The following is a 57,671-nucleotide window of genomic DNA, read 5'->3' as shown; positions in this document are numbered from 1 at the left end:
CTTATTGAAGGAGCTAGTGCCCGAATGGGAGATCAAAGTGTTCGAGAAACTCGCAAGCGCGGGGGAAGAAAGCTCCAATGAATGGAATAATGCGGGGACCGGACATTCCGCACTATGCGAGCTTAACTATACGTCCGAAAAACCTGACGGATCTATAGACATCAGCAAAGCGATCAACATCAACGAGCAGTTTCAGGTTTCAAGGCAGTTCTGGTCTTATCTGGTAAGCAGCAATCTGATTCGCAATCCGCAGGACTTTATCATGCCTATACCTCATATGAGCTTGGTTCAAGGCGAAAAAGACGTGGCTTTTTTGAAAAAACGTTTTGAAGCGCTGTCAAATCATCCTCTCTTTCAAGGGATGGAATACTCCGAGGATCCCGAGCAGCTGAAGGAATGGATTCCGCTTATTATGGAAGGGCGCACATCAAACGAACCGTTAGCGGCAACCAAAATCGATTCCGGGACGGACATTAACTTTGGCGCTTTAACGCGCATGCTGTTTGAGCATCTGAAGAACAAAGACGTGGAGGTCAACTACAAGCACAGCGTGAAGGATATCAAGCGTACTCCCGATGGCTCATGGAAAGTAAAAGTGTCGGATATCGATAACGGCAGAACCGAGTTCCATACGGCCAAGTTCGTTTTTATCGGCGGCGGAGGCGGCAGCCTGCATTTATTGCAAAAAACCGGCATCCCTGAATCCAAGCATATCGGAGGGTTCCCGGTAAGCGGACTGTTCATGGTCTGCAAGAATCAAGAAGTCGTTGCACAGCATCATGCCAAGGTATACGGAAAAGCCAAGGTCGGCGCACCTCCGATGTCGGTGCCCCATCTGGACACAAGATACATCGATAACCAAAAAGCACTGCTCTTCGGTCCGTTTGCCGGCTTCTCGCCGAAGTTCCTAAAAACGGGTTCGAATTTCGATTTGATCGGTTCCGTCAAACCGAATAACGTCTTTACGATGCTGGCGGCAGGGGTTAAAGAAATGGCGTTGACCCGATACCTGATCCAGCAGGTGGTGCTATCGAATGAGAAGCGTATGGAAGAGCTGCGCGAATTCATCCCGAACGCGAAGAGCGAGGATTGGGAAATCGTCGTGGCGGGCCAACGCGTTCAAGTCATTAAGGATACGGCTAACGGAAAGGGCACGCTGCAGTTCGGGACCGAAGTGGTTAGTGCCGCGGATGGTTCGGTCGCAGCCCTGCTCGGTGCTTCGCCCGGCGCTTCGACGGCCGTTCACGTGATGCTTGAGGTATTGCAGAAATGCTTCCCGGAGCAGATGAAGGAATGGGAACCGAAAATCAAGGAAATGATTCCTTCTTACGGGATGTCGCTTTCGAAGAATCCGGCCCTCTTCGAAGAAATTCAAGATACGACTTCAGAAACGCTAGGTTTAAGCTTAAAAGCACTGGTGCATAGTTAATCCCTTCCATGACGAAGACCAACCCGGTATACCGGGTTGGTTTTTTTATGCTGCCAAGCATCACAGATAACAATATTTCGGATAATATTGAAAGTTTACAGGATATTATGAAGGGACCAAGCCTCTTATAATGAGTTAAAGAAAGCAGCTTGATAACACTTACATAGCAATCACGAGGAGGCTTATCCATGAAAATCACCCGGCATGCGGAAAATCCGATAGTAGTGCCTGGACTCTACGATTGGAGAAAGGTGACGGTATTCAATCCGGCCGTCATTATCGATAACGGAAAATTCTATATGATTGAACGGACGGCAGGATCCCTGACTCCCTGCAAGAACTACCTGGGTTTGCTGGAAAGCACGGACGGCGTGCATTTCACCCATGTGCTGGACGAACCGGTGGTAACGCCGGACCAGCTTGGATTCCCCTATGGCAGCATCCAGGACCCGCGAATCGTCAAGATCGACGACACCTTTTATTTGAACTATGCTTTGCGCCCGTGCGCCATGAACTATTATCCGACGGGAGCGGGCATCCCCGAACGCTCGATTCCCGAATATCCGGACGGCTGGGGCGAAGAGGAAGGCCATTGGCTGACGCGTTCCGGGATCCTGACGTCGAAGGATCTCATTCATTGGGAGTACCTGTGCGATACAACGCCGCTTGATATCAATGATCGCGACAACATTCTGTTCCCGGAGAAAATCAACGGCAAGTATGTGCTGCTTCGCAGACCGGAAGAATACGTAGGGGAGGAATACGGAACCGAAAAAGCGGCCATGTGGATCAGCTACTCCGAAGACTTGGTGCATTGGGACGAGCCGAAGCTGTTGGCAAAAGCCGAGAACAACGATTGGGAGTTTAAAAAAATCGGCGGCTCGACGCCTCCGGTGCGGACGGACAAAGGCTGGCTGGTGCTCTACCACGGCGTAGACCAAGATACGGTGTATCGCGTGGGGGCTTTGCTGCTGGATCTGGAGAATCCCGAGAAAATCATTGCCAGAACCCGCCGGTTCATTATGGAGCCGGAGACGTATTATGAAAAATTCGGCTATCAGATCCCGAACGTCATTTTCCCGACAGGCAATGTGGTCAAGGACGGTCTCCTCTATATCTATTACGGCGTAACCGATACGGCAATTGCCCTTGCGACGGTACCATTAGATGATTTGGTGGATTATATTTTGAACGAACCGCAATAAAGACGCTTCAGGGCGTGGCAAATGACTTGGTTTCACTGCCACGCTTTCTGTAGAACCTAAGATGTAAGCGATACCATTAAAATGGAAAAACGTGAATTTTATGTAATGAAAATTAACGCTATCTAAAGAAATATGATGAATAAAAATTCCGTTTTGTCCTAAATGACTTAAAAAAATTAGATGAAATCGTTTTTTTAGCGGATATTGGGATCACAAACCCGATTGTATAATTAATATATCTTATATTGTTAAATATAAGAACATGATTTGTAACATATAAAGAGAGGGGTATAACAAATGAAAACGTCTAAGAAGCTTAGAACGATGCTGCTCACCGGAACAGCTGCGCTGCTGCTCATGTCAACCGTCGCTTGCGGCTCCGGAGAGAAAGACGCTGCCGAACCGGAAAAGGTTACCTTGAACATCATGCATCCATGGACATCGCCGAACGTGGATAACGAGGTGTACAAAGAGCGGATCGCGGAGTTCGAAAAACAGCATCCCGACATTATCATCAAGCAGGACGGGGTAGCGGCTACGGAGTATAAAACGAAGCTGCGCACGTTGGCTGCCGCCAACAACCTGTCGGATATCAATGTCGTATGGCCTGGTGCCGACCTGGCTCCTCTGGTAGCCGGGGATCTGCTGATGCCGCTGGATGACCTGATGGATAACTGGAAGAATATTTTGCCGGAGGACGCATTGGCCGGATTTAACCAGAACGGCAATCAATTCGCCGTGCCGACCAAACAAACCTTCGTGGACATTATTTATTACAATAAAGAGATGTTCGCCGGTGTCGGTTATGACCAATTTCCGGCTACCTACGACGAATTCATCGATGCGGTGAAAAAGCTGAAGGAAGCCGGCATTACGCCGATCTCCTTGGGCAACAAAGAGAAATGGCCGCTTCAATCGTCCTTCTTGTCGATTATCGGGGACCGTTACGTAGGCAGTGACTTCTTGCAGAAAATTCTGAACAAGGAAGCCAAATTTACCGATCCCGAATACGTAAAAGCGATTGCCGTCATCGACGAACTGTCCAAGCTGGGAGCATTCAATACGGATGCGAACAACATGGATTCCGTCCAAGGGCAGGACTACTTCATTCAAGGCAAGGCAGCGATGCATATCTCTTCTTCTACCGTTGACGGAAGAATCCGCATCAACAACGAGGAAGGGGACAAATTCGGCATTGCGCTCTTCCCGAGCGTCCCTGGCGGATCCGGCGATCCGGTGAAAAGCGCGGGCGTCGTTCAGTACGGCATCTCCATTAAAAAAGGATTGAGCGATGAAAAGAAAGCGGCTGCCGAGGAATTCATTAAGTTTTTTGTCAATGAGGACCTGTACAAAGATCTGATCAGTAAAGGCGTTGTTGTACCGGCCAACGTTGAAATTCCTGAAGATGCGAGCCCGTATCTCAAGGAGATGCTGGAGTTGACCAACAAGGGAACGGCACCGGTGTTCGACAGCGTCATTCCGACGCAAGTTACCGACGTCATGCAGAACGGATTGCAGGCTCTGACCATCGGCAGAGGGACGCCGGAGGAGCTCGCCCAAGAGGTTCAGGAAGCTTTCGACAGCATGAAGTAAGTTGCGAATTTCCTTCCTTAAGTCAAGATCATGATGGCACAAAGAAAAACCCGGCAGCGGGTTTTTCTTATTAAAGGCAGAAAGAAAGGAGTTACGCCAATGCATACGCTTAAGCATACGAAATGGGCTATATTCTTGGGCTTGGCGCCGGCACTCATTATCTATATATGTATTGCCATATTTCCCATCGGCTTATCGATATATTATTCATTAATGAACTGGGACGGAATCACGCCCATGCGTTTTATCGGGCTGGACAATTTCGTGGATATTTTCAAGGACGATATTTTTTGGCTGTCCGTTAAGAACAACATCATTATCATGTTTACCGGAATAGCGGGTCAGATCCCGCTTGGCCTGCTGCTGGCCCTGCTGCTGAATCGCGGGCTTAAGGGCTCCAGTTTCTTCCGGACCATCGGATTCCTGCCGGTCGTCATTTCATCGGTTATGGTATCCCTTATCTGGGGCATGGTGTACAACACGGAATACGGAATGCTGAATAACCTGCTTAGCGCTGTGGGTCTTGAGAGCTGGCAGCAAAATTGGCTGGGCGATCCGTTCTGGTCCATGATTTCCATCAGCATCGCTTATATATGGCAAAACTGCGGCTTATATATGATCATTCTATTGGCCGCGTTGCAGAATATCCCCGATGAAGTCAATGAGGCGGCTGCCCTGGACGGGGCGACCGGACTAAGCCGAATCATGCGGATTACGATCCCGATGATCCGAGGAACATTGCTCGTCTCCGTAGTCTACAGCATCAGCAATTCGTTCCGCGTGTTCGATCTGATCCAGATCATGACGGGCGGCGGACCGGCACATGCGACGGAGGTTATGACCGTCTATATGTACAACAACTCGTTTATGAATATGAGATTCGGCTACGGCAGCGCGGTATCCGTATTGATTCTGCTGTTTAGCCTTATCGTCATCACGATCGTAAATCGATTGGCGAGAGAAAAGGAATAGAAGGGAGAGGGAGGAGATGTACAGACAAACGAAATGGTTCCATTTATCGGCATACACTTTTTTGGGGATATTCGCTATTATTAATATAATCCCTTTCTTTTGGATGATCGTAGATTCGTTCAAAACCGAGCAGGAATATGCGGCGAACCCGTTCTCCATACCGACCGAGCTGCAGTTCTCCAATTACGCGAAGGCATGGGAAGTGGCGAATATGGATACCTACTTCCTTAACAGCATCATCGTAACGGTCGTATCGTTGGTCGTGACGGTCCTTCTCGGATCGCTTGCGGCGTACTTCTTGGCAAGGTTCAATTTTAAGCTGCGCGGTGCAACTTACGCGATATTTCTGCTGGGCATGGTCGTTCCGATTCATGCGACCTTGATTCCGATTTTCTTGATCATGCGGAATCTGCATTTGCTGGATACCCACTTATCGCTGATTCTTCCTTACACGGCGTTCCATTTGTCTTTGACGATCTTTATCCTGGAAGGTTTCATGAGAGGGTTTCCGAAGGATTTGGAGGAGTCGGGCGTCATGGACGGCGCGGGCGTATTCAAGATTTTCTGGTCGATCATATTACCGATCACGCGTCCGGCGATTTCAACCGTCGTGATCTTGAACTTTATCTATAATTGGAACGAGTATTTGTTCGCACTCGTCTTGATCAGTTCATCGTCGCTGAAAACATTACCGCTTGGCCTTGCCAATTTTGTCGGCATTGAGACGGCCAGCCTTACGCTGCAAATGGCTGCGTTGACGATCGCGCTTATACCGATCATTATATTTTACCTGCTCCTGCAAAAGCAGCTCGTTAACGGCATGACGGCAGGCGCAGTTAAAGGTTAATCCGGTTTCAGCTCAACATCATGAAGACATCGAAAGAGGGAATGGACATGCGCAGCAGTTTGGGCTGGATCGGGAATTATGGTCTGAAACAGAAGGCTCTGGTCATTTTCCTCTTTTTTGTCATTCTGCCTACGCTGGGGGTCGGCGTCCTCGCCCAAGACAAGCTGAACGAAGTGCTGCGCGGCCAATTTATCCAATCAAGCCAGCGCAGTCTGGAGATCGTAACTAACCAGCTGGAAGAACAAACGGCCATGATCGAGGATATAGCCGATTATTTGATATTGAGCAATGACATGCGCCAATACCTGCGCCTTGACCCACCGCCAGAGCGCGGGAGGGCGGAGCAGCTGAAGCAGAATCTCGAAGGATTCCTGACGTTTCAGCTCATGTCCAAAAACTATATCAAATCGATTTCGATCACCGGGTTTAACGGCAATTCCATTGAGATGGGCGAGCCGATTCACGGCAACGAAGAGTCTTGGTACCGGCTGGCGGACGAGCATAAAGGCGGAATCGTGTGGAGCAACGGTTATCCTTCCACCAGCGGCTGGTATGGTGAAGTAAACCTCGTCTCATTGTTCCGGGTTCTGAACTCCTATGACGAGATCACGCTGCCCCTGGCTAGGCTCGTCATCCGCATGGACGAAGCCAGTATTCTTAAACAGCTGCAGCGGGGGTTGACGCGGGACGAAGGCATGGTGTTCATTGTGGATGCCGAAGGACAAATCGTACTGCCCTCCAAAGAATTGCTATCCTTAGATATCGGCGATGGGAAAGCGATTACGGATATCATAACCGCCGGGACGATGGGCTCTTCCACATACCGACACGACGGGGAAGCGTATTTGACCTTTCATCAACGGATGGAAAATACCGATTGGACGATCGTTTCCATGGTACCCAAGGCTGCGCTGGATCAGGATGTACGCGGCGTATCCATCTTGATGCAGGTCATTCTCATCGGGATTCTCCTGTTGGGTTTATCGGCCTTGATCGGATTCCACTATACGATTATCAGGCCGATCCTGCGCCTGAAGATTGAGACCAATCGCGTAAAGCTCGGCGATTTCAATGCTCGGGTACCCATTCGTTCCAAGGATGAGATTTCCGAGCTGAACCGCAGGTTTAACGATATGGTCTCCACGATTCAGGAGCTGATCGAGCATAAATACAAGCTGGAACTGAGGGAGCGCGAATCCGAGCTGCGCCTGCTGCAGGAACAGATGGACCCTCATTTTCTCTATAATACGCTGGATATGATCCGCTGGACCGCCAGGCTGGAGAAGGCCGTCGAGTCCAGCCAGCTCATCGAAATTTTGTCCCGATTCCTGCGTTCCAGTCTGAACAATGGCCATTACGAGACCAGCCTTGCTAAGGAAATGGAATTCGTACGCTCCTATTTGTATTTGCAGCAGAGACGGCTGGGGAGTAAACTGAAATATGCGCTATACATGGAATATGATCTGGCGAATTCGCTTACCTTGAAGGCTACCATTCAGCCTTTGGTCGAGAATTTTCTCAAGCATGGCCTTGATCGGCGCGAGCCGGTTGCCAGGATAACGGTCATCGCGTATAAGCGGGAGGATGAGATTTGGATCGACGTGCAGGATAATGGCCGGGGAATGGACGATTCTACTTTGGAGGAAGTCAGGGAATCCCTGCGAAACGGAGTCCAAGCCGGCCGCACACGAGGTGCGCTCAGCAATATCCATGAACGTTTATACCTATTTTTCGGAGAACGCTACGGACTGGAAGTGATTGAGGCTTCATCGCAAGGAACCTTGATTCGCCTCAAGCTTCCATATTCTGAAACCTACGGTGGTGAATCGTACGATGCAACACGTGAAGACAGTAAAAATGCTGATCGTTGACGATGAACCGGTAATCTGTCAGGGCTTGCACTATACCATTGACTGGGCGGATTATGGAGTCGAGGTCGTCGCCGAGGCTTATGACGGCAATGAAGCATTGCAGCTGGTGCAGGAACACGAGATTGATCTGGTTCTGACGGACATCCGAATGGAGGGAATGGACGGGCTTCAGCTTGCTAAGGAGCTGAAGCTCCGTCACCCTCAGGTTCGGGTCATCATGATCAGCGGTTATGAGGAATTCGAGTATGCTCGCCAAGCCATCAAGCTTGATGTAACCGATTACTTGCTGAAGCCCGTCGATATTGACGAATTGGTGGCCGCCGTGACCGGAATCGTAGAAGACATACGCAACCAAGATACCCGTGTCGACGGATCATCGAAGAATGCCGAGCTGTGGCTTTCCGAAATGGCAGCGCATTATGAAACTTCATTGGCCAAGGCGGTGCCCGGCGATTTAGTAAACGGTGCCGAATATAAACTCATGGCTACGCAGCTGGAGAAGTTTTCGAACCTTGCAGCTTCCGTATCGGAACAGGATTTAACGATGCTGCAGCATGTATGGATCCGAACGGTTCGTGAAAGCCTCGAAACCAGCGGAATTCGTCAAGTATCCGTGTTTGTGCATAAAAATCTGCTGTTGACCCTGCTGATGACGGATCAGCCGCGCCCGAAGCGGCAGTGGGATGAAATTCTGCAGGCGATGCTGGATGCCTGGCCGGAAGAGCATCGTTTGTATGGCGCGGTATCGGATGCTTACGCTTCCCTGGACCAAACGGCAGCCGTATGCTCGGAGGTGCGAGCGTTACTGCCTTATTATGCCTTGGAACAGCGCCCATTGCTGGATCGCGAATATAAGACCGAGGTGGATAACGGCCGGGCCAAGCACGATTTCGACAGTGCCGATATGGTCTCGAAACTGTCCGTGGCATTATTCAAGCAGGATGCCGATATGCTGGAAGAGCTAATCGACGGCATGTTCCGATTTTTCCGGGATCAGCGGTACCTGTTGACGGATATGGTGAACGTATGTGATGAACTGTCCATCATGCTGCGGCAGCGACTTCGTCAAAGCGGTCTGACCCAACTGGAGCATGGCCTGGAGAGAACGATCGACCTGGAGGTGTTCAATCATCCCGACGCGATTCGTCTGGCGATATCCACGGAAGTGTTTGATCTGCTGCAGCTGATCGACAGGATCGGCATCGACAGATCGTTCTGGATCATTGAGAAGGCCAAGAAGTATATGGCGGATCATTATCTGAGCGACCTGAAAGCGTCGGAAGTGGCAGCGTATTTAAAGATTACGCCCAGCTACTTCAGCAATATTTTTAAACAAAGCACGGGAAAAAAGCTTCAGCGAATACATGAACGAATTGCGCATCAACGAGGCGAGAAAGCTGCTGCTGACGACGCAGGACAAGGTGTTTGAGATTGCCGACCGCGTCGGCTACAAAGAATACAAGTATTTTGTATCCGTCTTCAAACTGTACACGGGCATGACGCCCAAGAAATATCGGGTCTTGAATATCAAAGAATGATCAGAAGCATGACGACCAGGATGGAAGGAGTATGGGGAATATGGAGAAATATCGGAATGCTGCGCTCCCCGTAGACGAGCGCGTAGAGGATTTGTTGTCCAGAATGACGCTGCGGGAGAAGGTCGGGCAGCTGAACCAGCACTTGTACGGCTGGATGGCATATCGGCGAAGCGAAGGGAGCAAAACGGAGTTTGAACTGACCGACTTATTCAAGGAGCATGTGGAGTGGGGGGCCGGCATGGGGGCGCTGTACGGTCTGTTCCGGGCGGACCCTTGGTCCGGGGTGACCTATGAGAACGGGATTCCTACGCAGGACAACGCGAAGGTAGCGAATGCCATCCAGCGTTACGTGATCGAACACAGCCGGCTCGGCATTCCCGTCCTGCTCTCGGAGGAATGTCCCCACGGCCATCAAGCGCTTGACGGAACGCTTCTGCCCGTCAATACGGCCATCGGTTCCACCTGGAATCCCGAATTAATTGAAAGCGCCTATTCCCATGTGGCCTCCGAGATCCGCAGCCGAGGCGCGCATTTAGGTTTGGTCTCGGTACTGGACATCCTGCAGGATCCGCGGTGGGGACGCTCCGAGGAATGTTACGGAGAAGATCCTTACCTGGCTGCGCGAATGACAGAGGCGGTTGTGTTTGGCATGCAGGGAAGAAACCCGGAAGAATGGAAGAGTCACGATAAGGCAGCTGCCGTGCTCAAGCATCTATGCGCACAAGGAGCAGGGCAGGGCGGACGGAACGCAGGCCCGGTTCCCGCAGGCGAGCGGGAGCTGCGGGAAATTCACCTGCCTGCCGCAGAGGCGGGGATCAAGGCAGGAGCGGCTGGCGTTATGGCGGCCTATAATGAACTCGACGGCATTCCATGCCATGCCAATGATAAGCTGTTAACCGGCATTCTGAGAGATGAATGGGGATTTGATGGGATTGTCATGGCGGATGGAACGGCCATCGACCGTTTGGTGTCCATTACGGGAGACTATGAGTCGGCAGCGGCGCTTGCACTCTCATCCGGGGTCGATCTAAGCCTATGGGACAAGTCGTTCACGACGCTTGAACAAGCGGTGAAACAAGGGAAGGCCGATATGGAGAGCATCGACCGCGCGGTTGCACGAGTGCTTGGCCTGAAATTCCGATTGGGTCTGTTCGAGCAGCCGTACGTTGAGGAGAGCTTGGCTGCTTCGACCGTGAATAATGCAGCCGCCAGAGAGTTGAATGTTTCCGTCGCAAGAGAAGCAGTTGTGCTTCTTAAAAACGACAAAAGCGTACTGCCATTGAATCAAGGAAGTATCAAACGGCTGGCGGTCATCGGTCCTAATGCGGACCGTCTCTACAACCAGCTCGGGGACTACACTAGCGTTCAGCGCGAGGGCAGTGGAGTCACGGCGCTTCAAGGCATTCGGATGGTCGCTCCCGAAGGCACGGACATTGTCTTCGCCCCTGGGTGCAGCGTTCGAGGCATGTCCACCCAGGGCTTGCCTGAAGCAATCGAAGCGGCCCGTTCCGCGGACGCGGTCGTGCTCGTGCTTGGCGGCAGCAGTGCTCGTCAATTCGGGGGCACGTTTGATAATAACGGCGCAGCGATCGTAGCGGAGGGGGATCCGACGGAAATGGACTGCGGGGAAGGAGTCGATCTAGCCGAACTTCGCTTAGGCGGGATACAGGAGCAGCTGGTTCGGGAAATTCACGCGATCGGCAAACCGGTGATCACCGTGCTCATTCAGGGACGTCCGCTCGCCGTCGGCGAGGTGGCCGAGCTTAGCGATGCCTTGCTGTGCGCTTGGTATCCCGGCAGCGAAGGAGGCCGTGCCATCGGAGAAATCCTGTTTGGCCAAGTGAACCCGAGCGGAAAGCTGCCCGTCTCGATTCCGCGCTCCGTAGGTCAATTGCCGGTTTATTATAATCAGAAAAACGCAGGGCGTCCTCGTCCCTATGTCGATATGCCGTCCAAACCGTTATATCCGTTCGGATTCGGCTTGAGTTACAGCTCGTTTGAATATGGATCGCCGGCCATCTCCCAGAATGACGTGACGCTTGACCATCTTCGCTCCGGAAGTCGCGTCGAGGTGTGCGTGGAGGTGAAGAACAGCGGTAAGCTGAAGGGGGACGAAGTCGTACAGCTTTACATACAAGCCGATCAATCAGGGATTACACGCCGACTTCGAGAATTGAAGGGATTCAAGAAGGTCATGCTGGAGCCCGGGGACAGCACCACCGTTACGTTCCAGCTCGGCTTCGAGGAACTGGCTATCTGGAACCGCAACATGGATTACGATGTCGTCCCTTGCCGAGTCAGCATCGTAGTAGGCGGCCACTCGGATTGGGAGAGCGGCGTTGTTGAGTTGAAGGTAAAAGCCTGAACGCAAGGTATTTCAAAGGGTTTGCCTACATGTCTAAGCTATCGATATTTTGGAGACAGCATTCCATGCTGTCTCTTTTCGTTGTGATCAGCCTTTCGTTTGACACAAGGAAGGAATCGGGATATTATGTATGGAAAACAAGGAAAATCGAATTCTTTCTATATTTTCCGTGGTGGGGAGGTGAATTTCATTGAGAGAACGAATCGTCGAGGCGGCAAGCAAGGAAATCCGGAGAAGCGGATTGCGATTTACGATGGGTGAACTGGCCAAACAGCTGGGGATGAGCACGAAAACCCTGTATGGCGTTTTCCCGTCCAAAGATGAGCTAATTGCCGAAATTCTCGCGGGGGCGATCGATGAGCTTCAGCATAAAGAGAAGGAAATCATGAATAATGCGAGCCTCAGTACATTGGAGAAACTTAGACGATGTCTAATTCTGATCCCGGCCGATTTTAAGTTTATCGAGCTAAACCTCATCACGGAGCTGCAGCGTTATTATCCTGACCAATGGAACCGTCTGGACCAATTTCTAAATGAGCAATGGGGCAGCATCGCCGAATTATTTCAGGAAGGCATTCGTCAAGGCTTGCTCCGGCCGTTTAACGCCAAAATATTCATTGATCTGTATGTAGGGGGCTTTTATCGGTTAATGGAGGACTCGGCGGCAAACAGGAGCAGCATGACTCTTCAGGAGGGCCTGCGCGATATGGGAGAGATTCTTTTGGCCGGTATCATCAAGAGGGAAGCTTGAGCCAACGATAGACCACGAAGAAGAAGAGAGGGTAAGCCTTGAGCAAAACATTAAAAGGTTTGTTTTTAGTGACGGATATCGGATTTATTATGTATTGGGTCATTACCGCATTGGCCTTAATTCCTAATGAGTATTTATATCAGGATTATACCAATGAGCTGTTGGTTGTTTGGAATTGGTCGTTCTTTCCGCTGGACATATTCATATCCGTTACCGGGATGTATAGTCTGTACTTACATAAACGAAGAAATGCGAAATGGAAAAATCTCGCCTTAATTTCGCTTACCCTGACGTTTTGTTCCGGGCTGCAGGCGATCGTTTTTTGGATCATCAAGTCGGATTTCGATCTCATGTGGTGGGTGCCTAACCTGTACCTTTTGCTGTATCCGTTGTTTTTCATTCCTAAACTGCTTGAGACAAGGGAAGCATTCGCCGAATCTTAAAGCGGATGCTCCTTTTCTTGTTGATCTCTTGGTCGTTCCATTTGAAAAAAAAGGGCTAAAGGACCATGCATTCCTGTAACTTTAAGTATGATAAGCACAGGAAATCCCTGGGGGAAATGGTAAACTCAAAGTGTGCATTCACTACCAAGGAAAGGGGGCGCCGAGGAACTCACGGAATTCTATCATTTCATGGAGGTGGATTGATGTTTGACTTTCAAAGGCTGAGCCTTAAGAAAAGGCAATTTAAATTACTCACGTCCTTTATCCTTGCAATGCTTATCTTTTGTATGTCCGGTTTGCCCGCGTTCGCGGCAACCCCAGAGAAAACCGTCAACGCTTCGGCAACGCTTGCCTACAATTTGAAGGGACTTCAACACAACGTGGCTGTTCAGAAAGCCTACATCGCGGATAAATATCTGTATGTCACGCAGCGTTCCAAGGGAACCTGCTATCTTTCAAGATTGCTCATTAACGGCAAGGACGCTACTTTTGTAGATAAAATGACCGTCACCAATACGGGACACTGTCAAACGCTGGATATGTATACGTACAATGGCGTCAATTATTTCTATTTCAGTTCCAAAGCAGACCCTTCAACCGATTATTACTGGTCGCTCCAGGTAGCGAGACTGCAATATTCGGCGGGCAAGACGGTCGATTATACGGATCTGCATCGCTTTACCTATATGAATTACGCCAATAAAACGGGGGCAAGGCTGGGCGAGACCTACCGGGTTGATGGCGGCGGCAACAGCACGCATACGGTGTTCCGCGTTCAGACGAAGGAAGGGACCGTGACCTGGTCCATTTATGACACGGTTGCGCTCAATAAGCTGCTCGACAGCAATGAACAGGTGCGGATGGACAGCGCAGCCGCGGTGAACGCAGCGGTTGGCAGCTTCACGCAATCGGGCAGCGGCATCGTCAGACCGAATGGATCTTTCCAGGGGGCGGATATGCTCGGCCAAACGAAAATCTATACGTCAGGCGGAGCCGAAGGCGAAACTCCGCAGATTGCCATGATGTCGAATACCGGGACTTTCAAAACCCTCGTGAAAATCACGAATGTAGGTAACCATGAAATCGAGGGAGTCCAGACCAAGAACGGCAACGTTTATTTTACGATCGTTACGGATCCGGTCAATAAGCAGAATACGCAGAAGGTATATTACGTTCCGGATAGCATTTTTAATTGACGCCCAGGCGGTTTTGACTCATTGAATAGTTGCGATCAACCATGCGAATGTAAGTCGCAGGTCACAGGCTGGACCATATTAAGGGTGTCTAGTCTGTTTCTTTTTAACCATTTTAAAGGAGCAGCTCGTGGCTTGATCTGGCGAAAATAAAACCCGTATATAATCAATTTGGTTCTTACAACATTATTCTGACTAATGGAAGGAGATTCGTTCATGAAAAAAAGCTTCAAATCGCTGATCGCTTGCTTGTTCATCATTCCTCTGTTTGCAACGGGCGTCATGGCAGAGGGAAAAGGACAAGGCAAGGAAGTAGGCACCACCGTGATGTCTTACAATATCCATCATGGGGTAGGAATCGATGGTCAGCTGAGCCTGCAAAGAATTGCGGATGTGATCCGCGATTCCGGCGCTGAAATTGTCGGCCTTCAAGAAGTGGACCGGAATTACGGGGAACGAAGCGATTTTAGAGACCAAGCGAAGGAATTGGCCGGTTTGCTCGGCTATCATTACGCTTACGGCGCGAATCTTGATTTGGAACCGGGGGAAGGACAGACGAACAACCGTCAATATGGGACCGCCATCGTGAGCAAGTATCCGATACTCCGATCCGAGAATACATGGTTAAGCAGCTTCGGGAAGGAGCAGCGCGGCGTTCTTCATGCCGTCGTTAATCTGAAGGGGATCCATGTGGATGTATACAACACGCATCTCGGGCTGGATGTCACCAGCAGAATGGCACAGGCTCAGGAAATCATTGACCTTGCTTCTGGCTCTCAGGGACCTGCGCTTCTCCTGGGGGATTTAAATGCGGAACCGGACAGTTCAGAGTTTCGATTACTGTTAGACAGCGGTTTGTTCGTAAACAGCTTTGAGGGGATAGACGATGCTTATACGTTCCCTGTAATCAATCCGTCGGCAACGATCGATTATATTTTGACTTCCCCTAACGTCCGGCATGCCAATCAACGCGTGATCCAAACCGAAGCATCGGATCACCTGCCGATTGCAGCCGATGTGGTATTCAAGCGATAGGAACTAGCATCGGGGAGAATAAGTTCTAATTGGATCTCAGCATGACCGGGGGCTTCCACCAAGCAATTGCTTGGTGGAAGCCTCTTTGCATTTAGGAGATAAATCGATTTTCATCCCTTTACAGTTTTTTTACCGTCCTGTCTATATCGATAAAATAGGTTATGCTACGATACAAGCACAGGGAGGGAGTGTGCATGATTACTTGGAGATTACCGCTGGTTGTATTGACTTGCTTAAGCATGGCTGTAACAGGCTGCATGCAGAGCAGCAGCGGGCAGGGCACGGACGGCATATTTTCGCACTCGGCAGCATCGAAAATGGCCGTTACAGGTGCAAAGACAAAGCTTAAATTCTGGTCGACGGGGCGGCATGATGCGAACTATATCAAAGAGGTGATTCATCGCTATAACCAAGAGAATCCCGATAACATTGAGGTTGAGATGACCGTGATGGCGGATGATTTTGCCCAATCATTGGATTTGTCTTTTGCCAGCGAACAATCTCCCGACATCTTCACCCCGATCGATCTCGCTGAAATGACCCGTAAAGGCTATGTGGAACCATTGAACGAGTATATAACGCCCGTAATCAGAAGCAGGTTCGGGAAGCAGGCCTTTATCGAAGGATATAACGTATTCGATCAGTGGATATACAGCCTTCCTAACAGCGGATCCACCTTACGGCTTATTTATAATGTTGAGCTGTTTGCGCGGGCCGGCATCAACTCTCCTCCGAAATCTCTTGACGAGTTAGTGGAGGCTGCAAGGAGAATCACCGAGATTGGAAAAGCAGACGGCATTTACGGGTTTGCGCTGCCCTATAAAATTCCGGCCAGCGCCCTTGGTCGCTCCGCCGTTCCGATAGCTGAAATAAGCGGTATCAGCGGCGATGGTTATGACTTTTCAACAGGTGTCTATGACTTTTCAGGCTTAAAACCGATTATTGGCGCATTCCGGGCCATGATGGAGAATGGCAGCACGCTGCCGGGAGCTGAATCCCTGGATATCGATCCGCTCCGGGCGCAGTTTGCCGACGGTAAGATCGGGATGTATCTGTCCTATTCTTCGGAACCCGGCATTTATAAATTTCAATTCCCGGCAAAGATCAAATGGGAAGCGGCACTTCCCCCGTCGATTGACGGAACCTATAAAGGAGTGATCAATCAGGGAGTCGGAGCGACGAGATGGCTATCGATCAAGCAGTCAATCGCAGCATAAGGAGGAAGCATGGAAGTTTCTCAGCTATATGTACAGCGATGAAGTCCTGATCGGGTACCAGGAAGCCGGACTTGGCATTCTATCCGTCGAATCGATAGCCAAGAAAGCCAAGAGGCCTGACATCGAGGGCTTCGACGGCTTTATTCCAGGCGATTATGACGGGATATGGCCTGCGTCGCCTCAAGGATTCAAACCCAAAGGAATGGAGTGGGAGGACGAATTCGTAAAGTACATCATGATCGGCGGAGATCTTGATCGATTGGTTGAAGATTTGAACGCGCGTTACAATGCCGCATTGGATCAGGAACGGGCTGCCGGCAGAGTGAATATGCAAGCCATCCCGGAGTTTGATCCGCTGCATCCTCAGGATCGTCTTATGGCAAATGATTGATCTTATTCAAAAAGAACAACTGCTGCCACAACGAAATATAGAGACGGAGGATGTTGATTTATGCTCTACCGACTATCGTTCAGACGCCGAATTTGGATCGCGTTCATGCTAATCGTTATTTTTGCAGTCACCACCGCAGGCGCGCTTAGCTACGTCATCGCCGAAGAAGTCGTGAAGGACAACGCTTATCAGCTTAGTCAGGATACGATCGATAAAACTTCCAAGGTATTGGATGAGAAGCTGAATCATATCACGCAAGCGGTTTACTCGATGATGGTCAACACGGCTTACCGAAGAGCGCTAGGGTTGGACAGCAGCTATTCGGACTCGGAGAATTACTATACGCATCTGTCCGGGCTGCAATCGACTTTTGTACAGACCAAGCTCACTGAACCTCTTATCGATTCCATTCTTATCGCAACGCGTGAGGGAGACTATTACCAGACGAGTCAGCAGCGTAACTTCTCCCATTCGTTTTATGATTCGGCGCTCTATACGTATATCAAAAGCGAGCGGCGCAAGTTATGGGTGGCCGGTCATGAGGATCTTTTCTTTGCCAGCAGGGAGAAGGTCATTTCCTTTGTAATGGAGGGCATCCCATCCCATTACATCGATGATAGTTATGTTGTAGCGAATGTCAAAATCGACTCGATTCGATCATTCATCGTTTCGGAGGACACCAATCGTAAGCCTTTCCTTCTCCTGGCCTCATCCGATGGGAGCGATGTCTTAATCGAAGATTCCGTCATAACGGATAAGTTGAAGCAGGATCCTAAGTATATGGCTGCTTTAACAGATGAGCAGGGAAGCTTCGAATATTCGGATCAAGGCGATGAATACCTGGTTAACTTTACTAGGCTGGGTGGAGTGAAGGAGTGGACGCTATTCAGCTTTCTGCCTAAAGCTGAATTGATGAAGCAGATGGATAGCATTAAATTGACGATTCTCGGGGTGATCACGGGCTGTTTGCTTGTATCTTTTGCTTTTGCGAATATGCTGACACGGTTGCTCGTAAGACCGTTAAGCCATCTGCAAACATTAATGAAACGGGTGGAGATGAACGATCTTAACGTCCGTTATGAAAGCGAATACAATGACGAGATCACGCAGGTCGGTTATCGCTTTAACCGGATGCTGGAAGAGCTTAATCACATGTTTGACGTCGTGAAGCAGGCAGAGACGGATAAACGTCAGTCCGAGATGAAAGCCCTGCAGGCTCAAATTGATCCCCACTTTCTATATAACACGCTAAACACGGTTTATTGGAAAAGCCAGCTGAATCAATTGGAGGATGTTCAGGAAATGGTGCTGTCCCTGTCACAGCTGTTCCAGCTCGGCCTCAATCGAGGCAAGGAGATGACTTCAATTGAGCACGAGTTACTCCACGTTGAGGAGTATTTAAAAATTCAGCAGAAATGTTATGAAACGCTGTTTACCTATTCCATCGAGGTCGATCCCCTGGTCGATATGCAGCAGCCGATCCTAAAAATCATGCTGCAGCCGCTGGTTGAAAACTCCATCCTGCATGGCTTTAATGATCGCAATGAAGGCGGAATTATTCGAATCCAAGTAAAACAGGATGATACCCACCTATCCTTCATCGTGGAGGATAACGGATTGGGATTTAGTGAAAATAGCGCAGCCGATTCAGAGCTTCGACACCCGGCAGCCATTGCTTCATCGGGTTATGCGCTGCATAATGTTCGATTGCGATTACAACTTCAGTATGGAAGCACGGCTGGCTTGCATATGGAAAGCGAACCTAACCTATGTACTCGGGTCTCGATCATCATCCCCCGTTTACCACTTCCCGAAGGGAGTTGACTTAAGGACGATGAGCGTTATATCGACAACGATATGCTTCATTGACGATATTCAGAGCGTGGTCGACGGCATATCCAAGCATATCAGCTGGGAACGTCATGGGATCACAGTATGCGGAACGGCCATAAATGGAGAAGACGGATTGAACCTGATCACATCAAGCAAACCGGATATCATCGTGACCGACATTCGAATGCCGAAGCTCGACGGTTTGGAATTGACCCGGCGCGTCAAAGAATTGCTGCCTCGCAGTAAGGTCATCTTGATGACGGGTTTCAGCGATTTCGAATATGCGAAGCAAGCCGTTCAGCTTGGAGCGTTCAACTTTATTACCAAGCCCTTTTCGCTGGCCCATATTGAGGAGATTGTTGTAAAGGCCAAAGAAGAGATCGAGGCGCTGCGAAACCAAGAGCATCATATCGCCGATTTGGAGCAGCGGGTTCAAGAAAGTATGCCGTTTCTGCGTCAGGAATTGTTTGCATGGCTGCTGCATCATAAGGTGAATGAGCAGGAAGCGAAGCAACGGTGGGAATATGTTAAGCCTGATTTGGAGCCCAGGCATCTGCTCGTTATGATTCTTGAAATCGACGGTTTTGACGAAAAGTATCGGAATTCGCCGATGAACGAACTCGAGCTTGCCAGGTTCGCGTTGAAAAATATTACGGAAGAGACCATCGCTTTATATACTAGGGGGCTGGTATTCCGGGACTCGGCAAACCGTCTGGTTGCGGTGTTGAATGCGCCGTTATCAGATTCAGCGGCAGCAATAGCGGAGGCGTGCTGTCACCATGTGAGCGTATATACATCTTTAACGGTATCCATAGGAATTGGCAGAATCGTCTCGTATATCCACGACTTGTTTGCATCGTATGATCAAGCTTTGCATGCACTGTCGTATCATTTTTATACCGGCGGCAATGCGGTGATCTCTTATGAAGAGGTGGCTAACACGGAAATGTCCTTGCCGCGCAGCATTCGAAGTGCAGAACAGGAGATGGTGTACGCAATACAATCCGGTAACGTCAGTCAAGCCATAACGACGCTCGATCACATCCTCGACGAGTTTAAGGACAGGTCACCGCTTCCCAAACCGGAATATTTCATCAGCCTATATTATGAGCTGGCATATATGATGCTTAGGGCGATACAAGAGAAGGTACCGTTGAATGAATTGGCCGATTTGAGCTCGATCGTTCGAGAAGGAAGGGTGAGCTCCGAGAGATCCTTGGCGGACATGAGAAGGGTGCTGCATCACATCGTAACGCTGGGCTGTGAACACATCGAGAATCAAAGCCGTTCCGCGGCCGTGAAAATCATTCAGGAAGCCATTCAATATGTAAAATCCAATTTGGATCGGGACATCAGCCTTAGTGCTTGCGCGAAGGCGGTTCACCTGAGCCCCAGCTATTTTGCCGGCTTATTCAAGAAAGTGACGGGGATGGCATTTAGTCATTATGTTACCCAAATACGGATCGAGGAGGCTAAGCGGCTGCTCTTGGAGGATCGGCCGATTCAGGAAATTGCAGAGTCTCTTGGTTATGCGGAGCGCCGATATTTTAGCGACGTTTTCAAAAAGTATACGCAGATGACGCCATCGGAGTTTAAGCAGGCGCACCTAGACAACAACTTTCCATTGCAAAAGGAGGGAGTTCGTGAATAGCCGCATGGAGGAAGCCATTGATTGGCCGGTGTTTATGTCCAGGCACGACATGTTATGGTCGACGCGTCCGATCAGCTGGGATGAAGGGGCGTTTCTTGGAAACGGCATGCTGGGCGCGATGATATATAGCGAGGAACACCGGGATAAACGGAACGTGCTGCGCTTTGTGCTTGGACGGTCGGATATCACCGCATCACGCCCGGGTAATCGGGATTTTCCGGTGCGCGTGCCCATTGGCGAGCTCGCTTTGGAGCTGGAGGGCTGGATTTATCAGCCCTGCGAAATCCGATTGGATTTATGGAATGCTGAGCTTAGAGCGGTTATACCGACAACCAAAGGGGAGGTCAGGATTCGCGCGCTGATTCATGCAACGGCTCCGGTGCTTCTTGTGGAGCTGGACGCAGACGAAGGGGAGCACGATGCGAAGCTGAAGTGGTACGCTTACCCGGAGGTTGACCCCGTATTGAAGAATGCGGACGGGATTAATCTCAACCAGTATATTCCCGAAACCACTGTTCAGCATTTGAAATCCGGCGAGATATCGATCGGCGTCCAGGAATATGGCAGCGGGGAAGGCTGCACTACAGCTTGGCTTACTTGCCGCCCTGATCCGACCGAACGAAAGTTGGGGAACTGGAACAGGCAAGCCTGTATCTTAACCGTCATGAAAGGGGTGGATAATACCGCTTCCGATCAAGCGGTTCAAGTGCTTCGGGCTGTCCCCCTCTCAACCATCGGTTGGGAAGCCTGGCTGCATGCCCATCGCCAATGGTGGCATCATTATTACCCGGAGAGTTTTATATCCATACCAGATACGCAGCTGGAGAGCTTTTACTGGATACAGATGTATAAGCTGGCTTCTGCGACCCGTGCGGACTCACTCCCTATCGATAATCAAGGTCCGTGGCTCACTTCCACGCCATGGCCGGGGTTATGGTTCAATATGAATGTTCAGATGAGTTATTCCCCGATCTATACGGCGAATCGTCTCCATCTCGGCATGTCGCTGATTCGCTCATTGCAGGAGCATCAGGAGCAGCTGATCCGAAACGTTCCCGAAGCCTACCGTAAGGATTCGGCAGGACTCGGCCGGAGCTCCAGCTATGACCTGCACAGTCCGGTCACGGATGAGGTGGGGAATTTAACGTGGGTCATGCATAACTGCTGGCGGCACTGCCGTTATGCCATGGACGACAATATGCTGCAAGACGTGGTCTATCCACTCCTGCGGCGCAGTGTGTGTTTATATTTGCATCTACTTGAGGAAGGGCAGGACGGCCGACTTCATTTACCACCGACGGTTTCGCCTGAATACGGCTCCTTCAAGCAGTTGAAGAGTGCCGATGCCCATTATGATTTAGCCCTGCTGCGCTGGGGATGTGAAACCTTAATCCGCATCACGGATAAGCTCGGCATTCACGATTCGCTGCATGATCGCTGGCGGGAGGTCCAGGACCGATTGGTACCCTTTCCGGTCGATAGTTCCGGTTATATGATCGGCGAGAATCAGCGCTTGGATTTTGGACACCGGCATTTCAGCCATCTGCTGGCAGCATTTCCGCTGCGTCTCGTAGGCGATACCGAAGAGGAGAGGGAGCTTATTCTTCGATCGCTCCGCCATTGGATCGGACTCGAAGGAGATTTGCGCGGATTCAGCTTCACCGGAGCAGCCTCGATTGCGGCCATACTCGGACTAGGCGATGAAGCACTGGCGTATTTAAGAAGCTTAATGCATCTCATCAAGCCGAACACCATGTATAAAGAGGCGGGACCGGTCATCGAAACGCCGCTCGCGGGGGCGGAGTCGATCCATGATATGCTGCTCCAGAGCAGAGGGGAGCGAATCTGCGTTTTCCCTGCTGTTCCAAAGGAGTGGCCGGAGGCGGTATTTCATCAGCTGCGATCGGAAGGCGGCTTTCTTGTGAGTGCTGTTCGGGAGGAGGGGCGTACCGCTTGGATACATATTTGCAGTCTTGCGGGTGGATCGTGCCGAATCGTATCGGATATGGTTTCATCACCGGATGCCGGCTTGGTATTGGAGATCGGGGGCATGTCCACAGTATGTCCGATCCAGGCGGACGGATCGATCCATCTGGTTATGCAGGCGGGAGAAGAAGCTTATATATACTGCGATCATTGGAGCGGATCTTCGCCTTTCAAGATCTCGCCCATCCCTGCAGAGAAGGGGAAATGCAATATGTTCGGCAGCCGCAAGCCATGGAGGCTCTATGGAATTCCCCGTTAACCGTATAAATGCCGAAAGCTAACTACAGATCCCGTCCGAAGAGCAGCCTTAACCCATCAAGGCTGCTCTTATCATAAACAGCAGGTGATAAGGAGGAATAATCGCATGTTCAGCACCCTTCGCAAATATAACCGCAGCGTCATTGCGGCATGGCTGTTCTCTTATATTACCGTACTCATGGTGCCTGTCCTGATCAGCTTTGTGCTCTATTCGATCTCGTACCATCAAGTAAGGAGCGAAACCAACCGGGCAAACGGTTTACTTCTTCAGCAGATGGAAATGTCCATTGACAGCAAGCTGAAGAGCCTTGAGCGATTAAGCCTGGAAATTGCGTTAAACAAGGAGATTTCTGCATTTTCCAGCGCGGAGCTCCCGCTTCGCGATCCTCAATATTATGATGTGTTCAAGATATCGGAAAGCCTGCGAACGTATAAAAATGCGAACGATTCCATCGAAGATATCTATGTCATGTACCTGAACAGCGATACGGTTATTTCAACGTTTGATCACACGAACGGCAGGGGCCTCTATCAAAAGCTGAGGCAGCCGGACGACACCTCCTATGATCAGTCGACGGATTTTTTCGAGCAAAGATATGTAAACGATTACAAACCCATGGTGTTTAATGACGGCATGGAGAGCTTCCCGCTCGTCGTGTTCGCCCATTCCCTCGTATTCAACTCTCCGGCCCAGCCTTCGGCCGTTGTCCTGTTCTTGATCAAGGATTCGAAACTAATCGAGAGCGTTCCCCAGCAAAAGGGTGCCAATATGTTCATTATAGATGCGGAAAGCCGGTACATCGCTGCATCCGACAAGGATTTGGCCGTACCTGCAAATCTGCGTTATGAACATTTGCAAGGAGACAGCGGAATGATCTATATGAAATCGGATGCGGGGCAGACCGCGCTTTCCTATATTACGTCCCAAGTCACCGGTTGGAAATATGTATCGGTACTCCCGGCGGCTTTGTTTAATGAGAAAATGAAAAATTTACGCCTTTTGACATGGCTCAGCATAGCCCTATGCCTGATCATTGGAGGCTTGGTCACGGTATTGTTATTACGCCGAAACTATATGCCGGTTCAACTGATGCTGCATAGTTTATCCAAGCAATTCGGCCTCAGATTTGACCGCGGGGCCAATGAATACGCATTCCTGGAGGGGGCGATTCAACATCAATTCCATGAAAAAGCAGATATACAAACGCAGCTTCGCAAGCATGGCAATACGATTCGAGCTCATTTGCTGCGGCGCCTCCTGAAGGGGTACGCCGATCATGATCAATCGCTCCAGAGCGCCCTCCCAGCCCACGATATCCGGTTTCGATCGGAGCGATCTGTTGTCATGTTGATATCGATCGATCATTTTGGCAAGTTTGAGCAGTTTGGCATCCGTGGGCTCCCGGATCAGAAGCAGCAAATGCTCTATTTCGTGCTGACGAATGTCCTTGAGGATACAGCATCCAATGAAGCGGTCGCGTTTACAACGGAAATGAACGATGTACTTGCTTGTATTGTTAACTTTAGAGCGGAAATCCCTGAGGAGCAGGAGCCATCCGTTCTGAACCGAATGCTGGCCGAGGTCCAGGATTTCATGGGCAAACATATCGAAACTGAGCTTACGCTGGCCGTAGGACAGGTTCATACGGGCTTGCACGGCATCGCTCAATCTTATCAAGAAGCTCTTACCGCGCTTGAGTACCGCATTGTGATAGGTAGCGGCCAGTTTATCCAATACAGCGATACTCTGATGAGTAAAGGTACGCAATCCCACCGTTTTTATTATCCTCTAAGTGTTGAGCAGCAGTTCGTGTATGTGGTGAAAAGCGGGAACTACGACAAAGCGGAAGCGATTCTTGACGATATTTTTCAAGCCAATTTTACCAAGCATCCGGTTTCGGTTCCACTTGCCAAATGCCTGATGTACAACTTGGCAAGCACGATGCTGAATACCCTTGAGGAAGTGAAGGCGGGAAGCAAGCGAACATGGGAAGACCATTACATTGAAGTGAATCCATTGCTCGAATGCGATCATGTTCCGGAGATGAAGGATCGGATGAAACAAATGCTCGGGGATGTCTGCGAATGGATTCTGGCCGAGAAACGGGATCATCATCGTTATTTCATCGAAGATGTCCGGCGGTATATCGAAGAGAACCTTCATGACCCGAGTTTGAATATATCGATGATCGGCGATGCTTTTCAGCGGACCCCGTCTTACGTCTCAAGACTCTATAAGGATTACACCGGAGAAACCTTGCTGGATTCCATCAACCGTCTTCGTGTGGCTGAGGCGAAAGAACTGCTGGCCCATGGGAAACTTACCGTAAATGAAATCGCGGGCCGGGTCGGTTACGCGGATGTCAGCACTTTTCTGCGAATCTTCAAAAAATTCGAAGGCGTCACCCCCGGAAAATACCAGAAAACCGCGCTGTAAACTTAATTTTGAGGCGCAAATACATCGATTTTTAAGAAATTGCCTGCGATTTTAGATTTTGTCTATGTTAACGGAATCGGTTTTATTGAACAATGACATCGGATAGGTCGGCAAGACCCGCCGATCTGTTCCTTATCCTAAAATCGGGGGAATGATGATGGTACATCGTATGCTGGCCAAAGACAGCTTGCTGAGAAATTTGAAGTCAGGATTGACCGCCGTATTGTTAACTAGTTTGCTGCTTGCGGGTTGTTCGTCAGGGAGTAAGGAGAATACGCCGGAGGCAAAGCCGAACGACGGCGGGAAGGATGCGTCAACCGCAATCGGTTCATCGTATCCGCTGAACACAACCGAAACGATCACGTCTTGGGAAATCTTGAACATGAATGCCGTAACCTTCTATTCCAATCTTGCGGATACCCCGTTCGGGAAGGCGCTTGTCGACCAAACGGGAGTACAGGTCGAGTACATTCATCCGAATGATCAGCAGACCGTCGAGCAATTCAATCTGATGATTGCCTCCGATGAGCTTCCGGACGTCATTGAATATGATTGGACCGGAAGAAGTGCTGGCTCTTATCCGGGCGGACCGGAGAAAGCCATCCAGGACGGCGTGATTCTGGAACTCAATGATCTGATTGATCAATATGCGCCCAACTTGAAGAAGAAACTCGAAGCGGACCCGACGCTTGATCGCATGGTCAAAACAGACAGCGGCAAGTATTATGTATTTCCCATGATCCGCAATCCGTCCGGGCTCGTCTTCCGCGGGCCCATGATCCGCCAAGATTGGCTGGAAGAGCTTGGGCTGCCCGTGCCGACGACCATAAAGGAATGGGAGAAGACGTTGATCGCCTTTCGCGACGAAAAAGGAGCCACTGCGCCGCTTAGCGTGACGTATACCGGCGGAAATTTTGAGATTCGCGATGCCTTCATCGGGGCTTACAAAACATCGAACTCCTTCTATGTAGATGATGAAGGAAAGGTAAAGTATGGGCCTATGGACCCGCAGTACAAGGATTTCCTGGCCTTGTTCCGCAAATGGTTCGCGGAAGGGTTGTTTGACAAGGATTTTGCGCTCACCGATACAAAAGCATTGGATAACAAGATCTTGACCGGGCAGACCGGTGCAACGGTACATCTCCTCAGCGGCGGCATGGGCAAATGGATGGACGCCATGAAGGAGCAGGATCCGAAATTCAAGCTGGTCGGCGCTCCATATCCAACGCTCAATCCGGGCGAAATTCCCTTTATCGGACAACGGGACTTCAAGTACAATCCGGGACCGAGCAAAGCCATCACAACGGCTGCGAAAAATCCGGAGCTGATCGTACGCTGGCTTGATTATGCTTACAGCGAAGAAGGCTCGTTGCTCTATAACTTTGGCATTGAAGGGGAGAGCTATGTGATGGAGAACGGTGCTCCGGTGTATACCGATTTGATTAAAAACAATGAGAAGTACAGTCTGCAGCAGATGGTATCGCAGTATTCCAAGCCGAATGGTCCATACGAAGCGGATGAACGTCGGAACTGGAATACGTTCCCTGAGCAGGATGAGGCCGTGAAAGTATGGGCGAAGACGGATGCCGAGAAGCATATACTGCCTGGCTTCCTGACGCCAACCGCCGAAGAAAGCAAGGAGCTTGGCAAGATTCTTACCGAAGTAAGCAACTATAAAGAGGAAATGTTTGTCAAGTTCATTGTCGGCAAGGAGCCGATGGAGAGTTATGACAAGTATGTGGAGCAGCTCAAGAAGCTGGGTATTGAGCGGGCGGTTGAAATCTATCAAAGCGCACTGGATCGATACAACAGCCGATAACGAAGTCATAACGCGCGGGGAATGGAGCGGTTCATTCCCCCGATAACTTGTTACTTCAATAGACCGTACATGAGGAGTGAGAACGGCATGGCGAAACTTCCGCCTCCGACACGCACGTCAATTCCTTCAAACACGGCAGGACTGAATCCTCGGAACTGGGGCTTGCTGAAGGACATTATCAACAATCGTTTCCTGTACATCATGTTGATTCCGGTACTTTTATATTTCGCGGTTTTTCATTATTTTCCGATGTATGGAGCGTCCATTGCTTTTAAAGAGTTCTCCCCACGTCTTGGTATCATGGGAAGCCCATGGGCCGGATGGGAGCATTTCGAATCGTTTTTCAACGGCATTTACTTCTGGCGTGTTGTCAAGAATACGCTGTTAATCAGCTTTTATGAACTGCTCTTTGGCTTCCCGGCCCCCATTATATTGGCGCTCCTGCTGAACGAGATCAGAAAAACCGCATTCAAACGCACGGTTCAAACCATAACCTACATGCCGCATTTTATTTCGCTGGTCGTTGTTTGCGGCATCATTAAGGAATTCACGATGAGTGACGGATTAATCAACGATATCATGGCCTTTTTCGGATGGGAACGGGTCTCCCTTCTGCTGGAATCCGAATATTTCCGGACTCTTTTCGTAACCTCCGGAATTTGGCAGAACATCGGCTGGGGGACCATCATCTACCTTGCCGCCTTGGCCGGTATCGACCAAGAACAATATGAGGCCGCGAAGATCGATGGAGCCAACCGGTGGAGGCAAATGCTGAACGTGACGCTGCCGGGGATAATGCCAACCATAGTCATTCTGTTCATTCTTGAGATCGGCAGGCTGATGAACGTCGGCAGCGAGAAAATCATTCTGCTCTATAACCCGTCAATCTACGATACCGCAGACGTCATTAGCTCCTATGTGTACCGGGTCGGGCTGCAGGAATTCAATTACAGCTTCAGCTCGGCAGTAGGGCTGTTCAATTCGGCCATCAATTTCACGCTTGTTATCGGCTCAAACTGGCTGAGCCGCAGGATGAACAAAACCAGCTTGTGGTAGGAGGTGAAGGGAATGGAATGGAGAGCTGGGCATCGATCGGTCGGCGAAAAGCTGTTTGATATGTTTAATTACGCCTTGTTGACCATCATCACATTATGTACGTTGTATCCATTGATCTACGTACTGTTTGCTTCCTTGAGTGATCCAACCCGATACATGCAGCATTCGGGGATTCTGTGGAAGCCGCTGGATATGACGTTAAACGCTTATCGGCTCGTGTTTGATAATCCAATGATTATTCAAGGATACATGAATACGTTCCTTATCGTTTCTGGCGGCCTGGTGCTTAATATTACATTGACCGCGTTCGGAGCGTATGCGCTGTCCCGTAAGGGATTGCGATATCGTAAGCAGCTGATGCTGTTTATCGTATTTACGATGTTCTTCAGCGGCGGCTTGATTCCCCTGTATTTTACAGTAAAAGGCTTGGAGCTAACCAATACGCTGTGGTCCTTAATTATTCCACAGGCCATATCTGCTTTTAATCTGATTATCATGAGAACGGCTTTTGAGGCGGTACCGGATAGTCTGGAGGAATCGGCCAAGATCGACGGAGCGAATGAATTTGTTATCTTATTCCGAATCATGATGCCGCTCTGCATGCCGGTTATCGCCGTCATGCTGCTGTATTACGGCGTCAGTCACTGGAATTCATGGTTTCAGGCCATGATCTATCTGCAGGATCGCTCCTTGTATCCGCTGCAGCTCGTCCTGCGGGAGCTGCTGCTTCTGAACGATGCAAGCTCTATGGCAAGCGGTGCGAGCGGCGGGGAAGTCGCCGTCATCGGCGAGACGCTGAAGCATGCGACCATTATCGTGGCGACGGTCCCGATTCTGCTGGTTTATCCGTTTCTGCAGAAGTATTTTGTGAAGGGCGCACTAATCGGTGCCATTAAAGGATAACGATTGGAGGAGATATGATGAGTAAACTAGAGACCCGCCCACATCTCGACTTGGATCTGTGGTGGAATGGTGCTCGCATGAAGGTGGACCGGATATTGGCCAGAAGACCTGATCTTGCACCGCATGCGGCCAAGGACGGAGAATATGACAGATTGACGTTGGATAACTGGATTTCGGGATTTTGGCCGGGAATGCTTTGGATTATTTACGATATGACCGGAGAGACGAAATATCGGGAAGCGGCATGGGATTGGGATATTCGGATGGAGCGCTTGACGCTGGAAGAAAGCCGCTTTCATCATGATGTGGGATTTCAGTATTTGCCTACCTCCGTCATGAAATACAAGTTAACCGGCGATGCAGACGGAAAAAGGCGGGGGCTTGCGGCTGCCAACTTTCTGGCAGGGCGGTTTAACCTGGCCGGCCAATACATCAGGGCATGGAACAAGGATCTTCCCGGCTGGGCCATCATCGATTGTCTCATGAACTTATCCCTATTGTACTGGGCTGCCGAAGAAGGAGAGGACCCGCGATTCCGGCACATCGCAAATGCCCACGCGAACATGGCATTGCGGCATATGATCCGTGCCGATGGCTCCACCTGCCATGTTGCCGTATTTGATCCGGAAAGCGGAGAGCTGCTGGAGTATAAAGGCTGGCAGGGCTATGCCCCGGATTCCTGCTGGTCCAGAGGAAATGCGTGGGCGTTGTATGGGATGGCCAACGCTTACCGATACACAAACAATTTAAATTACTTGCAAGCCGCGAAGCAGGTAGCTCATCATTTTATAGCCTCATTACAAGAACATGGGGTTCCGCCATGGGATTTCCGCGTACCGGATCCCGAAACCGAGCCGTGCGACACTTCGGCCGCGGCCATTGCCGCTTCAGGATTACTGGAGCTGGCTGCCCTGACAACCCCGGAGATAGGCGCTGTGTACCGGAAAGCCGCTGAACGAATAATCGCGGTTTTGTCAACAGAGTATGCAGCTTTCCAGGCGCCTGAGCATGAGGGGATCCTGTTTGGCGGAACCGGCCATAAGCCGGCGGATACCCATATCAATGTATCGCTTATATATGGGGATTATTATTACATTGAGGCACTCGCGAAGCTTCGGGGCTTGGCCCATCGCGTATTCTGATCGGTTATCGGTACGTTAATATTCGAAGCGAGGTGAACGGATATGAGAACGTTATGTAACGCATTAAACCTACGGTCTCTACGATCGATAAGTATGGGACTGGTTATAATCCTGTTGATCGGAACACTGATGATAACACCTTCAGAGGCCCAAGGGGCTTCGAGTGATGCAGGAGGGAGCAGCATGAATCGGATCGAGAGCACGGTAACGGCTAGCAGCTACCAACCGAGCACGAATTACGTACCGGGGAATGTGTTGGACGGGGTATGGGGTGAGGACGCGGAGAGCCAGCAAAGCCGCTGGTCCGCTTCCGGTCAAGGACAATGGCTGCAGTTCGATCTGGGCATGGAACAGACGGTCACGTATGTGAATATTGCTTTTCTGAATGCCAGAGAGCGTCTGTCCAGTTTTGAAATATTAGCTTCGAATACCGAAGATTTCCAATCCAGCACCGTTGTGTTTGAACGACAGTTCAGCCGGCAGCTGCAACCGGAAGACAGCCTATTGCAAACTTATGTATTACAGAGTCCGGTGAAAGCCAGGTATTTGCGGTTGATCGGATATGGCAATAACGCCGGCGGCAGCTCGGGAAACTGGAACAGCATCATGGAAGTAGAGCTTTACGCAGGGAAAGTGCCGGGTGAATCACCGGAAGAGCCACAACCGCCACTTCCTCCTAACGCTGGCGAAGAGAAGGAGGAGGACGTGAAGCCTCCGGAGCTGAAGCGAGTATCGGTTCGTACGGCTGAACAACTCCAGCAGGCGCTGGATCAGGCCGTGGCCGGCACGCTGATTGAATTGAAGGATGGGACCTATGAGCAGAACGGTCCATTTATTGTGAAGGATAAACACGGCTCTGCGGCCTATCCGATTCGGATAACCGGGAAGTCCGGCAAAGCCGTCATCAGCGGCAATAGTTACATGCACATTGAAAATTCAAGTTATGTTGAAGTTAGCGGGCTCACGTTCCGGAACGGGATCGGCGATGAGAATGGAATACAGACCTTGACTGACCGTGGGTTGGCACATCGGGCGCTTACGGGTGTACACCCGGGCATTCAATTGGAAAGCTCAAGCCGGATATCCATTTTAGGCAACAGCTTTGCCTTGAATGAAACAGGCCAGCCTTATCGATTCAAGGCTCAAAACAGGAATGTATGGTGCCTGCTCGATGTCGAGGACAGCTGTCGGTACAGCGGTGATCAGTATGATCCGAATGGCGAAGTATATGAGGGGTTAACGCCATTTGAAGATCCGAAGCTGATAACGGACAATGGCACGCACCGACATTATATCCGGGTCGAAGGAACGAGCAGCCATAACCGGATCGCTTATAATGATATTGGACCTAAGAAGGGTTTTGGCGCAGTCGTGATATATGATGGCGAAGGGCATAGCGGGCAGCATATATCGCAATACGATGTTATTGAATACAATTATTTTCACGGAATCGGTCCGCGGGTAACCAACGGGCTGGAGGCCATCAGGCTCGGTCTTTCCAGTACTTCCCTCTCCTCCGGATATATTACGATTCAGCATAATTTGTTCGACGGGTTTCATGGCGAAGACGAAGTAATATCGGTGAAGAGCAGTGACAATATCATACGGTATAACACGATTCGCAATTCATACGGCGGGATCGTGTCACGACACGGAAACCGCAACAGCTTCTACGGCAACCATCTCATCGGCGATGGGGTGACACCGGGCAGCAGCGGGTTCCGGATATACGGCAACGATCACAAAATCTATAACAATTACATGGAAGGTCTTACGGATAAAGTGATTCGCCTTGATGGCGGAACGCATGACGGCGGGCCGGAAGGCAGTACGAATCCGGTGGTGCGCTGGGGTGGAAGCCAGGAACAAACCGCGAGGCTGGGGGACCTGCCGGCCGAGCAAAGGACTGAACTTCTGCGCGGCCACTGGAGGCAGTACAACGTACAGATTTACAACAATACCATCGTGAATGTCGGCAACCAAACGACGACCTTCAATCTCGGCGGCAGAACCTATCAGCCCGTAGGGACTAAGATTTACAACAATTTGATATTCAGCCATGCAAGTACGATATTCCATGAAACCGATGCGGTTATTCAAGCACCCGATCAGGAGCGGGTGGAGTACAAGGGGAATAAACTCGAGGGGAATGCACCGATCTCGAACAATCCGATCGTGGACAGAGAGATGAACAAACAAGACCTTCGTTTGGTGCGCAGCAAGGACGGACTTATCCGGTTATCCATCTATAGCCCAGCCGTTGACGCTGCCCTGGCTCCTTATGCTGCAGCGGAGGACATGGATGGACAGCTTCGGTATATCCCGGACGTGGGTGCAGATGAGTATGCCTCAGGTAAACAGCGGTCCAATCCTCCGCTCACTGCCCGTGATGTCGGCCCGGACGCCTGGATAAAAAAATAAGGCACCGTGGGGCCCCATCATGTCTGCTACTCTACGACGCCTTTTGTGCGCATCCAGCACTATCATTCCGCCTTCATGCCGACTCTACGGACTTTCGATGTCACACGAAAATCAAAGGTTGTATGTTTATAAATTTCACTCCATTGGTCCGCGGTTTTGACATGGGTATTCCAATACGATGGTTTTCTGGCTCGTACCAATTCGCCGAATCCGAAAATATCGGATTCTTTTTTTGCGTTTTTTGGATTAGTCCGAGCATGAGTTCTTTAACGGATCGTTCATTCTCCCGCGCGATTTCCTCAAGAATATGCGAGTTATTGAGCGGGAGGACTTCCGTATTTTTCTCTTCGACATTCACTTCCGTCACTGCCGTGATCGTAAAATGAGGAAGGCCGTTCTTGATGTCCACCTTGATTTCCGATTCCCGGTTTGTTGCATGAATGGTGACGACCTGAGAGTCGTCTCCAACATGGATGATTCCCCGATATCCTGCCGGACTGATTCCCTTGATGACCAAGTATCCGGCAATTTCAAAGGGTTTTGTCACGCCGACCAGTGTGGCGCCTTTGAAAAAAGCCATGCCGCTGATTTCCACGTTATCGCCCTTCATGATTTGGATGTAAGGCAGAAATCCTTCCTGGCCCTTCTTCGACGAATTGTTCCAGAAAGTTCCGATATAGTCGCTCGGGAACTTGCCATGTTTAACGGCATCGTCCAGCGTGGAGGACAAATACAATGCCGGGACGCGCTCCAGCTTCGGGGCAGCTTCCATCAGTTCTCTCGCTTTCCCTTTGGATACCATCAGCCAGGCCATACGGCGAACTTCCGCGTTTCGGTGGAGATAGTCGTTTAAATTCTCCATCCCCTTTCTGGCAAACTCTTCAGAAACGACGATGACGCGGAGATGTCCAAAAAACAATTTGCCTGATATTTGCTGCTGGAGATTCATCATCGCATCATCGACGGTATGTCCTACAACATCCAGTACCCACACGGTTTCTTGGGCGCCTTCTCCTGAAGCACCGCCTTCGCCGGGTCCGAGCGGTATTCTGCCGGGAAGAGCGATTTGAACGGATAACTGGATCATTTCTTGTTGCGGTGCGGGATATTTCCCTCGAAGATGAGAAATCTCATCTTCACGAATCTCGGCATCCTTGCCGGCCGTGTCGATTGATATACCTAGAACGACCGCTCGTTCCTCAATCTCCATCCGATCCCAGCAGCCTGTCAGAAGTGAGCAGAGGAGAAGAAGGATCATGAATTTTAGGTTAAAGCCGGCGTTTACTCTCTTACTCATTGAGATCCTCCTGAACTCAGACATCTAAACTCACACGAAGACTTTAACAAGGACGATAACCAGAAACCAAACCGTTACGATACTGATATTGATCCAACCCAGCACGCGGGATACTTTTTTTTCCTTGGTCATATTCGATTGTCTGTACTTATTCATGTCGATGAACAGATTGAACAAGCCGCAGAAGAGCCAGATCAGAATGGCAACATCCAAATAACCGCTGTAAATTTCCCCGATCATTTGGCTGCACCTCTTACTTTGCGCAGGATGGCGATGATCAGCAGGATTCCGGGATACGCGATAGTAATCAGCAGTCCATATTTGGATATCATGCTGTTCACTTCATTCAATTGAATCAAGCTTTGGGGCAGCATGGCCAATACGAACAGAAAGGGGAGGATGAAGAAGGACAACATCCCATGGTCCGCTAACCGGAATAGCTTGCTTATCGAGTAGACCGTAAAGTAGTAACAAGAGAACAAGGATGTAAATACAGCCGTTACCCATACGGCTAAAAAGACTGCATCCAAACGTTCCAGCACATTGGCAGGCAATGAAGTTGCCTTGGCAAGCTCCAGTGTCGGCCATAACAGCTTTTTGGTTTCCTCGGCTCCAAACACACCCACCGTTGCAGCCACGATCAAAATATACAAAGCGCCGGTTACCACCATGGCCCATAGGCTGGACCGCATCGCTCTTTCAGGTTTGCACATGGCCGGAATGACCATCATCATAATAAAATAGCCTTGGAACACGGTGGAGAGCGTAATAATGCCTGCCGGTATGCCTCCGGGTTCATTCCCCCATACAGGGAGAACATTGACCAAGTCCGCATTTTTTAACGAAAAGGCGACGATCAAAAGCGCAGGTATCAGAATAAAGGGGCTGTAAAATAAGTGGATATACGTAAAGGTCATAATATTCCGGCGAGAAGAAAATGCAGCCAGCAGAAGCATGACCAGTACGGTAATCTCCAGCGGTGTATTCTTCAGGACGGCCGTAACGACAACCTCGCCGAATTCTCTGGCGACCAGAGAGGTCAAAACCGCAAAAAACGCAATCGAGACCAAGCTTGCGATTCGACCGAACCACTTACCGATGATAACTTCGCTGTACTCCACGTACGAGTCATTCGGAAACCGCATGCCGAGCCGGGTCATGAAGAAAAGTCCGACAAACGCCAGCAGCATTCCCAAAAAAGTAACGAGCGGAGCCCCGGCATCCGCAGCTTTGACCGCAGACAAAGGGAGTGCAAGAACGCCTACTCCCACGATGGTGCTGATCGTAATGGCAGAGGCCTGCAGAACCGTGATTTGGCGCTGTTCATTCATGGTTATCGACCTTTCTCGTCATTAGGTTGGACGGAATTCATGATATTGGTTGAGGAATGATCCACCTGCTCCTTCATTTGATCACCGAGCCTTGACGTGTTCAGCGGATGGAGAAAGGAAGGCCTGTTCTTCATCTTCCACAAGGGCCCACGGGTCAAGAGGTCCCGCATGCCCTGGAAATTGCCGGGAACGAATGGGCTTAGATACGGAACCCCGAACGATTTAAGCGACAATAGATGATTGGCAATCAGAATGATGCCGACCATGACGCCGTACAAGCCGAAGATCCCGGCTAATATGATCAACGGAAAACGCAGCAGACGGAGCGCAAGCGCCGCGTTGTAGGCCGGCGTTGCGAAAGATCCGATGGTCGTTAATGCGATGATGACGATGGTAATCGGACTAGCGAACCCGGCAGATACCGCGGCTTGCCCGATGACGAGCACGCCGACAATGGATAAAGCGCCGCCCACCTGCTGCGGCAACCGGATCGTGGCTTCCCGCAAAACCTCCATCGAAATTTCAATAACGAGCACTTCGACCATCGCCGGAAAAGGGACGCCTGCACGTCCTCCCGCGACGGCGACCGCAAATTCCGTGGGAATCAGCTCAGGATTAAAGGAGATAATCGCCACATACAACGAGGGAAAAACCAAGGAAAATACCAAAGCCACCAGACGGGAAAGCCGAATCGCGCTCATCAATAGAAATCGTTCGGTATAATCTTCGACCGTTTGATAGAACTGGCTGAATACGGTTGGAGCGATCAAGGCGAGCGGGGAACCGTCGACCAGAATGGCCACTCTACCTTCCAGCAGATTTGCCACGACTTTATCAGGCCGCTCCGTATATTGGATTTGCGGAAACGGAGACCAATGATTGTCTTCGATAAACTGTTCCAGATACCCCGAATCCAGCACGGCATCGATTTCAATGGCATCCAGGCGCTTATTCACTTCTTTAACGATTCCGGGATTGGTGATGCCATCCATGTAACAGACCGCAACCTTGGATTTCGTTTTCGTTCCGATCTCCATGGATTTCACGCGGAAATCCGGCGTTTGCAGCCGGTAGCGGAGCAGGGAAATGTTGGTGCCGAGCGTCTCGATGAATCCTTCCCGGGCCCCGCGGATCACCTGTTCCGTCGCCGGCTGTTCTATCGAACGCTGCGTTATTTTTCGTGTATCAATGATAATGGCCTCGTCCAGCCCTTCGATCGCTACGACAGACTGTCCCCTAAGAAGATTGTCGGTGAGCACGGAGATTTTTCGTTCCGAGTATCCTTCGCTGTGATAAAGCGTATCTTTCATCAAAGTGTCCATCAACGCATGGCGAGGGAGGTCTGAAACATCGAGATGGCGAGGGCCATATTTAAGTGGTCTTAATAAAGTATTATTAATGACGGCGTGATCCGTCATATCGGAGAAATAAAACAACACGGCCGGATGCTGCCCGAACACATGGAAGGGATGTATCATAAAATCGTCGTTATCGCCCAGAATTTTCTTGATTTCGGAAGTGGTCTCTTCTAAGCTCTCCGATACGTTCCGGCCCTCTGAACTCGCATCATTTGAATGGGAAGAGACTTCGATTTGGGATTCGTTCGAACCCGCCCATGTGGAAAATGGCATTGTTGCTTACACCTCTCTTGTTTCAACGGTGGTCCGTAGCAGTTGGATAGTTTGATTAAGTATTTCCTCTGTTTGTTATTTTTATCAAAGGAATCCATCTAATGTATTGTATTTAATATATGAATGCGATATATTGCATATAACAAACCTAAAGAGTAAGGATGATAAACCATGCCTGTTCCTAAGAATTATGTCTCTCCCGTACGGATGACCGCAAAGGAAAGAGCCTTCTCCCAAATTCAACGGTGGATTATCGATGGCACGCTTCAACCCGGCGAGAAATTGCTCGACGCCGAATTAACGGAATCGCTTGGCGTAAGCCGAACGCCCATCCGGGAAGCTTTTCAACTGCTTGAAGTACAAGGACTCGTGTCCACGCACCCCGGGAAAGAAACAAAAGTTACGGCCATTGAGAGGGAAGATATCTTTAAGATGTATTCGACCATGGCCGCTCTTCAAGCCTTGGCCGCCGAAGTGACCGCTACCATCATTGTTCCGGAGCAGATCCAGCAATTGCGGGCGATGAATCTGGATTTTGAAAGTGCCATGAAGAGCGGGCAAGCTTATCAAGCCATGGAGTTGGATGAACAGTTTCATAATTTCATCGTGGAGTTGTCAGATAATCCTTATGTCGCTGCATACAGTGCCTCGCTTCAGATGCATATCCGACGGTTTAAGTACGTGTTCTTAAAACAGCCGATTGCTGCCACACAGGCTTCAGTCGATGAGCATGCCTCGATCATCAGCGCTTTCGAGCAGAAGGACCGTGATCGGGCGCAAGCTATGATGAAACAAAACTTCATGCGTCCCATGCAGGAACTACACGGGTTACTCTAAATAGAGGGGGAAGAGGAAGGATGACAAACAAAAAAGATTTACGCATTCGCAGTAAGGTAATCAGTGAGGGCGTCAACCGGGTACCGAACAGGGCGATGCTGCGGGCTGTTGGTTTCACGGATGCGGATTTTAAGAAACCGATGATTGGCGTAGCCAGCACTTGGAGCGAAGTGACCCCTTGTAATATGCATATCGACAAGCTAGCCATAGAGGCCAAGCAAGGGGTACGCAATCATGGCGGCGCTCCGCTTATTTTCAACACGATCACGGTTTCGGATGGCATTTCAATGGGACACGGCGGCATGCTGTTCTCCCTGCCCAGCCGAGAAGCCATCGCAGATTCGATTGAGATCGTGACGGGGGCCGAACGTTTCGATGGTCTGGTGGCGATCGGCGGTTGCGACAAGAATACGCCCGCCTGCCTGATGGCAATCGGACGGATGAATCTTCCTGCGGTTTATGTTTACGGCGGTACGATACAGCCCGGGAAGCTCGATGGCAAGAACGTGGATATCGTCACGGCTTTTGAAGCGGTCGGGCAATATCATGACGGAAAAATGACGGAGGAGCAGTTACATAAGGTGGAATGCAGCGTCTGCCCGGGACCGGGCTCTTGCGGGGGCATGTATACAGCCAATACGATGGCCGCTGCGGCAGAAGCCATGGGGATGAGCCTGCCCGGTTCCTCTTCCACTCCGGCTATTTCACCAGACAAAGCAGCGGAATGCGCTGCGGCTGGAAGGCAGGTCATCTCCTTGTTGGAGCAAGAAATCTATCCTAGGGACATCATGACCAAAAAAGCATTTGAGAATGCGATAACCGTTGTCATGGCTTTGGGTGGTTCAACCAACGCGTTCCTGCATTTGCTTGCCATCGCTCATTCGGTTGGCGTAGATTTGACGTTAGACGACTTCGAGCGAATCCGTTTGCGAGTTCCCCACCTTGCAGACCTGAAGCCAAGCGGACGACATGCCATGCAGGACTTAAACGAAGTCGGCGGTGTACCGGGCGTCATGAAATTATTGCTCGCCGAGGGGCTTCTGCATGGCGATTGTCTGACGGTCACAGGCAAATCATTGGCAGAGAATCTGGCGGAAGCTGCGCCGTTAGAGGGCAGCCAGGAAATCATTCGCCCCATCGATAAGCCGCTGAAGCCGAACGGGCCATTGGTTGTATTAAGAGGCAATCTCGCGCCAGAAGGTGCGGTTGCCAAAATGTCGGGTATGAAGAAGCTGCGTTTTGTCGGACCTGCCAAGGTGTATGACAGCGAGGAGGATGCAACCGAAGCGATCGTGAGAGATGAAATATGCAAGGGCGACGTGTTAGTCATTCGTTATTGCGGTCCTAAGGGCGGCCCGGGTATGCCGGAGATGCTGTCGGTCACGGCACTCATTGTAGGCAAGGGTCTCGGCGGAGAGGTTGCGCTGATTACGGACGGCAGGTTCTCTGGCGGCTCGCATGGGTTCGTTGTCGGTCACGTTGCGCCTGAAGCACAGGTAGGTGGGCCGATCGCGCTGCTGAGGAATGGAGACATGATCACGATCGACAGCGAAACGCAAGAAATGACGTTCGACGTATCGGATTCCGAATTGGCTGCAAGGGCACAAGCATGGCAGCAGCCTCCACTCAAAGTTTCCACGGGCGTATTGTACAAATATGCAAAATTAGTGTCCTCAGCATCGAGAGGCGCGGTTACCGACTCTGCAGAATAAGTGGAATGTCCAGCCCGAAATCTGGCTTATGGTAAAACAAGCTCTTGCGGTTCGCAAGAGCTTGTTTTGATATGAGTGGACCAGTGGCCCATTATCGCAAATGGCTGCTATTGATTTATGAGTTTTCCTTACAGGATATCAACACGCTGTTGTGTTTAGACAAAAAGACATCATAATGCTAACAAAAAAGCATGCGAAGACTAAAAATGAATGCTCGGGTATGTTATGATTTTTAAACTATTATATAATGCAAGCGTTATCATTCGGTTGCACATATCCATTTATATGGTCCAGTTGATCCTGTTCTTTACATTCCATGCCAAGAAGGAGCAGACGATATTGGGAACATTCAAATCCAAAATACTCATATACAGCTTGCTGCTGGGATCCTTTCCGACGATTCTTATCGGATTCTTCTCCTATTTCATCGCCGCCAAAGATGTGGAGGAGAAGGTGAACGAGGGCAATATGCATCTGCTGAACCAGACTCGGATGAGGGTGGAGCAGGTGCTCGATTCCATGCAAAGAACCGCCTTGCAGTTTGAGAACTCCTCGCTGCTGAAGTCCGTGATGGACAGCAAGTTAAGCGGACAGGATTTTATCAAGGTCCGGGAACTGACGAAGGAAATGTTCAACCTGCAGACGCAGACCATTTTAAACCAGGTGTACGTCGTCAATCTAAAACATGAATGGGTCGTGGATTTAAACTCACTCAAACCGCTGGAGGGCGTGAACAGAGCCGAATTCGACCGGTATCTGGATACCCATGAAAGCATATTCTGGGCAGCGGGATCTGGGGAAATCTCGCAGACCGCGAATCCTGTGGAGACGGATCACTGGAACAGTGCCGAACAAACGGCGACAACCCTTCGGCTGGTACACAAATTACCGCTTCTGTCGAAGAGCGCCGCTCCGTCCGGCATTCTGATTCTGCAAATCACCGCCAAAGATATCCGGAGCATGCTGGAACCCGTCAATTTGCGGGCCAGCCAATATATCCTGAACGAGCAGGGAGAAGCGTTCCTGTCGCCAATTCAGGATCGGGAGGCTTACCGCTCGATCAACGGAGAGGTCTTCGCAAGGATTGGGCAGTCCGGTGAACCCCAAGGCGCATTTCACGCAGAGAGCGAAGGCAATAAGGTGAGCGTGCTGTACACCAAATCGGATTATAACGGCTGGACCTATGTATCCGTCGTATCGCTTGATAAAGTGACCGATCAGACGGGAAAGATTGCGCTGATTACAGCGGCAGCCTGTTTCGGGATTATTGTGACCGTGCTGATCGCTTCCTGGTTTGGCAGCCGCAGGATGTATTCGCCAATCCGCAAACTCCACGAGTTCGCGACGAACGTTCAGCCGCAGCAGACCGATGACTACCGGAAAGATGAGTTTGAGTCCATCCGGGAGAGCTTGACCTCCCTTGCCGTTTCAAGAAACGAGCTGGACAAACAGATGAAATCCCAGACGGTGCATCTACGGGAATTCTATGTCCTGAAGCTGTTTACCGAGCAGATGTCCGGAGCCGATGACCAATACGCTTCCGAACGCTACGGGTTTCCAACGGGCTGGGGAAGTCTCGGCGTGCTGCAGCTTGAGTTGGATAACCTTCAACAATCGCGGTTTCAGGAACAGGACCGGGAGCTTCTTCTGTTTGCGGTCAGCAATATCGTGTCGGAAGCCTTGCCCGTAGAGGCGCGTTTCAGTCCGATCGTGCTGAATCATTCCCAGGTAACACTGTTAACCAGTAAAGAGGAGAGTGCCGAAGCTGGTCTAGCTATGTTCTATGAGACCGCTCAGCATATCAAAGCCAAGGTTCATGAATACCTCGGGCTCGAATGCAGCATCGGCATCAGCCACCCGTTTAAGCGGTTGTCCGATGCGAAGCGTGCCTACAAAGAAAGCAGTGCGGCACTCAAACTGCGATTTATTCTCGGGTCGAATATCATCGTGCGTTATGCCGATATTGAGGATCAAGGCAATACTGAGAAGACGGTATACACGAAATTAAGGCTGATCGAGGATCAGATGATGCTTGCCATGGAAGAACGACAGCTTGAACAGGTGGAGCAGCTGTTTCAGCGTTATTTGGATAAATTGCTGTGCAAGGACGGGTTTCATCAAGAGCATCATTTATTGCTGCTGCAGCTGACGTCCAGGACCGTTGGCATAGCCCAGGAGCAAGGATTGTCGATGCGGCAAGTATGGAATGGCGAAGAGGAGCTGAAGCATCTGTTCAGGCTGCAGACACGAACCGAAATTGCGAGCTGGTTCCACTCCAGGTTGTTTAAGCCTGTAATCGGAATTTTGGAAGATATGGCCGATAAACAGTTCGTGAACATCACCCGCCGAATCGTCGATATCGTGCAGGAGCAGTACGATCAAGATATTTCGCTCGACTATTGCGCGGCGGTTATGAATTTTAATCCGGCTTATATCAGCCGGGTATTTAAGAAAGAAATGGGCGTCTCCTTCAGTGAATACATAAGCGAGTACCGAATGAATATCGCCAGAAATTTACTGGCCACGACCGAGATGAAGGTCTCGGAAATCGGCAGGAAAGTGAGCTACACGAATATTAGCGCCTTTATCCGTACGTTCCGTCGTACGTTCGGGTTAACACCCGGCCAGTATCGGGAGCAGCTCTACAGTGAAGAAGGGAAGGGATGATTAGCACCTCCATTCAAAATGTAGACACACCCGGCATAATGGGGCGGGCTCATCTTATGAAGAAATCACCATATCTATCCAAGAAAGCTGTTCCATCCGTAGCATGTTTTACGGTGTTGGAGCAGCTTTTTTGCTCTAAAAAAACGCTCGAGCGGGGTTACGGAAATCGCTGCACGAATCATTCAGTGTGCTGCTAACGTACAGCGCGAAGAACCAACTAAGACTGTATGTCATCTGCGGCACGCGATAGGTAGAATACGGCATATCCGACGGAAAACCGTGATATCTTACCTTCCTTGCAGGATAGGCATTTATCGAAGATTGGTGCTCGAAGTCATGAACGGAGTATAGCCTTACACGAATTTCGTGACGGATAATATAAACATGAAAACGCATACAAGCAGGCAACAAGAACGATGTTCAAACAGGCAATGCCGATGCTTCCAAAGCGAGTTTTGTTCGAAACCGATTCAGGAAGCAACGCTCACAAAACTAAGCCATGCTTCCGAAGCGAGTTTTGTTCGAAACCGATTCAGGAAGCAACGCTCACAAAACTTTGAGGAGAGGTGCTATGAAATCTAATCAAACTCCGGCTGCGGCAGGCCCGCAAGTAAAAAGGGAACTGAGTCTGGAGAAAAGAAGGCTATTACTGAGGGACCTGGTCAGGGACAGGTGGATGTATCTGATGCTGCTGCCCGGTGTGCTGTATTTTATCGTATTTAAATATGTTCCGATGTACGGGGTGACGATGGCTTTTCAGGATTACAAGCCGCATACCGGATTCTTTGGCAGCCCGTGGGTCGGGTTCAAGCATTTCGAGCGCTTTTTCAGTGAGCCGCAGTTTTGGATGCTCTTTCGAAACACCATTATTCTAGCGTTATATAATCTGATCTTTTTCTTTCCGCTGCCGATTATATTGGCGCTCATGCTGAATGAGTTAAGGCGGGAACGCTTCAAACGATTTGTACAAACGTTGATCTATATTCCGCATTTTGTATCCTGGGTTGTCGTTGTAGGTATTTTCTATATTCTGTTTACGACCGAGAACGGCCTTCTCAATGAGATCATTTACCAGATAACGGGCGAGAAAATCGCATTCTTGCTGGAGAAGGATTGGTTTCGGACGATGATTGTTTCCCAGTCGATCTGGAAGGAAGTGGGCTGGGGGACCGTGATCTTTCTTGCCGCCCTTGCAGGCGTTGATCTGCAGCAATATGAGGCCGCACGGATCGACGGAGCCGGACGCTGGCGCCAGCTGTGGCATATCACGCTGCCGGCCATCCGAAGCACGATCATCATTTTGCTTATTCTTCGTTTAGGCAACTTCCTGGACTCGGGCTTCGAGCAAATCTTCCTCATGATCACGCCGACGAATCGGGAAGTGAGTGAAGTATTCGACACGTACGTGTACACCAAAGGGATGACGCAGGCCCAGTACAGTTACAGTGCCGCAGTCGGCCTGTTCAAATCCTTTGTCGGATTGATTCTGGTTCTCGGATCAAACTGGATGGCCAAGCGATTCGGGGAAGAAGGCGTGTACTAGGACCATGCTGCGGATGCATTTTTTCGAAGATGACAGGAGGGAATACAAGTGCGTCAAGATCAAACCTGGGGCAATCGCCTGTTTGATATCATTAACCATTCGGTATTATTCATCGTTGCGATCGTGTGTGTCCTGCCATTCGTGTATGTGCTGGCGGTATCCTTTGCCAGTCCGGCGGAAGTCGCCAAAGGCGGGTTGATTCTATGGCCCAAAGAATGGTCGCTCGTATCGTATCAATATATTTTCTCGTCGGATACACTGCCGCGAAGCTTGCTCGTGTCGATCTATATAACGGTTGTAGGGACGCTGATCAACCTGGCGTTTACGTCCCTGATGGCTTATCCGTTGTCCAAGCCTCATCTCCGGGGGAGAAATCCCATCCTTCTCGGTGTATTGATCACGATGCTCTTTAGCGGTGGCATGATTCCAACGTACTTTGTCGTGAACGGATTGAATCTGACCAACACGTTATGGTCTTTGATGATCCCCAGTGCCATCAGTGCGTTTAACCTGATCGTGCTGAAGAACTTCTTCCAGCAGATTCCCGACGGACTGGAGGATTCCGCCAAAATCGACGGCTGTAACGACCTGGGAGTCCTGATACGGATCGTGCTTCCCTTGTCCCTTCCGGCCATGGCGACATTTGGTTTGTTTTATGCGGTTGCTCACTGGAACACGTTTTTCAATGCGATTCTGTACATCAATGATAACGAGAAGTGGCCGATTCAGGTCCTGCTAAGAGAAATCGTGATTTTGGCACAGAGCCGGGTGGGGGATTCCAGCTTTGACGAAATGGACGTGCAGCCTTTAACGATCCGTATGGCGGTCATCGTCTTTGCCACCGTGCCGATTCTGCTCGTGTATCCTTTTCTGCAGAAGCATTTTGCTAAGGGCGTTATGCTGGGCTCTGTGAAAGGTTAATCGGTTCGAGGCGCCTTCTTCCCAAAGAGGGGTTTCTTATAGAATAAATATGATGGAGGGGTAAATGATGAAGAAAAGATGGATGACAACCGTGATGGCGATGCTGGCGGGGATGATGGTTGTAACGGCTTGCGGAGACAAGAGCGGCGGGAGCGGGGTTAATGGCGACGGACCTTATCCGCTCACCCTGGTGGTGAACCAGGTGGGAGAAATACCTGACCCGAACAATCCGATGGAGGAAAAAATACGCGAATACACGAACACGGACCTGCGGATTCAGTGGATACCTTACTCCGCATATGACGAGAAGGTTAACGTCATGGTCGCTTCCAATGAGCTTCCGAAGCTGATCAAGCTGAACTATACGCCAACAACCATCAGCTCGCTCGAAGCCGATCTGTTCTGGGATATCACAACCCATTTGAAAAATTACCCGAATTTGGCCGCACAGCCGCAACCCTATTACGATAATATCAGCGTGAACGGCAAAGTATACGGGATCCCTCTGTTCCGGGACATGGGCCGGGCGATCGTCAGCTACCGCAAGGACTGGCTCGATGCAGCCGGCTTGAAGGAGCCGGTGACCCTGGACGATTGGTATGAAATTATCCGGTACAGTACGGAAGAAGATCCCGATGGCAACGGAAAAAGGGACACTTACGGAATGATGCTGGACAAAGGTTATAACCAGGGTACGGCATCAACATTGACCCGGCTTGCCGTTTCCCAAGGCGCACCTAATAAATGGGGCATTGACGAGCAGGGCAATTTCTATCCAGAGTTCGAATCCGAGCAGTTCTTCGAGGTTATGAAGCTGTTCCGAAGATTGTATGAAGAGAAGCTCATCAATCAGGATTTCGCCGTGGTGGATTCCTCCGAGCTCAATAAGGTGTATGAATCGGGCCGCGCGAATATCCGGATCTCCGGCGGTAACGGCCAATCGCTGCAAACCAAGCTGGAGAAGGTCGTTCCGGAAGCGGTTGTCGACGTATCGGCGCTGAAAGGACCTGAAGGCGTTCGGGTTCCGGGGGAAAGCGGTAATACCGGCTTTCTGGCGATCCCGAAATCGACGGTCAAGTCTGAAGAAGAACTGGCTAAAGTGCTGACCTTCGTTGACAAGCTGCTGGATCCGGAGATGGTTAATGTCATTAATAAAGGTATCGAAGGCGTCCATTACGAAGTCGAAGGCGATTATACCGTAACGATCGATGCGGATAAGGACGCTCAGGAGGTCAAGCCTTATCGCGATACGTTTCCGCAACGGGGAGATTTGTACAACATGGAGAAGAAACCGAAAGGAACGGAGCTGTTCAACAAAAATAAACAAATCGTGTACGAGAACGAGAACTATATTGTGCCGAATCCGGCGCTTACCTTGAAATCCAATACGTATAATGAACGCGGCGGCGAGCTGGAGCAGATCATCACCGATGCGCAAACCAAGTTTATTATGGGACAGATTGACGAGGCCGGCTGGAAGGCCGAAGTGGAGAGATGGAGAAAGAGCGGCGGCGATCAAATGGCTGCGGAATATAAAGAGTCCTTCAAGAATCAAGAATAGCGGTCATTATTTATGATAACGAGAGACAAAGCGGGCAAGCAAAAGGAAGTACCTTTGGCGTACTTGTCTGCTTTGTCTCTCGGTACTTTATTAGGCGTATGAAAGAATGAAATATGAATCTGAGAGCAACAGCGACCGATGAACATTTCGCACGGCTGTCTTATATTCAAATCAGTCATTCAACTTATAAGAAACGGCAAATGTGGAGCATGGTTCATGGACCATCGATTATCGTTCCGATGAGCACGAGGTCAAAATGATTCGTTCTGAGCGCCCCTGCCGGCTTGATTTGCAGCACAAGACCATCGCGGTCGAAACGGCAGGTCAGGATAAACATCTGCTGCACCTCCAGCAGTTGAATCTGGATCAAGCAAGTCGACGAGTCTGCCCATACGGCACCACAGGCGGAGGGAAGGCCATAAAAAGGGATCAGGACCGATATCCCAATCATTCATGGAGCATAAAACCCCGGGACGACCGGTTTCATGTACGAAGATGAGCTCACATTGTTGCTCACTGAACGTAAAGCGACAAGCCAACCATCCCGGCTCGTTAGGTGAGAGGCGATAATGCCGCCCAGAGACCTCCGCGGCTGCTGTGGAAGTGGAGCTTCCCTTCGGCAGATGGAGCTTCAAAGCGCTCAGCCGCTGCTGCATCCGTTGATAACCGGCATCATCATGGGGGCAGAACGCCTCCATGGAAGGAACCAGATGCGTCCAAACGCTATCCAGTATCCCTTGGTGCTCGTCCCGGTTCAACATGGTGTTGGCCGTTGAGACGAAAACGGCATCTTGGTCCGGCATGACGAGGATGAATTGTCCGCCCGCGCCGAATGCGCAGTAGGCTTGACGCCTGGCCCGCCAGAACTGGTATCCGTACCCGCTTCGACCTTCCAGCAGAATTCCGGCACTGGAGTTATCGACCGCTTTGGATGTGCTCTGTTCTACCCAGCCCTCCGGCAGAATCCGGATTCCGTTCCAGAATCCGTCCTGCAGATACAGCTGGCCGAACCTGGCCATATCCTCGGGCGTGCAATAAGCTCCGCTGCCGCCCTGGTTAATGCCGAGCGGACAGGTCTCCCATTCGATATCCTGCATCCCGAGGGGCTGGAACAAGCGTGTTTCGAGATATTCGTGCACGGTGGTTCCCGTGACTCGTTGGAGGATGGCACACAGCGTATGCGTACCCGTCGTATCGTAAGCAAAGACGGTACCCGGGGGATGGCTTGGAGGCGTATGAAGATATTCGAATACGATATCCCGGGCCTCCTTATTGGTGGATTTCCGGTGAACGGTTTGCATGCTCAGCAGATGCCGGATGGTCATGCTGGCCGTATACGGGTGTACGGCCTCCGGCTGCTTATCCGGAAAAAATGCAATGACCTTGTCCTCCAGGGAGATTAGCCCTTCTCCAATGGCGATACCGATGGCTGCAGAAGTCAGGCTTTTGCTGACGGAGAATATCGGATGCCTTGCATCCTTCCGAAAAGGGTAGTAGTGGCCTTCAGCAGCCACTTTGCCATGCCGGAGCAGCATAAAGCTGTGCAGGTTCATATTCCTTTCCGTCATATCCTCCATAAAGCGGAGGATGGCTGATGGAGGAATACCCACCTCCTCGGGACGGACTCGTGCCAGTGCAGTCATCATCATCAACCTTTCGTCAGCTTAGATGAACCGGGTGCGTAAGGCGGACACCAACCGTCTTGCCCACTGAGCACTTGTTCAATCGTAAACGGTTTAGCCTCGGCTTCGGTAAGGTCCCTAGACCACGAAACCCTCAGGGAAGGAGCTGCTCCGGGGCCGCGGCTGTTGTATTCGGCATAACGGGATGTCTGCTCGCGATCCGGCTGGTTCCAGTTATGCCAGCCTTGCGGATGAACCGAGCCGTCCATCTCGCATCGGATGAACACCACATTGGCGTAATCGCGCCACGGCCGGCCGAGGTATACGTTCTCAACGCCGGGTGCCCCCGATATAGTACAGTCCAGAAAGACATAGCCGAACTCCGCTTCCTTCGGCGTATTGGCTGCGGTCAGGTAACCGCCGGACCGCTTGCAGCGGATCATGCACCGGTCGAATACGGCCGCTGCCGGCCCAAATATAAAATCGACATCTCCTTCGATAAAGCATTCGGCAAAGTAATGACGTCCGCCGGATACATAGAGCGTATCTTGATCGCCTTCGAGCCTTACATGCTGAAAGGATACCCGGTCGGCATCGATAAAGGCGGCGACAGCCTGGCCCGTTCCAGGTCCGGAATCGTTGCGGACGGTCAATTGTTCGGCGCTGAAATCGTCGGCATAGACATACAAGCTTCCACTGCGAAAGGTGCCAAGGGGCTGCCCATCTTCCCCCAGGGTGTGGGCGTTATCCGAATAGGTAAGAATCGTCTCTTCGGCTCCTTCGCCAATCATGCGAATAGCTGGTTTCGATGAAGGGATCGTGATTTTCTCGCGATACACACCCTTTTTGATTTCGAGGATGACAAGGCAATCGGCCTGCTCGGGAATCGAGTCAACAGCGGACTGTACCGTCACGAAGTCGCCTTGTCCGCTGGGATCTACCGTGATTTTCATCGATGAACACGCTCCTTCTATGGATTTTTCATCCATGTTATCGAATTGCAGGCTCCAATAATAACACCTCCGATGTTTAAATGGGTTCATTCTTTGCCTTTTATGCCGAATTTATAAAAATGGCAGCTTATTCTGCTTGTCTTCTTGAACGAAAGCTGATTGGGAAATAGAGCATAAAAAGCAAAATATGCGGGAAATTCGGCATCGAATCCGGAGTTTTTATGATTTACGTTTCTTTATAATTAGTTTGTGATTGAAACTTCCAAGGATATTGAGGTGAGGCGGTTTTGAAACAAGAGAGCAGATGGTCCGTCCTGACGGCGGATACCATTCTCAGTCAAGCGGACAGCGAGGGACTTCACTCTGAAATTGCCCGACGGTGGGCGTATGTACCCGGGATGATGCTCATGGCGATCGCCCGCACAGGGGATTGTTATAGCAAGGATGCTTATATTGATTTCATGAAAAGGCATATGGATCTGTTTGTTCAAGCGGATGGGGACATTCGGGGATATCGCATCGAAGAATATAATCTGGACCAGATCAACCAAGGGAAAAATTTATTTGCTCTGAGCGCCAGATTTCATGACTCCCGATATGAAAAGGCTTCACACACGCTTGCCGCCCAGCTGATCGGCCAGCCCAGGACGACGGACGGCGGGTTCTGGCACAAGAAAGTTTACCCGTTTCAGATGTGGCTGGATGGGCTCTATATGTCTTCGCCATTTCTGGCGCAATATGCTATAACCTACAACCGACCTGAATGGTTCGACGAGGTAGCCCATCAGCTTCTGCTGGTGGAGCGAAGAACCCGGGATCGCAAAACGGGGCTCTTGTATCACGGATGGGATGAAGCGAAGGAACAGGTATGGGCCGATCCGGAAAGCGGCCGTTCCCCGCATTATTGGAGCAGGGCCTTAGGCTGGTATGCAATGGCGCTGGTGGACAGTCTCGAGTATTTCCCGGTGAATCATCCGAAGCGCGGTACGATCATGGGCATATTCGAACGGTTAAGCCGGGCGCTGGGACGGTATCAGGAGAAAGAGAGCGGGCTGTGGTTCCAGGTGCTCGATCAAGGCTTTCGGGAAGGCAATTATCTCGAAACCTCCGGCTCCTCGATGTTTATTTATGCATTGGCCAAGGGAGTGCGGCTCCAATACCTGGAACAGCCTTCACGATCCATTGCGGAAAGGGCTTACGAAGGTTTGGTACAGCGGTTTGTCGAGGTTAACGATACCGGCGTGCATCTACATTCCATATGCCATGGAGCGGGGCTCAGCGATGACCGCAACGGCTCTTACGAATATTACATCAGCGAGAAAGTGGTGTCGGACGCCCAGATCGGCGTCGCGCCTTTCATCCTTGCAAGTCTGGAAATGGAGCGGTTAGAAGATTCAAGGGTAGGAGGTTCTTTATGAAGCACTCATCATCAACAATGCAAGCATTACAGAACAATCCGTGGTTGTCGGATCAGGGAGACGGAACGTTCGTGAACCCGGTGCTTCATGCGGATTATTCGGATCCGGACGTGATCCGGGTAGGGGAAGATTTCTATATGACAGCCTCCAGCTTCGGCCATCTGCCGGGACTGCCGATTCTGCATTCGAAGGATTTAATTAACTGGAGGATCATGAATCATGTGCTGCCCCGGATGGAGCTGCCGGGCTATGACGTCCCGCAGCATGGGAACGGCGTCTGGGCTCCGGCCCTTCGATTCCATGACGGCAAGTACTGGGTGTTCTATGGAGATCCGGATGTCGGCATCTTGATGAGCACCGCGGAAGACCCGGCAGGCAGCTGGACGCCATTGCATCTGGTTCAAGAGGGAAAAGGCTTAATCGACCCGTGTCCGTTCTGGGACGATGACGGCCAGGCTTACCTGGTTCACGCGTTTGCCAAAAGCAGATGCGGCATCAAGCATCTATTACGAATGTGCCGGATGTCCCCGGATGGAAAACAGCTGCTGGATGAAGGTCAGATCGTCTTCGACGGGACCGAGCGCCATCCGACGATGGAGGGCCCGAAGCTGTATAAACGGAATGGCTACTATTATATACTTGCTCCTGCCGGAGGAGTATCTACGGGTTGGCAGACCGTGCTTCGGTCTACCTCGGTCTTTGGCCCCTATGAGGACAAAATCGTGCTGCATCAAGGCGATAGCCCGATTAACGGTCCGCATCAAGGCGGCTGGGTGGAGCTGGCATCGGGCGAATCGTGGTTTATGCATTTTCAAGACAATGGAGCTTACGGACGAATAACACATCTGCAGCCCATGCGCTGGGTGGATGATTGGCCGCAGATCGGGATCGACACGAATGGAGACGGGATCGGCGAACCGGTTCTGCGTTATCCGAAGCCAAATGTCCTTGGGGAGCATACGATTCAGGCCCCGGACGATTCGGACGAATTCGTAGGCGCAACGCTTGGCCTTCAGTGGCAATGGCAGGCCAATCCGAATCCGGACTGGTACGCATTCGAGAAGGAAAGCCATTTGCGATTATTCTCTTTTCCCGTGCCGGAGCACCGGCCTTCGCAAACGATCTACGATGCCCCTCACTTGCTGCTGCAGAAATTTCCGGCCGAAGAATTTCAAGCAGAAGCCAAACTGGATGGAACGTCACTGAGGCCCGGTGAACGGGCGGGTCTGATCATATTCGGACGAACCTTCGCCTATGCCGGCGTTCGGATGAAGACGGACGGATCCGGGATGGAGATTATTCGGTCCGAAGGGAATGAGATGGAGGAGAATGTCGTTTGGTCCGGCGGATGGAATGATGGAAAGATTACGATTCGGGTCACGGTACATCCTGGTGCGAAATGCCGCTTCGATTATGCCGCAGCTGACGATCGTTACATGCCGTGCGGGGAAGAGGATTTCGTAGCGGAAAAAGGTCACTGGGTCGGAGCCAAGGTTGGCTTGTTCGCGGTAAGTGAGGCGGATCATCCAGACAGAGGGTATGTGGATATCGACTGGTTTAGGGTTGGAAGAGCAGAGATATAGAAACGGCGGGGCTGTCCCAAGACGAATGACTACTTTGGAGCAGCCCCGATTCTATCCGTGACGCTTGCGATACTGGAGAGGAGTCGTACCCGCTATTTTTTTGAAGGTTTTATTGAAGTGGGCAATATGCTCAAATCCGGCCTGCTCGGAGATGATTTGCACGGATTCCCGGCTGCTCACGAGCATTTTTTGGGCTTCGCGGATTCGTACCACCTGCACGTATTCACGAAAGTGAAAGCCTGTCAGCCTGGTGAATACCCTGCTGAGGTAAGAGGGACTGATGTAAAACTGCTTGGCGACCTGCTCCAGCGTAAGCTTTTCATGGTAATTCGATTTGATGTATTGGGCAATTTCCGAAATTTTTTGATGCATCGGATGCTCGTATTCATGGGTTTGGGATTGCAGAGTGGTCTCAATCCGGTGGAGGCGGATAAGCAGCTCGTTCATCAGCGAGCGAACCAATGAGCTGTAGTGAGTCTGCTCCGTTTGGCATTCAGCCAGCATGGAGTGCAGCAGCCGTTCGATTTCCGGCTGATGCTTCAGCGGAATACGAACGAGCCTGGACGTCCCATGATCGAGCAGATTGGCGACGCCGGCGTCCCCCTGTTCGATGAAGGCTCTGGAGAAGCCGATCAGCACCCGCTCGAAGGTCAGCTTATCGGAGCTTGCCGTCGAGTGCAGATCATGCGGGTTCACGATCATCAGATCCCCTTTTTTGACGGTGAACACGTTATCGTCCATGAAGTAAACTCGCTCCCCGTTGAGCAAGTAGTACAGCTCGAAGTAGGGATGCTCATGGGGGCGCGGCATGCTGCTGGAACCGTTTCGCGACATGTATTGGATGGAGAAATCATGATCTCCGATGTGGTATTTAGGCTGCAGCCGGTCAATCATTCCTCTCTAACTCCTTTGTTCGCATGGTGGGATTACGACCATCGATAGTGATCGTAGAAAATTATATATCATGCCTGCAGCCGATCTTCAAGGGTTTTGGCCGCAATCACCCAACATTTTTAATAAGCGCTTACAAATTTTTGTAAGATCAGGAGGACAGAATGCCATTAACTTCAGAAACCTTGATATGGTTCGACCAGCCTGCCCAGAACTGGAACGAGGCTTTACCGATTGGGAACGGAAGACTTGGCGGCATGGTGTTTGGGTCCGTCATGCAGGAAAAAATCCAGTTTAACGAGGATTCGGTATGGTACGGAGGGCCGAGAGACCGCAACAATCCGGATGCGCTTTTGCATCTTCCCCTTATCCGCAAGCTGCTGTTCGAAGGGCGGCTGAAGGAAGCCCACCGGCTGTCGGAGACGGCTTTTTCCGGGACGCCGCGCAGCCAGAGGCCATATATGACGGCAGGCGATTTCTGCATTCAGGTCGATCATCCGCAAGGCGAGTTGTCCCACTATCGCAGGGAGCTGGATCTTGAAAAGGCGATCACCGTGACGTCATACCAATACGGAGGCGTTACCTTTACCCGGGAAGTGTTTTGCAGCTATCCGGACCAGGTGATGGTCATCCGGCTTGAAGCCGATCGACCGGGTGCTCTGACCTTGACATCGCGATTTGAGCGGCAGAAAGGGAAGCACATGGATGCAGTCCATCGGGCTGGCACGGACACGGTGGTCATGACGAATGATTGCGGAGGGAAGGATGGGCTTACCTACAGCGCTGCTGCAAAAGCCATAGCTGTCGGCGGAACCGTACGCGTTGTCGGCGAGCACCTGCTGGTGGATCAGGCCGACGAAGTCGTCATTATTCTTGCCGCAGCCAGCACCTTTCGCGCGGACGATTCGAAATTGCGCTGTAATGAGCTGCTGGAACATGCAGCGAACCAGGGCTATGCCGCTTTGAAGAAGCGTCATATTGCGGATTATCAGCCGTTGTTTGATCGGGTAAAGCTGGACCTGGGAGCCGCTGCAGATCGGGAGCACCATTTGGTGCCGACGCCAAAGCGGCTTGAGCGTGTCCGGGCGGGAGATGACGACGCAGGCCTGTACACGCTGTATTTTCACTTCGGAAGATATCTGCTTATTGCCTGCAGCCGCCCTGGATCGCTCCCGGCCAATCTCCAGGGGATCTGGAACGATTCCATGGCTCCGCCCTGGGACAGCAAATTTACGATCAACATCAACACCCAGATGAATTACTGGCCGGCGGAAAGCTGCAATCTGCCCGAATGTCATGAACCGCTGTTTGAATTAATTGAACGCATGAAGGACAACGGGCGAGTAACGGCACGAAAAATGTACGGCTGCCGAGGATTCGTCGCCCATCATAACACCGATATTTGGGCTGACACCGCGCCCCAGGACATTTATCCACCGGCTACCCAATGGGTGATGGGCGCCGCATGGCTGACCCTTCATCTCTGGGAGCATTACAAATTCAATCCGAATCCGGATTTCTTGAGAAGAGCCTATGAGACCATGAAGGAAGCGGCTCTCTTCTTCACCGACTTTCTGGTGGAAAGTCCCGAAGGATACCTCGTGACGAATCCGTCCGTTTCGCCGGAGAACCGTTATATGCTGCGAAATGGCGAATCCGGAACGCTCTGTTACGGACCCTCCATGGACACGCAAATCATATCGGAGCTGTTCAGTGCCTGCATCGAGGCCAGCCTGGAGCTGGACACCGATGAAAGTGCTCGCCGAGAATGGGCGGCCATCAAGGATCGTTTGCCGGAGATGAAGGTAGGAAGGCACGGGCAGCTGCAGGAATGGCTGGAGGATTACGAAGAGGCCGACCCCGGGCACCGGCACATCTCCCATCTGTTCGGTCTTCATCCCGGAACGACGATCAGTCCGGACTCGACGCCGGACTTGGCGGAAGCTGCCCGGGTTACGCTTCGGCGGCGTCTCGCTCACGGCGGGGGACATACCGGCTGGAGCCGGGCCTGGATCATCAACTTCTGGGCGCGGTTGTTGGACGGCGAACAGGCCTATGTACATCTTAAGGAATTACTGAGGCAATCGACGCTTCCGAATCTGTTCGATAATCATCCGCCGTTCCAAATCGACGGCAACTTCGGGGCTGCCGCGGGAGTCGCCGAAATGCTGATCCAGAGTCACCTGGATCACATCCGTCTGCTGCCGGCGCTGCCGGATGCCTGGCCTCAAGGGCGCGTAAAGGGACTTCGCGCCAGGGGAGGCTTCGAGGTAGATATCGATTGGAGAGACGGGAGCCTTGCGGAAGCGATGATCACTTCGGTAAGCGGTCAGAAGCTTCGTCTCCATGCGAAGCCATCCGTTCGGGTCACGACCTCGGATGGAAGGGAGGTGCCGATGGAACGTCATGGCCATGTCATCGAAATGGCTACCGAAACAGGCGGAAGGTATTTTGTCCAACCGATATAAATCGACAATGCAATTTTACAATAACGGAGGTACGCATGATCAAGCTAACAGAAGTAGCGATAAGCCCTGATTTGCCCTTGATCCCGGAACATACGGTAACAATTTCAGACTATGGCGCGGTAGGAAACGGTGTATATGACAATACCCGAGTATTTCATCAAGCGATCGAAGCCTGCGCAAAGGCAGGAGGCGGCACGGTGGTCATCCCTCCGGGGATATGGCGCACCGGTCCGATCAAGCTGCAGAGCCGGATTGAGCTTCACGCCTCAGCCGGTGCCCTCGTTGTGTTCAGCAAGTTTTTCGAAGATTATCCGCTCCTGATGTCCACGTATGAGGGCAGGCAGATGTTTCGCTGCCAGTCTCCGCTCGATGGCGAAGGGCTGGAGGATGTCGCGATCACCGGGAGCGGGATTTTTGACGGAAGCGGCGAAGCCTGGAGGCCCGTTAAGCAAGGGAAGCTGACGGAAAGCCAGTGGGAGCGCTTAATACAATCCGGCGGCGTCGTGGATGACCAGGGATTATGGTGGCCAACGCCCGCTGCTCGGGACGGTCAGGAGACCCTGGACCGTATCGAACAGACAGGTAGCGAGGAACCACAGGATTATGTGCCCGTCAGAGACTACTTGAGACCCAATCTGCTCAGCTTGAGAAACTGTAAGCGGATCCTGCTCAGCGGTCCCACCTTTCAAAACTCCGCAGCCTGGTGCCTGCATCCTTGGGCATCGGAGCAGATCACCATTCAAAACATTACCGTCCGCAATCCGTGGTATGCCCAGAACGGGGACGGTCTGGACATCGATTCGTGCAAATACGTAACCGTTGAAAACAGCTCGTTTGATGTAGGAGACGACGCGATCTGCCTGAAGTCCGGCAAAAATGAGGCCGGGCGCTTGTTGGGAAAGCCGAGCGAGCGGATCCGCATCCGGAACTGCACCGTTTATCACGGCCACGGCGGCATCGTGGTCGGCAGTGAAATGTCCGGAGGCATTAAGGATGTATACGTATCCGATTGCACTTTTATCGGCACCGATATCGGCATTCGCTTTAAAAGCTGCCGCGGGCGCGGCGGCGTGGTCGAGAACATCTTGATTGAACGAATTCGGATGCGGGATATCGACGGGGATGCCATCTCCTTCAATTTATATTACGAGGGGAAAGCCGGCTCCGGCGAATACCAAGAGGAAGTAATGCTGCCCGTTACCGAGGAAACCCCCGTGTTCCGGAACATTGTCATTCAGGATATCGTGTGCAGCGGCGCGCATACTGCGCTCCTCATCAACGGCCTGCCGGAGATGCCGGTGGAGAACTTGACGGTGAAGCGGTCCGCCATCACAAGTCGGGAAGGCATTGTATGCCGAAATGGACAAAACCTGAGCATTCAGGACATGGTCCTTCGCACTCAGGATAATCCGCTGCTTCTTTTTCACCAAAGCCGAAATGTTCAAGTGGCGAATGTCAGCGGAGAAGGCGGTGCGCTGGACGACCGCCAGTTGGTGGTGACTGGGGAACGTTCCAGTCAAATCGAATGCTCGGGGCTGAAGGCCGATAAGGCTAGGGGGATCGAGATCTCTTCTGAAGTGGAACCGGGGGAGGTCGTGATCAAGTAGCTTTCGGATTAAATATGGCTTAGAAAGGGGGTGATCGGATTATAACCGTTGTCAGAATCTCAAAATGATAAGGAGGTATGCAAATGAAAGCAGCAAAATGGTTGAAGCAAATGCTTGTCTTCACGATGCTGTTTACCGGTTTATCCGGCGGAGGTGCTTATGCTGAGGAAAATCCTGAATCCCCAGCCCCGGCAAATCCCCCGCAAACGCCTGCATTTCCGGGGGCCGAAGGCGGTGGGAAATATACGACCGGCGGCCGGGGCGGCGAAGTGTACGAGGTAACGACGCTTGCCGACTCGGGACCGGGGTCGCTTCGTGACGCTGTCAGCGCCGGTAACCGGACCGTCGTATTTAAAGTCGGCGGCGTGATTCAGCTGGAATCCCCACTGAAGATTCTCGGAGACAACCTGACGATTGCCGGTCAAACGGCGCCGGGCGATGGGATTACGGTTATCGGGCATCCAACGACCTTCGATGGAAACAACCTGATCATCCGTTACATGCGGTTCCGGCTGGGCGATATGAATGAAACGGAAGCAGACTCTTTTGGCGGACGGTACAAGAAAGACATTATCATTGACCACTCCTCGTTCAGCTGGTCCGTTGACGAAGTGCTCAGCCCTTACGGCAACGAAAATGTCACCGTGCAGTGGTCGATCATCGCCGACGCCATGCATATTAGCAGACACGTCAAAGGCAGACACGGGTACGGCGGGATATGGGGCGGAAAGAACACCAGCTTCCATCATAACTTGATCGCTCACAATTCCAGCCGCAACCCTGCGTTTGACAGCACGGCCGGCAACTCCCATGATTTCCGCAATAACGTGGTATACAATTGGGGTTTCTTTGCCTCGTACGGAGGCAAAGGCGCAGTTACCAATATCATCAACAATTATTACAAGCCGGGTCCGGAAACGGAAGTCGTTCGGTTTATGAATGCGGAGAGCACCGGAAGTTACTTTATCGACGGCAACGTCATGGACGGGTATCCGGAATATACGCAGGATAACTGGTCCGGCGTTCATAAATACCCAAACTACGTGAAGCTGGAAACTCCCGCTTCCTTTGCCAATCCATTGCCGACCGAATCCGCCGAAGAGGCTTATGAAGCGGTCATGCAAAGCGCCGGAGCCACCCTGCCGAAGCGGGATGCCGTCGATGCCCGGATCATCCAGGATGTGATCCACCGAACCGGCATGCATATTAACTCCCAGAATGAGGTGGGCGGATATCCGCTCGTGGAGCCGGTTGTTTCCACAATAGAAGATGA

Annotated in this window: 41 protein-coding genes and 1 pseudogene (1 of these 42 running past the window's edge); 35 read left to right on the top strand and 7 right to left on the bottom strand. The window is 51.0% G+C overall.

Features of this window, described 5'->3' with window-relative positions:
* From HMPREF9412_RS13160 to HMPREF9412_RS31725, 24 genes are all read left to right on the top strand, one after another.
* Positions 1-1,429, top strand: partial view of a malate:quinone oxidoreductase gene (locus HMPREF9412_RS13160; protein WP_009592053.1) — the 3' portion only. It extends 71 nt beyond the left edge of the window; the window shows 1,429 of its 1,500 coding nt (coding positions 72-1,500); its start codon lies off the left edge, out of view; it ends in the stop codon at positions 1,427-1,429.
* A 188-nt stretch (positions 1,430-1,617) separates the two neighbouring features.
* Positions 1,618-2,634 (top strand): glycosidase, encoded by a 1,017-nt coding sequence (locus HMPREF9412_RS13155; RefSeq protein ID WP_009592050.1) that lies wholly within the window; start codon positions 1,618-1,620, stop codon positions 2,632-2,634.
* A gap of 297 nt (positions 2,635-2,931) precedes the next feature.
* On the top strand, positions 2,932-4,227 hold the full coding sequence (locus HMPREF9412_RS13150) for an extracellular solute-binding protein (protein WP_009592060.1): 1,296 nt from the start codon (positions 2,932-2,934) through the stop codon (positions 4,225-4,227).
* Between the two features lie 99 nt (positions 4,228-4,326).
* Positions 4,327-5,199 (top strand): carbohydrate ABC transporter permease, encoded by an 873-nt coding sequence (locus HMPREF9412_RS13145; protein ID WP_009592056.1) that lies wholly within the window; start codon positions 4,327-4,329, stop codon positions 5,197-5,199.
* 16 nt (positions 5,200-5,215) lie between these two features.
* Positions 5,216-6,046 carry a carbohydrate ABC transporter permease gene (locus tag HMPREF9412_RS13140; protein ID WP_009592052.1) on the top strand — a complete coding sequence of 277 codons (831 nt, stop codon included), beginning with the start codon at positions 5,216-5,218 and terminating at the stop codon, positions 6,044-6,046.
* Between the two features lie 47 nt (positions 6,047-6,093).
* Complete coding sequence (locus HMPREF9412_RS13135; RefSeq protein WP_009592031.1) at positions 6,094-7,917, top strand: sensor histidine kinase; 1,824 nt, start codon at positions 6,094-6,096, stop codon at positions 7,915-7,917.
* Positions 7,880-9,346, top strand: a complete 1,467-nt coding sequence (locus tag HMPREF9412_RS13130; RefSeq protein ID WP_139083947.1) for a response regulator transcription factor — start codon at positions 7,880-7,882, stop codon at positions 9,344-9,346. The genes HMPREF9412_RS13135 and HMPREF9412_RS13130 overlap by 38 nt, the downstream gene beginning before the upstream one ends.
* Entirely contained in the window at positions 9,282-9,455 is a 174-nt protein-coding gene (locus HMPREF9412_RS32535; protein WP_139083945.1) for a helix-turn-helix domain-containing protein, read from the top strand. The genes HMPREF9412_RS13130 and HMPREF9412_RS32535 overlap by 65 nt, the downstream gene beginning before the upstream one ends.
* A 40-nt stretch (positions 9,456-9,495) precedes the next feature.
* A complete protein-coding gene (locus HMPREF9412_RS13125) occupies positions 9,496-11,820 on the top strand; it encodes a glycoside hydrolase family 3 N-terminal domain-containing protein (RefSeq protein WP_009592009.1) in 2,325 nt (774 codons plus the stop codon).
* Positions 11,821-12,010: 190 nt separating this feature from the next.
* Entirely contained in the window at positions 12,011-12,571 is a 561-nt protein-coding gene (locus HMPREF9412_RS13120) for a TetR/AcrR family transcriptional regulator (protein ID WP_009592034.1), read from the top strand.
* A 38-nt stretch (positions 12,572-12,609) separates the two neighbouring features.
* Complete coding sequence (locus tag HMPREF9412_RS13115; protein ID WP_009592048.1) at positions 12,610-13,014, top strand: YvaD family protein; 405 nt, start codon at positions 12,610-12,612, stop codon at positions 13,012-13,014.
* A 203-nt stretch (positions 13,015-13,217) separates the two neighbouring features.
* Positions 13,218-14,210: a helveticin J family class III bacteriocin gene (locus HMPREF9412_RS13110; RefSeq protein ID WP_009592032.1), complete on the top strand. Its 993-nt coding sequence runs from the start codon at positions 13,218-13,220 to the stop codon at positions 14,208-14,210.
* Positions 14,211-14,423: 213 nt separating this feature from the next.
* The gene (locus HMPREF9412_RS13105) at positions 14,424-15,242 is read left to right on the top strand and encodes an endonuclease/exonuclease/phosphatase family protein (protein ID WP_009592011.1); all 819 of its coding nucleotides are present in this window, start codon (positions 14,424-14,426) and stop codon (positions 15,240-15,242) included.
* 194 nt (positions 15,243-15,436) lie between these two features.
* Entirely contained in the window at positions 15,437-16,459 is a 1,023-nt protein-coding gene (locus HMPREF9412_RS13100) for an ABC transporter substrate-binding protein (protein WP_009592029.1), read from the top strand.
* Positions 16,460-16,487: 28 nt separating this feature from the next.
* On the top strand, positions 16,488-16,850 hold the full coding sequence (locus HMPREF9412_RS32425; protein ID WP_009592058.1) for a hypothetical protein: 363 nt from the start codon (positions 16,488-16,490) through the stop codon (positions 16,848-16,850).
* A gap of 60 nt (positions 16,851-16,910) precedes the next feature.
* Positions 16,911-18,674: a sensor histidine kinase gene (locus HMPREF9412_RS13095; protein ID WP_009592036.1), complete on the top strand. Its 1,764-nt coding sequence runs from the start codon at positions 16,911-16,913 to the stop codon at positions 18,672-18,674.
* Between the two features lie 10 nt (positions 18,675-18,684).
* A complete protein-coding gene (locus HMPREF9412_RS13090; RefSeq protein ID WP_009592007.1) occupies positions 18,685-20,334 on the top strand; it encodes a response regulator in 1,650 nt (549 codons plus the stop codon).
* A complete protein-coding gene (locus HMPREF9412_RS13085) occupies positions 20,327-22,579 on the top strand; it encodes a glycosyl hydrolase family 95 catalytic domain-containing protein (protein ID WP_009592030.1) in 2,253 nt (750 codons plus the stop codon). Before HMPREF9412_RS13090 ends, HMPREF9412_RS13085 begins: the two co-directional genes overlap by 8 nt.
* A gap of 105 nt (positions 22,580-22,684) precedes the next feature.
* Positions 22,685-25,015 carry a helix-turn-helix domain-containing protein gene (locus HMPREF9412_RS13080; protein ID WP_009592043.1) on the top strand — a complete coding sequence of 777 codons (2,331 nt, stop codon included), beginning with the start codon at positions 22,685-22,687 and terminating at the stop codon, positions 25,013-25,015.
* A 151-nt stretch (positions 25,016-25,166) separates the two neighbouring features.
* A complete protein-coding gene (locus HMPREF9412_RS13075; protein ID WP_254664042.1) occupies positions 25,167-26,834 on the top strand; it encodes an extracellular solute-binding protein in 1,668 nt (555 codons plus the stop codon).
* Between the two features lie 87 nt (positions 26,835-26,921).
* On the top strand, positions 26,922-27,890 hold the full coding sequence (locus HMPREF9412_RS13070; RefSeq protein ID WP_009592040.1) for an ABC transporter permease: 969 nt from the start codon (positions 26,922-26,924) through the stop codon (positions 27,888-27,890).
* A 12-nt stretch (positions 27,891-27,902) separates the two neighbouring features.
* Entirely contained in the window at positions 27,903-28,793 is an 891-nt protein-coding gene (locus HMPREF9412_RS13065; protein WP_009592045.1) for a carbohydrate ABC transporter permease, read from the top strand.
* A 14-nt stretch (positions 28,794-28,807) separates the two neighbouring features.
* Positions 28,808-29,935, top strand: a complete 1,128-nt coding sequence (locus tag HMPREF9412_RS13060) for a glycoside hydrolase family 88 protein (protein ID WP_036672108.1) — start codon at positions 28,808-28,810, stop codon at positions 29,933-29,935.
* A gap of 183 nt (positions 29,936-30,118) precedes the next feature.
* On the top strand, positions 30,119-32,356 hold the full coding sequence (locus HMPREF9412_RS31725) for a chondroitinase-B domain-containing protein (RefSeq protein WP_009592039.1): 2,238 nt from the start codon (positions 30,119-30,121) through the stop codon (positions 32,354-32,356).
* A gap of 62 nt (positions 32,357-32,418) precedes the next feature.
* On the opposite strand, the pseudogene HMPREF9412_RS13050 reads toward HMPREF9412_RS31725, so the two are convergent.
* The 4 genes and pseudogenes from HMPREF9412_RS13050 to HMPREF9412_RS13035 all read right to left on the bottom strand — a co-directional run bounded on the left by HMPREF9412_RS13050 (position 32,419) and on the right by HMPREF9412_RS13035 (position 36,615).
* A pseudogene (locus HMPREF9412_RS13050) lies at positions 32,419-33,566 on the bottom strand (Ger(x)C family spore germination protein).
* A 117-nt stretch (positions 33,567-33,683) separates the two neighbouring features.
* On the bottom strand, positions 33,684-33,893 hold the full coding sequence (locus HMPREF9412_RS13045; protein WP_009592028.1) for a CLC_0170 family protein: 210 nt from the start codon (positions 33,891-33,893) through the stop codon (positions 33,684-33,686).
* Positions 33,890-34,984, bottom strand: a complete 1,095-nt coding sequence (locus HMPREF9412_RS13040; protein WP_009592057.1) for a GerAB/ArcD/ProY family transporter — start codon at positions 34,982-34,984, stop codon at positions 33,890-33,892. The genes HMPREF9412_RS13045 and HMPREF9412_RS13040 overlap by 4 nt, the downstream gene beginning before the upstream one ends.
* A 2-nt stretch (positions 34,985-34,986) precedes the next feature.
* A complete protein-coding gene (locus HMPREF9412_RS13035) occupies positions 34,987-36,615 on the bottom strand; it encodes a spore germination protein (RefSeq protein WP_009592023.1) in 1,629 nt (542 codons plus the stop codon).
* Positions 36,616-36,786: 171 nt separating this feature from the next.
* On the opposite strand from HMPREF9412_RS13035, the gene HMPREF9412_RS13030 reads away from it, so the two are divergent.
* From HMPREF9412_RS13030 to HMPREF9412_RS13005, 6 genes are all read left to right on the top strand, one after another.
* The gene (locus HMPREF9412_RS13030) at positions 36,787-37,452 is read left to right on the top strand and encodes a GntR family transcriptional regulator (protein WP_009592038.1); all 666 of its coding nucleotides are present in this window, start codon (positions 36,787-36,789) and stop codon (positions 37,450-37,452) included.
* 20 nt (positions 37,453-37,472) lie between these two features.
* A complete protein-coding gene (gene ilvD, locus HMPREF9412_RS13025) occupies positions 37,473-39,164 on the top strand; it encodes a dihydroxy-acid dehydratase (protein ID WP_009592016.1) in 1,692 nt (563 codons plus the stop codon).
* 339 nt (positions 39,165-39,503) lie between these two features.
* Entirely contained in the window at positions 39,504-41,831 is a 2,328-nt protein-coding gene (locus tag HMPREF9412_RS13020; RefSeq protein ID WP_036672119.1) for an AraC family transcriptional regulator, read from the top strand.
* A gap of 571 nt (positions 41,832-42,402) precedes the next feature.
* Positions 42,403-43,374, top strand: a complete 972-nt coding sequence (locus HMPREF9412_RS13015) for an ABC transporter permease (RefSeq protein ID WP_009592008.1) — start codon at positions 42,403-42,405, stop codon at positions 43,372-43,374.
* Between the two features lie 48 nt (positions 43,375-43,422).
* Positions 43,423-44,295, top strand: coding sequence for a carbohydrate ABC transporter permease (locus HMPREF9412_RS13010; RefSeq protein ID WP_009592041.1), 873 nt, complete (start codon positions 43,423-43,425; stop codon positions 44,293-44,295).
* A gap of 67 nt (positions 44,296-44,362) precedes the next feature.
* A complete protein-coding gene (locus HMPREF9412_RS13005; RefSeq protein WP_083829928.1) occupies positions 44,363-45,856 on the top strand; it encodes an extracellular solute-binding protein in 1,494 nt (497 codons plus the stop codon).
* Positions 45,857-46,107: 251 nt separating this feature from the next.
* On the opposite strand, the gene HMPREF9412_RS13000 is transcribed toward HMPREF9412_RS13005, so the two are convergent.
* The gene (locus tag HMPREF9412_RS13000) at positions 46,108-47,424 is read right to left on the bottom strand and encodes a serine hydrolase domain-containing protein (RefSeq protein WP_254664041.1); all 1,317 of its coding nucleotides are present in this window, start codon (positions 47,422-47,424) and stop codon (positions 46,108-46,110) included.
* Between the two features lie 80 nt (positions 47,425-47,504).
* A complete protein-coding gene (locus HMPREF9412_RS12995; protein WP_009592019.1) occupies positions 47,505-48,431 on the bottom strand; it encodes a pectinesterase family protein in 927 nt (308 codons plus the stop codon).
* Between the two features lie 287 nt (positions 48,432-48,718).
* Between HMPREF9412_RS12995 and HMPREF9412_RS12990 the strand changes: the two genes are divergently transcribed.
* Positions 48,719-49,849, top strand: coding sequence for a glycoside hydrolase family 88/105 protein (locus HMPREF9412_RS12990; protein WP_009592054.1), 1,131 nt, complete (start codon positions 48,719-48,721; stop codon positions 49,847-49,849).
* Positions 49,846-51,432: a glycoside hydrolase family 43 protein gene (locus tag HMPREF9412_RS12985; RefSeq protein ID WP_009592055.1), complete on the top strand. Its 1,587-nt coding sequence runs from the start codon at positions 49,846-49,848 to the stop codon at positions 51,430-51,432. Before HMPREF9412_RS12990 ends, HMPREF9412_RS12985 begins: the two co-directional genes overlap by 4 nt.
* Before the next feature lie 51 nt (positions 51,433-51,483).
* Here the strand turns inward: HMPREF9412_RS12985 and HMPREF9412_RS12980 are convergent, their stop codons facing one another.
* Complete coding sequence (locus HMPREF9412_RS12980; RefSeq protein ID WP_009592044.1) at positions 51,484-52,326, bottom strand: helix-turn-helix domain-containing protein; 843 nt, start codon at positions 52,324-52,326, stop codon at positions 51,484-51,486.
* 161 nt (positions 52,327-52,487) lie between these two features.
* On the opposite strand from HMPREF9412_RS12980, the gene HMPREF9412_RS12975 reads away from it, so the two are divergent.
* From HMPREF9412_RS12975 to HMPREF9412_RS12965, 3 genes are all read left to right on the top strand, one after another.
* Positions 52,488-54,791, top strand: a complete 2,304-nt coding sequence (locus tag HMPREF9412_RS12975) for a glycoside hydrolase family 95 protein (RefSeq protein ID WP_009592037.1) — start codon at positions 52,488-52,490, stop codon at positions 54,789-54,791.
* 35 nt (positions 54,792-54,826) lie between these two features.
* On the top strand, positions 54,827-56,398 hold the full coding sequence (locus HMPREF9412_RS12970; protein ID WP_009592025.1) for a glycoside hydrolase family 28 protein: 1,572 nt from the start codon (positions 54,827-54,829) through the stop codon (positions 56,396-56,398).
* A gap of 83 nt (positions 56,399-56,481) precedes the next feature.
* Positions 56,482-57,671: pectate lyase family protein (locus HMPREF9412_RS12965; protein ID WP_009592033.1), on the top strand; the 1,190-nt coding region annotated here is incomplete at its 3' end.

It is taken from the genome of Paenibacillus sp. HGF5 (assembly GCF_000204455.1).
GTDB classification, from domain to species: Bacteria; Bacillota; Bacilli; order Paenibacillales; family Paenibacillaceae; genus Paenibacillus_AQ; species Paenibacillus_AQ lautus_A.
Note: the sequence above shows the minus strand (reverse complement) of the source record. Positions and strands in the feature narration are given on the sequence as shown.

Coding starts and splice junctions, on each gene's coding strand:
- HMPREF9412_RS13070 (WP_009592040.1), top strand. CDS start 26,922: ATGGCGAAACTTCCGCCTCCGACACGCACGTCAATTCCTTCAAACACG.
- HMPREF9412_RS13105 (WP_009592011.1), top strand. CDS start 14,424: ATGAAAAAAAGCTTCAAATCGCTGATCGCTTGCTTGTTCATCATTCCT.
- HMPREF9412_RS13155 (WP_009592050.1), top strand. CDS start 1,618: ATGAAAATCACCCGGCATGCGGAAAATCCGATAGTAGTGCCTGGACTC.
- HMPREF9412_RS13065 (WP_009592045.1), top strand. CDS start 27,903: ATGGAATGGAGAGCTGGGCATCGATCGGTCGGCGAAAAGCTGTTTGAT.
- HMPREF9412_RS13075 (WP_254664042.1), top strand. CDS start 25,167: ATGATGATGGTACATCGTATGCTGGCCAAAGACAGCTTGCTGAGAAAT.
- HMPREF9412_RS13150 (WP_009592060.1), top strand. CDS start 2,932: ATGAAAACGTCTAAGAAGCTTAGAACGATGCTGCTCACCGGAACAGCT.
- HMPREF9412_RS13030 (WP_009592038.1), top strand. CDS start 36,787: ATGCCTGTTCCTAAGAATTATGTCTCTCCCGTACGGATGACCGCAAAG.
- HMPREF9412_RS12985 (WP_009592055.1), top strand. CDS start 49,846: ATGAAGCACTCATCATCAACAATGCAAGCATTACAGAACAATCCGTGG.
- HMPREF9412_RS13110 (WP_009592032.1), top strand. CDS start 13,218: ATGTTTGACTTTCAAAGGCTGAGCCTTAAGAAAAGGCAATTTAAATTA.
- HMPREF9412_RS13045 (WP_009592028.1), bottom strand. CDS start 33,893: ATGATCGGGGAAATTTACAGCGGTTATTTGGATGTTGCCATTCTGATC.
- HMPREF9412_RS13100 (WP_009592029.1), top strand. CDS start 15,437: ATGATTACTTGGAGATTACCGCTGGTTGTATTGACTTGCTTAAGCATG.
- HMPREF9412_RS12970 (WP_009592025.1), top strand. CDS start 54,827: ATGATCAAGCTAACAGAAGTAGCGATAAGCCCTGATTTGCCCTTGATC.
- HMPREF9412_RS32425 (WP_009592058.1), top strand. CDS start 16,488: ATGTACAGCGATGAAGTCCTGATCGGGTACCAGGAAGCCGGACTTGGC.
- HMPREF9412_RS13095 (WP_009592036.1), top strand. CDS start 16,911: ATGCTCTACCGACTATCGTTCAGACGCCGAATTTGGATCGCGTTCATG.
- HMPREF9412_RS13140 (WP_009592052.1), top strand. CDS start 5,216: ATGTACAGACAAACGAAATGGTTCCATTTATCGGCATACACTTTTTTG.
- HMPREF9412_RS13015 (WP_009592008.1), top strand. CDS start 42,403: ATGAAATCTAATCAAACTCCGGCTGCGGCAGGCCCGCAAGTAAAAAGG.
- HMPREF9412_RS12995 (WP_009592019.1), bottom strand. CDS start 48,431: ATGAAAATCACGGTAGATCCCAGCGGACAAGGCGACTTCGTGACGGTA.
- HMPREF9412_RS13135 (WP_009592031.1), top strand. CDS start 6,094: ATGCGCAGCAGTTTGGGCTGGATCGGGAATTATGGTCTGAAACAGAAG.
- HMPREF9412_RS13060 (WP_036672108.1), top strand. CDS start 28,808: ATGATGAGTAAACTAGAGACCCGCCCACATCTCGACTTGGATCTGTGG.
- HMPREF9412_RS12975 (WP_009592037.1), top strand. CDS start 52,488: ATGCCATTAACTTCAGAAACCTTGATATGGTTCGACCAGCCTGCCCAG.
- HMPREF9412_RS12980 (WP_009592044.1), bottom strand. CDS start 52,326: ATGATTGACCGGCTGCAGCCTAAATACCACATCGGAGATCATGATTTC.
- HMPREF9412_RS13005 (WP_083829928.1), top strand. CDS start 44,363: ATGAAGAAAAGATGGATGACAACCGTGATGGCGATGCTGGCGGGGATG.
- HMPREF9412_RS31725 (WP_009592039.1), top strand. CDS start 30,119: ATGAATCGGATCGAGAGCACGGTAACGGCTAGCAGCTACCAACCGAGC.
- HMPREF9412_RS13090 (WP_009592007.1), top strand. CDS start 18,685: ATGAGCGTTATATCGACAACGATATGCTTCATTGACGATATTCAGAGC.
- HMPREF9412_RS13145 (WP_009592056.1), top strand. CDS start 4,327: ATGCATACGCTTAAGCATACGAAATGGGCTATATTCTTGGGCTTGGCG.
- HMPREF9412_RS13035 (WP_009592023.1), bottom strand. CDS start 36,615: ATGCCATTTTCCACATGGGCGGGTTCGAACGAATCCCAAATCGAAGTC.
- HMPREF9412_RS13130 (WP_139083947.1), top strand. CDS start 7,880: ATGCAACACGTGAAGACAGTAAAAATGCTGATCGTTGACGATGAACCG.
- HMPREF9412_RS13080 (WP_009592043.1), top strand. CDS start 22,685: ATGTTCAGCACCCTTCGCAAATATAACCGCAGCGTCATTGCGGCATGG.
- HMPREF9412_RS13040 (WP_009592057.1), bottom strand. CDS start 34,984: ATGAATGAACAGCGCCAAATCACGGTTCTGCAGGCCTCTGCCATTACG.
- ilvD (WP_009592016.1), top strand. CDS start 37,473: ATGACAAACAAAAAAGATTTACGCATTCGCAGTAAGGTAATCAGTGAG.
- HMPREF9412_RS13125 (WP_009592009.1), top strand. CDS start 9,496: ATGGAGAAATATCGGAATGCTGCGCTCCCCGTAGACGAGCGCGTAGAG.
- HMPREF9412_RS13000 (WP_254664041.1), bottom strand. CDS start 47,424: ATGACGGAAAGGAATATGAACCTGCACAGCTTTATGCTGCTCCGGCAT.
- HMPREF9412_RS32535 (WP_139083945.1), top strand. CDS start 9,282: ATGAACGAATTGCGCATCAACGAGGCGAGAAAGCTGCTGCTGACGACG.